Below are 57,671 nucleotides of genomic sequence, written 5' to 3'. Positions count from 1 at the left end.
CGGACGTGTACCAGTACTGGGTCTGGCCAGTCAGCACATTGAAGTCCACCCAACTCTTGGGGAACGAGCCCCAGCCTTCTTTTTCTTTGTTTTGGTCGGGCTGTCCACTGTCTACACCCTCGTAGTCAGGGGTGACGGTGAAGCCATTTTCATCAAGTTCAACCGTGTTGTTCTTGAAGTCGGCGATGGTGCCTTCAACGGGCTTGAGCTTCTCCCACTTGGAAAGGTCGGCCATGTCGGCTCCGTAGCCGGAGAAGGTGCCGGTGAGCTTGCCCTTGCCGTTCTTCACTTCAAGCTTTGGGTTGCTCACCGACCAGTAGGTGTACCCGGAGTAGTACACCACGGTGAACGACCCTTCCCACTGGATGTTTCCAGTGTTAGTTGCGGTGTCTACTTCTCCCGTGCCACCGGAAAACTGGACGTAGTTTCCAGAGCTCACACCCGCGGTATTGACTCGTTTGCTGTCTGGGGTCTGGCATTTGTTGTCCCACGTGATCGGCTGCGTGCCGCCATCAGCGGTGGGGCGCAGAATCTTGACGTTGCCATCCTGGGCTTTGAACAGTCCGCGCCTTTCGGCGTCATTCGGCCACAGCGAGGATCCACCGTTGTCAGCCGCTACACCTGCGGAAAGGAAGTTGCATGAACCGGGTAGATAGGCTCCTGCTCCGGACTCTGCATTGATTCCCCACGTGAGCCCGGCGTCTGCGACTTTTAATTTCGACGAATCAGCTTCGGAAGTCCCAGACTCGCTGTTCGGTGATGCCAAGGCTGCTGTACCTATGAGTAGTCCTGTAGCGAACACCAGGATCAAGAATATTGTTCCAGCTGCCACCCATGTGACTATTAATCGCTTCATCGTGTTTCCTCCTGTGACTCTGCCCTACCGTCAACGATGCGCTCCATAACAAGTGTTGGAGCGTTTCCACTGTCTGCGTCGGCTGTTGCACCCTGGGAATGCATGTGCTTCCCTCTTGCTACTGGCTGCCGTGGCTGATCGCCGGAGGAGCTTTCTTTGTCTTCGATAAGTTCAAAGAATCGCATGGGTCCTCTTGATGTCTGATTTTGTGTGCTCGGTTGCTGTGTGTACGAGTATTGTTTGCTGATTACCGGGTGACGCATTCCGGAATCATGCATGTCAGCTCGTGCAATCTTGGTATCAACAGTTCTCTCGTATTTGCGCGTGCGAGCTTCTTGTTTCTCACGGAACTTCTGCAGTTTGCGTTCGCGCTTGTGCTCTGCCGCAATAGCGCGCTTAGCCCTGCGCGTGCGCACACGCTCCAGTGCTTCGGGGCTGACACCCAGAAGCAGCGATTTCACTGCCATGTAGGAACCGACTCCCACGGCCAGGGCAATCGCACAGATGGCGAGAACCACTCCGATCATCAGCAGAAACACCATGCGGTTGGCGTTCGTGTTGATCGCATCAACCTGATCGGGCTCCAGCAGGGGCCCTGAAGCCGGCTGCTGTCCACCCGCTGCTCCCGGTGCCGGTGTGGCGGTGGCGTCTGCGTTCTTCTGGTCTTTGTCGTCCTTCGAAGCATTGTCATTCGGTGCGGCTGCCTCACCGGTAGCACCGTTGTTTTGTGCCTGTTCGCCACCCGACTGACCAGCCGCTGCGGCAGCCGGGAACTCAATCGGCGTGAAGGTTTCGTTCTTGGCGTTCGACACACCGTGTGCGCCGATCGTGATGATGCCGCAGCGTTCACGCGTGCAATCAACATCAACCGGATTGCGGTCACGGTCATAGGACGTGAAGCGAGCTCCGGGAAGGATGATCTCGCCTGACCACGTGCCGTCGGCATTCAGCGTGCCGCCGTTGGCAGCGTGAGCTGTCGACGATCCTGGGAACGTGACGAACAGCTGATAGCCCACAGGATTCGATTCGTCGTCATAGGCGTAGCGCAGGTTCGTGCCCGTTTTGCCGCCCTTGCTTGGCTGCCACGTGCCTTCGGCAACACCGAACAGGACATAGATGCCGCCGAAGCCGTTCTGCACCGACTGGAAACCACTGCCGGAGAGTTTCAGGGTCGAGGTACCGTCAACAGAAGGCGTACCCGACACGGAAACCCGGGCGGCCGCCTGGGCGGGTTCGGGACTGACGGTGGCACTCGCGAAAGCGCCCATGCCACCTATGAGCGCAGCGGCAGCCGCGGCAGCCAACCGCCGCAGACCAAGCCGCTTCTTCCGGCTGCCCGGTGCGTGTCGAGGCTGATTCATGACATGTCCTTTCTGGAAGGGCGAACCGGCACCACCAGCGGTGAACCGGATACCGGGTCGGTAAAAACAGTGACGGGATGGCCGTAGGCTTCGCTGATCCGCTCGGCTGTCAGCACCTCTTCCGGTGTGCCGTCAGCAGCGATGCGGCCGTTGTTGAGCAGGGCAATGCGGTCTGCGTAGGCTCCGGCCAGATCAAGGCTGTGCAGAACCACAACAACAGCGGAGCCCGTGGCCGCGTATTCACGCGCAATCGTCAGCACGAGTTCCTGGTGGCGGATGTCCATGGCCGCTGTCGGTTCGTCCAACAGCAGAATCGGGGCTGCCTGTGCAAGGATGCGGCCCAAAGCAGCACGCGAACGCTCACCACCGGACAGCGAGGTGAAGGTGCGGGAAGCAAAGCGGCTCGTGTCCGTGCGCTTTAGCACTGCGGACACGATCCTGTCGTCATCGGCTGCCGCCTGCGTCCGCTGCCACGGGGCGCGGCCCATCTCAACGACCTCGAGCACTGTGAAGGGGAAAGACACATCGACCTGTTGCAGCAGAACAGCCCGGCGCATAGCCAGTTCGCGGGTGTTCCACGCATAGGACGGATGATCGTTGATGGTGACTGCCCCGGAAGCCTCCTCAACATCGCCGGTAATGACACCCAGAAGTGTGGATTTTCCGGCACCGTTGGGGCCGACAAGAGCCAGCACTTCGCCCGCCCGGACATCCAGGCTGGCCCCCTCGAGAACCTTACTTTCACCGTCATAGGACACCGTCACCTGGTCCACCGACAGAACGGTGCTTCCCGGTGTGGGGACTTCCGGCGGACGGCTTTCGCGGGCCTGGCGCAGCTTTTCGATCATGCCCAGCCTCCTGCCTCACGACGGCTGCGGCGCAGCAGGTAGAAGAAGTACGGACCACCGATGAGCGCAGTGAGCATGCCGATCGGGAGGTCGGCGAACTCAATGAGCGTGCGCGCAGCCAGGTCGGCAAAGGTCAGCAGCACCGCGCCGCCGAGCACCGATGCCGGCAGCAGCAGACGGTGGCCCGGCCCCAACAGCATGCGCATCAGGTGTGGAACCACCAAACCGACGAAGGCGATGATGCCGACAAACGCAACCGCAGCACTGACCAGCAGAGCCGACAGGACCATGGCGTACAGGCGCAGACGCTCAACATCGACACCCAGGTGGCGGGCCGCCTTCTCACCCAGAGACACCAGGTCCAGGCCCCGGGCGAGGAACATCGTGAGAACGATTCCCACGACCACCAGCGGAACGACAATCGCAACCTGTTCCCACCGGCTGCCGTTGAAGCTGCCCATCTGCCAGAACACGATCTGCTCACGTGCCTGCGTGGGGGCTTTGAACACGATGAACGAAATGAGCGCACCGGAAATCGCGTTGACCGCAACACCCGTGAGGATCAGGGTGACGACTTCCGTTCGGCCGTTCGACCGCGCCAAGACGTACACGACGATTGTTGTGACCAGACCGCACACAAACGCCAGGAGCGGAACCGTGAATCCGCCCAGGAAGCTCAGGCCGTGCAGAAACGCAAACGACGCACCGACGGCAGCACCGGAAGACACTCCGATTGTGCCCGGTTCAGCCAGCGGGTTGCCGAAGATGCCCTGCATAACAGCACCGGCAATGGCCAGGGCAGCACCCACAAAGACCGTCAGAACGATCCGCGGAAAGCGCACCTCCCACAGGGCCTCAGCACCGAATTCGTGTGAGGGACCGGGCAGCCAGGTGATGCCCACCGACTGCAGAACGGAACCCACAACTTCCTTCGGCGCAATGTAGAGCTGACCCAACATGGCCGAAAGCAGAGTTCCGCCAAGCAGCAGCACCGCCAAAGTGGTGAAGACCGTGGTCACCCGGGCAGCCGAAACCCTCCCGTAACTTTTCTCACTGTGCCTGCGCCCCGGAACCTGGGCGGCAGGTGCCGAAGAAGCAGAACGGGAGCGGCGCCTCGTGCGCTGTTCGTCCAAAGGCGAACCGGCAAAAGGTGCGGGCGGATCGAGATGCTCAGCAGATCTGGAATGAGTAGTGCTCAAGGGTCTTCTCCTTAGGCGTCCGCTTCAGCGGACTCTTCCTTTGGGACGTAGGCGTATTCGGGCACGTGGACCGCAGTGCCCAGGGCGGCGATGACTTCGGCGGTGCGGGGGCCGAAGCTCATGACTTCGTAGTCGCTCATGTCGACAATCCGACGGTGTTTGCCAGCGGGGGTCTGCGCAATGCCCGGCAGTTTGAGGGCTTCATCGATCCCGCCGACGCTCTCCAGGCCCTTCGTCATGACCAAAATGACGTTCGGGGCGGCTTTCACCAGGGCTTCCGCGTTGGTTGGGGACATGCCCGCAAAGCCGACTTCGGTCGCAACATCGCGGGCGCCAATGGCCTGAATGAGGGAATCTGCGCCGGAGCCTTTGCCGAACCAGTAGTAGATGTCGCCGCGCAGATACAGAAACACCGTGCGCGGACGGTCCGCCGGATTGTCAGGGGCTAGCGCCTGGACTCTCTTTTGGGTTTCGGCGATTTCCTCATCGACGCGCTTGGCCAGCTGTTCGCCCGCATCCTGCAGGCCCAGCGCCTTGGCAACCGCGACGATCTGCGGGCTGACGCCGTCCACGCCGTCCTCCGTCGCCGACGGAATGAACACCACGGGAATGCCGGCATTGCGCAGCTGCAGCTGGACGTCATAGGGGCCGATCGTCGAATCCGTCAGCACCACGGTGGGCGCCAGGTTGAGGATTGCCTCCACGTTGAGTTCGTGCCCGTTCTGGGTGACCAGCGGAAGTTCTTTCTGCCCCGGCATGAGCGAAGACATCTGCGTGGAGACATCACGACCGACCAGATTGCAGCCCAGCCCCAGGCCGACAACCGCGGCGGCCAAACCGCCGTTTTGGTTGAGCGCCAGAATTCTCGAGGTGTCACGCACCGTCTGTTCGGGGCCATCGTCCGAGGTGACAGTCACCGGGAGGGTCTGCTGCTGATCTGCGAAATCTGCAATCGGCCGGATCTCGGACGCCTGGGTATAGGCGGTGGTCGGGCCGTGGATTTCGCTGACCGGTAGCTTCTTTGAGCTGGGAACATCCGGGATGTCCGGAAGTTGCGCCGCAGGGGTTGCCGGTGGGGGAACACACTCGTGGGAGTGAGCAGCATTGAGCGTGCCTATGTTGTGGAAACCGTTGTTCCACAGGAAAAGCCCAACCGCGAGCACGGTTGCTGTCACTGCCACACGGCGTTTGGTCCGGCGAGGCACACGCCACCTCGTGTGGTTGTTTCTGGCTTTAACGTCGGGCTTCGTCTCCCGGCGTTGAGCTCGAGATGTGATTCTCATTGCATCCTTTTCCGTGCCAGTGCGTTGGACGCTTTAAGCGAACTATCACTGATCTGTGAATTGACTAACAGGTTATGTTTAGCTAATGATAGCCTTACCTAAGTTAATTAGGTCAAGTAACTATGTCGTAAAAGATTGCGAGCTGTATAGCGCCGCATCACGTTCACAAGGAGAACCATGAAGTCATCATCAAGCGCGCCTTCGCGCTTTAGCTGGCGCGCCGGCGTGGCCGGAAGCGTGGCATTCGCGTTGGGAGGAGCCGGTCTGCTGTCCGCCCACCCCGCGCAGGCAGCAGAAGTTAATGTTTCTGACGCTGTCTTTAGCTGGGGTATCAACGCCGAATCCGGTGCGGGTGCTTATTACCCCGGCTCATGCAACTTCCTGTCCGCCGGCGTGGCCGGCGATGCGGGGAAGGCTGACGTGTGGTCAAAGGAAGATGCGGAAGCTAAGAAGCTGTTCAGCCCGGAAGAAGGCAACGTCAAGATCCTGCGCCCCACCGCTGATGGCGGCACGCAGCCGATCACGTGGGACAACAAGTGCCAAACGCCTGAGGGCGAACGCGTCAACACGTATAACGGCGAGACGGCTAAGCGGTCGGGCAACTTCGTTGAGATCTCCGGTGGCAAGGGCACTATCGACCCTGAAACGAAGTCCGGCACCATCGAGTGGGAAGGTTCGTTCACCGTCGTGTACTATTCCGGGTTCACCTACTGGTCGGTCAGTAACCCGAAGCTCGAGGTGAAGAACGGCAAGGGCAAGATCACCGGAACCTTCTCTGGCTACGGGACCGACATGGCGGACATGACCAAGTGGGAGAAGCTCAAGCCCGTTGAAGGCACCATTGCCGACTTCGGAAACAACAAGGTTGAGCTCGATGAAAACGGCTTCACCGTCACCCCTGACTACGAAGGTGTTGACAGCGGACAGCCTGACCAGAATAAAGAAAAAGATGGCTGGGGTTCATTCCCCAAGAGCTGGGTGGACTACAACGTACAGACCGGCCAGGCCCAGTACTGGTACTCCTCCGGCGGAGCTGCGGACCCACGCAAGAAACCCACTGCACTCACCGTAAAGTACAAGGCCGAAGAGTCTGAACCGCAGGTCGATGAGGAGACGATTAAGAACACGACTAAGAGCACGCACTCTGTTTCTAACGAGGGCCTGGCGGTCAATGTGACCGGCAAAGGCTACAGCGTGCTGCCCAAGGCCAGCACCGGCAAGGACGCCAACGGTGTCTACGTCGCAGTTGTCGACCGCAAGGTCAAGAACAGCGAAATTGAACTGTCACGTCCGTCCGCTAAGGCAGCTTCTGCAGCAGAAAAGTCGTCCAAGGAACCTGTCGCCGTTGAGTACATCCCCGGCAGCGCCATCAAGGACGGCAAGCTCAACGCTAAGGTGACCGCAGGAGCAGACAAGCTGAACAAGGACACCGACTACGACACCGTCGTGTGGGTTGCTCACGGCAACCCGAACGACGAAACGGTTCTCCACCGGTCCAACATCAACCTCACCGACGAACAGAAGAACACGCTGTTCCCAGCCGAAGATCCCAAGGAACAGGAAACGCAGGATCCGAAGGATCCGGAAACACAGGACCCACAGGAACCGACGGACCCCGACCCCAAGGAACCTGAGGCCAACGAGCCTGGCACCCCGGACGACGGAGATAACGAGCCAACGGACCCCAAGGAACCTGAGGCCAACGAGCCTGGCACCCCGGACGACGAAGATAACGAGCCAACGGACCCCAAGGAACCTGAGGCCAACGAGCCTGGCACCCCGGACGACGAAGATAACGAGCCAACGGACCCCAAGGAACCTGAAGCTAACGAGCCTGGCACCCCGGACGACGAAGATAACGAGCCAACGGACCCCAAGGAACCTGAGGCCAACAAGCCTGGCACCAATGACCCCGAGGTGAGGGAACCCGAAGCTAACGAACCGGAAGTTCAGGACCCAGAAGGTGCTCCTGAAAAAGGCGAAAACGACAAGGGCAAACCGGACGTTCAGGACCCAGAAGACCAGAAGCCCGGCGCAAAAGCTCCTGGAGCAGACAAGCCCGGCGCCGCGGAAACTTCAGGTTCTCACGAGAGCAACGCTAAGCCGAGCCCTACCGCTTCTAACTCACTGCCACGTACTGGTGGCACTAATCTGGCGGTAGGAATAGCAGGAATCACATTGCTTGCTGTTGGTGCTGTCGCCATGACTATTTCCAGGCGTCGACCCTAAGTGGAAAGCTGACGATACTGGCGTGACTCTTCCCGGCCGGTCGGGCTTTAGCCCGGCCGGCCTTCCGCTTTTCATAAACAACGTGCGTTGCGGAATACTCTCATCACTCCAAGCAGAAATACCGGACTCAATTCCATGTGATACAACTCACTTTAAGATAACGTGAGTAAACGCTGAGTAAGCATTGTAAGAATTTAAGAGCGTCACGTTCTCAACGTTGCCAGCGTGACGTTTACGTTCCCGAGTTTTGGAGTTCACATGTCAGTTCTCACGCGGTCCGGTATTACCGCGCCCACAACCTATAACCGCTGGCTTATCCCGCCAGCAGCACTCGCCATCCACTTGTGCATCGGTCAGGTGTACGCGTTCTCCGTGTTCAAAATGCCACTCGTTGAGCACTTCAACACGGGTGAAGTGGCGGTTGGGTGGATCTTCTCCGTGGCAATCGCCATGCTCGGTATCTCATCGGCAATCGGTGGCACCTGGGTAGAGAAAGTGGGACCTCGCCTTTCCATACTGGTCTCGGGCGCCTTCTGGGTCATCGGATTCCTTGTTGCATCCGTCGGAATCACCACGGGTCAACTGTGGCTTGTGTACTTTGGTTACGGCTTTCTGGGCGGTATTGGCCTAGGAATCGGGTATATCGCTCCCGTTTCCACACTGATCAAGTGGTTCCCGGACCGTCCCGGCCTGGCAACCGGACTAGCCATCATGGGCTTCGGTGGTGGCGCACTCATCGCTTCACCCATGTCTAACCAGCTCATGGTCGCATTTGGTGGGGGAGACGCGACTGAAAACTTGGTAGACGGTGTGTTCCCGACCTTCCTCGTTCTCGCAGTCGTGTACGCCGTTGTGATTGCACTGGGCGCGTATGTGGTTCGTGTTCCACACCCCGACTGGAAACCACAGGGATGGGACCCAGCGTCCGTCAAATCGAAATCGATGCAGACCACACGGCACGTCAGCGCACGCACAGCCATCACGACCCCTCAGTTCTGGCTGTTGTGGATCGTGCTCTTCACTAACGTGACCGCAGGTATCGGAATCCTGGAAAGCGCTTCACCAATGATCCAGGACTACTTCTCGCAGATCACGCCGGCTTCTGCAGCCGGGTACGTGGGGTTGCTGTCCTTGGCTAACATGGGTGGCCGATTCCTATGGTCATCGGTATCCGACATCACCGGACGCAAATTTATCTATATTGTCTACTTGGGAGTGGGCGTTGGCCTCTACCTCTTGGTCGCGCTCATTGGTCACGGTTCCCTGATTCTGTTCATCTTGGCAACACTCGTGATCCTGTCCTTCTACGGAGGAGGATTCGCGACAATGCCCGCCTACCTCAAAGACATCTTTGGCACCATGCAGGTCGGTGCGATCCACGGCCGTCTACTCACCGCGTGGTCAGCCGCAGGAGTCGCCGGACCACTCATTGTGAACACGGTGCTGGAATCCCGTCGTAGCACGGGCGCTGAAGGCCCGGCTCTTTACCAGTTGAGCCTGCTCATCATGGTGGGAGTTTTGGTCGTCGGATTCATCGCGAACGCGCTCATGCGTCCCGTTGCCGAGAAGCACTACGCCAGCGACGAAGAGGTTGAGCGTCAGAATGCAAGTCACAACCTGAAGAGAGGTAAAGACGGCGGTATTGCTGTCAACGCTGGAAACGCGCTACACACTGTAGCGGCGTGGGTCCTCACGGCGATCGTCACCGTGGGGCTCGGTTACGGTCTGGTCCAGATCGTGCTGAAGTCACTCAAGCTGTTTATCTGACCCACGCACAAGCACAGCGACACAGATACGGCGGTGCAACTCCTAATCGACGAGGAGTTGCACCGCCTTTTCGAAGTCCTCATCGCTGGAGGCACCCGCCGTACCGTACAGTTCGCGGTTTTGCTCAATCGCAACGAAACCCACCACAAACGAAACCAGACGTTCAAGGACAGCTGGGTACACCTCGGGAAAGGTGGCGCGCACCGCGCCCTGAAGAACCTGAGGCGTGACTTCCTCACCTTTGAGCGCGAACGCCAGCAAGAAAATCTCAGCGCCATCCCGGTACGACGCAAGCACCCGTCGCAAATGAACAGCCACCTGAGCGAACGTGTGCGGGGGAGCACCACACGCCTCATCCACCTGCTGTGACATCCTACGTGCAACCAGAATAAAAACCTCCTGCTTATTGGCCACGTGCCAATACAGGGCAGACGGTTGCACATCGAGTTCGCGAGCTAGACGACGCATTGACAAGTCGCCCAGCCCGAACTCGGACGCGATCTTCAACGCCGCGTCAGTAATGATGTCGGTGCTCAGAGCCATATCACTAGCCTACGTTTGGGTTGCCTTCCCTTCCTGGTAGAAAAGGCATGAATGTTCAAGAATATCCACATGGAAACACTACTTCGCCGATACATGAGGGTCGTCCTCACGTGCATCATCGCTTTGCTGTATGGTGTTTTGGCTCTGTCAGGCCAAAAACCTCTGGGCATCTGGAGTGGCGGACTGTACGTAGCGTTTTTTATCGTAGTGACCCTCGTGGGAATGATCCGCGATATGGTCCGCGGAAACTGGGGTCTAGACATTCTTGCCGTTGTCGCAATGGTGTCCACTCTGGCTGTTGGCGAAGTACTCGCATCGATCATCGTTGTTCTCATGCTTTCTGGGGGAGAAGCTCTTGAGGACTACGCTCAACACCGGGCCGCACGCGACCTTGAAAACCTCCTCAAGCACTCACCGGCCATCGCGCACGTGCTGAAAGATGGTTCACCGCAGGACATCGACGTAGAAGACGTCGAGCCCGGTGACCGGTTGCTCATCAAACCCAACGAGATCGTTCCCGTGGACTCGACTCTCATCAGCGACGAAGCCAGCTTCGACGAATCCTCACTGACGGGTGAAAGCCTGCCCGTGACCAAGAGTACAGGCGACGAGATCCTTTCCGGCGTGGTCAACGGCACCACTGCCGTGACCGTTACGGCAAACAAGCGCGCTCACGAATCACAGTTCCAACAGATCGTCGCGCTTATGAGTGAAGCGGAAGAAAACCGAGCACCCATTGTGCGTCTCGCAGACAGGTACGCAATCCCTTTCACCGTGCTGTCCCTTGTCATCGGTGGGGTTGCGTGGTTCGTGAGTGGCTCAGCTACCCGCTTTGCCGAAGTGATGGTGCTCGCCACTCCATGTCCACTGCTCATCGCGGCCCCGGTTGCGTTTATTGGTGGTCAAGCCCAAGCGTCACGCAACGGCGTGATCGTGAAATCAGGTGCGGTACTCGAACAGCTTTCGCGCATCCAGTCAGCCCTTTTCGACAAGACGGGCACGCTCACCCGCGGAACCCCGGAAGTCACCCGCATTGTCCCGGCACACGGCTGGGGCGAAGACGAACTCTTACGGCTCACCGCCTCGGCGGAACAGTACTCAACCCACGCGCTGGCACGTGGCATTATCCAAGCCGCGCAGGACCGTTCCTTGCACCTCAGCGACACGGACACCGCTGATGAAGTCGCTACCAACGGAGTGTGGGCCGTCATCGACGGGCACGATCTGCGGGTGGGCAAGCGAAGCTTCATTGAAGAGTCGGTGGGTGACATCGATATGCCTGCGCTGGAGCCTGGTGAAGGGGCTGCCTTCGTCGCCATCGACGGCGCCTACGCGGGGGCCGTCATGTTGGCAGACCAGATCCGCCCGGAGACACCTCGGGTCATTTCATGGTTGCGCGACAACGGCGTCAAGCGCATCTCCATACTCACCGGCGACAACTCCCACACTACACAGCACATCGCGGACTTGGCCGGAATTGACGACGTGCAGGCGGACCTCCTGCCACCGGACAAGGTTCGGCTCGCGGCGGAAACGACCCCGGGCCCCGTTCTCATGGTGGGTGACGGCATCAATGACGCTCCCGTTTTGGCACGCGCTGACGTGGGCCTGGCTATTGGTGCGAAGAGTGCCACAGCCGCGTCCGAGGCGGCAGACGGTGTGATTCTGCGCAATAGTTTGCGTTCTGTTCCGGAAGTTGTGGCTATCTCCAGGCACACGGTGTCTGTTGCCCTGACCGCTATTTGGTTGGGCATCATCCTCAGCGTGGGACTGATGCTGGTGGCCGCGACGGGTGCGATACCCGCAGTGTTCGGAGCCCTCACGCAAGAAGTGGTCGACCTGGTGGCGATCCTGTACGCGCTCCTGGCACTGCGAAGTCCACGAACGCTAAAGAAGTTGCGTGAAGAGGAGCACACTCATCGCTGATTAGGCCAAACGATACGTCAGCGTTAAGATGGATGGGCAGTTTTGCACCGGGATATGGCGCAGTTTGGTAGCGCGCCTCGTTCGGGACGAGGAGGTCGCAGGTTCAAATCCTGTTATCCCGACCATTGTGTTAAGAGCACTCTGTAAAGTCGTTAACTGTGCAGTCAAAAATCAGCGGAACCGTCACTCATCTGTGGGTGGGCAAAGCCCAATGGCAGAACTATGGTGGGAGAGACATCTTCACGGGTGCGCACAAGAACCTTGTCGGGGCTATCTCCGTCGACGTGAACGGCGCGTGTGGTGACGAACAAGGCAACCTTAAGGTACACGGTGGCCCAGAAAAGGCACTCTTGCTCTACACGCGAGACGACTACGAGCAGTGGATTCGCGACGGGTATGAGTTCGCGCCGGGTAACTTCTTCGAAAACCTCACCATCGACGGGCTGAGTACCAGCGACATTCACCTAGCTGACACGCTGCGTATTGGTGAGGTCACAGTGCAGGTTTCCCAGATCCGCAGGCCGTGCACCACGCTCGCACATCGGTGGAACATGAAAGACCTTCCCCATCTAGTGCAGAGCACGGGGCGCAGTGGATTCTATGTGCGAGTTCTTCAACCCGGCACTATACGAACCAATGACACGGTGACGTTGGTTCAACGAGAGCCGGGAAGCGTCGACTTGCCTGAAGTCAACCGTGTCATGAATATTGACCGCACGGACGCTCGGGGAATCCGCGCGCTCATCGACGCCCCCGGCATGCCACCGCGGTGGGTATCGCAACTGCAACGCCGCCTCTCTGGCTACGTCGCCGACGACACCGACCGCTTAGGCGAATCTTAGGCGAACAGGGTGCGCAACCCCTATGATTCGCGCAGTTTGCGCTTGAGGATCTTACCCGCGGAGTTCTTGGGCAACGCGTCTACAAAGTGAACAGCCTTAGGTGCCTTGAACGCGGCCAGGCGTTCTTTCACGTGCTCGATCACTGTTGTCTCGTCAAGTTCTTTGCCTTCTTTGACAACAACGTAAGCCGTGATCGCTTCGATCCACTTCTCGTCCGGCTGGCCAACTACAGCGACCTCTTCAACGGCGTCGAGTTCGAAGATGCTGTCTTCAACCTGACGACCTGCGACCAGAACACCACCGGTATTGATGACGTCCTTCACTCGGTCAACGACCTTGATGTATCCCTGCTCGTCAGCTACCGCGAGGTCGCCGGAGTGGAACCAACCACCGGCAAACGCTTCTTCCGTGGCTTCTGGCTTGTTCCAGTACCCCAGGCACAGCTGAGGCGAGCGGTACAGGATTTCACCCTGCTCACCCGGTGCTACGTCGTTACCTTCGGGGTCAGCCAAACGGGTTTCCACAAACGGAACGGGGCGGCCGGCGAAGTCGGGGCGCTCGTCGTGTTCTTCCGGGCGCAACACGATCGCCAACGGTCCAAGTTCGGACTGTCCCATGCAGTTGTAGAACCCCAGGTTGGGCAGCGTTTCGCGTAGCTGCTTCAAGATTGGGCCGGGCATGATTGACGCACCGTACATGGCGCGCTTCAAGCTCGACAGGTCTCGGGTCTGCAGGTCGGGGTGGTGCGCGATAGCGACCCACACCGTAGGTGCTGCGAAGAACGAGGTGATCTTTTCACGCTCAATGATCTCCAAGAGCTGACCTGTCACCGGTGCAGGCACGATGATGTTGAACGACCCCTTCATCAACGATGGGATCAGCAGAACGTGCATCTGCGCGGAGTGGTACAGCGGAAGCGCGTGTATCCAGCGGTCGGACTCTTCTTGGTCCAGGGTGAGCAATGCTGACTGGTATTCGGTCAGCAGGGCGCGGTGCGTCATGATCGCACCCTTAGGCAGGGACGTGGTTCCCGAGGTGTAAAGCAGCTGGGCAACGTCCGTGTCGACAACGTCGAACTCACCGGGCTCCGATGGCTCCACATCGGTTTGCTGCGCAACTTCTACGAGTTCGGCGAAAGGAACAACTTCGACGTTGTCAGCTTTCGCCGACTGCACGTGGCGGATGAACTCTTCGCCTACGTAAATGCGCTTGGCACCCGAGTTCTCCAACATGTATTCCAGCTCTTCACGAGTGAGTTGATAGTTGATAGGCACGTGGATGAGACCTGCGCGAGTACACGCCAAGAACAGGATCGCAAACAGGTCGCTGTTCTTATCGAAAGCAGCTACCCGGTCACCCTTTTCAAGACCTTGGCTAACAAGGTGACGAGCAACAGACGTCACCGCCGATTCGAGCTCTGCGTACGTCCACGTACGGTCGTCGAAAACGATCGCGGTTTTGTCTGGAACCCGTGTAGCTGAGCGGCGGATAACGTCGGAGATCGTATTGCGATTAACAGATGTGATTGAAGTCATAAAAGGAATCCAACCATCTCGCGCCAGCGAATCATAAAAGATGACAAATATTTCAAAACTTGAGACGTGCCACGGGCGCATTCACACCTTCGAGACCACGCGACATATGAAAGAGTAGAGATATGACACACGCGACACTTAGCGACATCATCGCGCACATCGAAACCTTGTGGCCCACCGAGTACGCCGAACCATGGGACACCAACGGCCTGGCCACGGGCGACATGGGCAATCGCGTGTCAACAATCCTCATGGCGCTGGACCCCATGGACGCGGTGATCGACGAAGCAGTTGCTCTCAACGCCGACCTACTCTTCACCCACCACCCGCTTCTTCTCCGTGGCATCACCAGCGTCGCGTCTCACACACTGAAAGGCGGAGCGCTCACCCGCCTGATTTCGCATGGCATTGCCCAGTACAACGCACACACCAACGCAGACTCCGCACTCGGTGGCGTATCCGACGTCCTTGCAGACATGCTAGAGCTGACAGACCGCCAGCCAATCACCTCGCGCCCCAACCACCCAGACGGCGTTGGACTGGGGCGCGTTGGAAACCTTCCGCAACCCCGCACCGTCGCAGAACTTGCCCACACCCTGGCCCGCACAACGCCAGCAACCCAAACCGGAATCCGGGTAGCCGGCGTTCCCAACGCAACCGTGACGCGCGTGGCTGTCCTTGCCGGTTCCGGTGACTCACTCTTCGACGAAGTCCGGGCACACGGTGCCGAGGTGTATGTCACCTCGGACCTTCGCCATCACTCGGCCACCGAGGCACGCGACACGGCGCACCGAGGCAACAACACGCCTCACCTCATCGACGTTGCCCACTGGGCGGCCGAGTCCCCGTGGATGAGTATCGCCGCCACACAGCTGGGGGAGAGGCTCAAAAAAGACGGGTTCGATGTTGATATTCACGTTTCCACCGCCCGCACCGACCCGTGGGACCTACGCATTCCGGCCCATGACGAAGCCCAAGGAGAGGACCGCCATGGAACTCACAGCTGAACAGCACACTGCGACTCTTGAGTGGATTCGAGTCTCGGCCCAGTTGCGGAAGAACCGCGCAGACGCTCAGCAAAAGACGCTGAAAGAAGAGCTCACGGCACTTGTCGCCCAGCACAAAGAGCAGGCGGGAAAGATCGCTAAACTGACTGCTCACCGCGACGCCATACAGAAACAAGTCCGCGCGTTGAACGCACAGAGTACCGATCTGGAAGCGGAGATCCGTGAGCGCGAAGACCGCATGAACGACGGCACAGGGCTCACGTCAAGCGACCTGGTTTCTATCGGAAAAGAAGTTGACGGGCTCAAGGCCAATCTGCAGCGCACGGAAGACGAGCACCTCGCAGCTATGCAAGAAGAAGAGCGCGCAACTTCCGCGATCGATACCGCTACTCAAGAAGGCCACGCAATCGCTGCGCGGGGTAAAGAGCTCCAAGAAAAACGCACCAACACAGCCGCCAAACTGGACGCAGAGGCCAAAGAACTGTCGTCCCAGCTTGCCGGCCTGGCGTCTAACATGGGGGACTTTGGTGCGCAGGTGACACAACGCGCCCAGGACGGACCCGGTGCCACCACGTTACGTTCCGGAGCTTGCGGTGGTTGTGGGGCCGCCTTGAGCGGAACGGCCCTGGACTCGCTCTCAAACTCGGGCCCCTACGGCGTATCCGAATGCGAAGAGTGCGACAGTTACGTGGTCAAGGAAGGCTGAAGCCTCACACTACAATCGTGATCTGTGGGTGCTCAAACTCCACGGTAAACGCTTCCTGCAGCGCGCTGACCACGTCTTTTGGAGTCGTCGGCATGTCACCGTCGCGGTTCAGCAGGTGTCGCGCCACCAAGCCGCGCGTATGTTTTGCATTGTGTGAAACCGTTTTGCGCACCCCGTCGGTCTCAGTGACCACCTGCACGGGAAGCGTGTTGGTACCCGGCCACGCGCGCCGGTACGCACCCGAACGGCAGTCGACAACGACCTCGGCGACCCATGCGTCATCCAAGACCGGCGACAGCCGCTTCTTCCACCACGTAGACAACTTAGGGGTCATGGAATAGCGATACGCAGGAATGTGGTCACGCGCGTTTACCACGCCGAACAAGGCGCTACTGATAAACACCGCGTCCAACCGGTCCTCATGCGTGACCGTGGCCGCGTCCAAAGCGGTGAAGAGGACTCCCGTATATGTGTTGATGGCAGGCCCGGCCGAGGTGGTAAAAAGTTCCGTATTGCGTGCGACTTCCGGTGCTAACCGTTGGCTCACACCCAACTCTTCCCAGCCACGTTCGCGCGACGAGATCTCCATGAGTGTGTCACACATGTGTGCGCGATCCTGGGTCAGCTCTGGAAAACACAGTTGGTCGAGAGACAGGGGGTCACCGTGGTCGTGGGGCGTCTTGGACTCGGACGGAGGCAACAGAATAATCACACGTCGATCCTAAGGTACAATGTTCCGCTGGACAGGTCGCGGGACGACTACGTGAAAACGAGGAACGTCCGGGCTCCACAGAGCACGGTGGTGGGTAACGCCCACCCGGGGTAACTCGCGGGAAAGTGCCACAGAAAACAGACCGCCACGCACGTGGTAAGGGTGAAAAGGTGGTGTAAGAGACCACCAGTGTTCCAGGTGACTGGAGCAGCTTGGTAAACCCCACCGGGAGCAAGATCAGACAGACAGCTCAGGTTGCTCGCTTAGCTGTCGGGTGGATCGCTTGAGCGGCGTGGCAACGCGTCGCCTAGATAGATTGTCGTCGCGTGGACGCGGGTAACCGCCCCACGTACAAAACCCGGCGTATACGCGGCCTGTCCCTTTAAAAGCGTTTGAGGTTAGGCGTGCTCGTGTGCATACATCGCAGCACCTACGATGCCGGCGTCGTTATGAAGCTGAGCCGTGACAACGGGGACCGGCGAGTCGATGAGGTGGAGCCACGAGGCGTGTTGCGATGAAATCCATCCGCCCACAATGATGAGCTCCGGATTCGTCAACAGAACGATCTGATCGACGTACTTTTGAAGCCGCTGTGCCCACTCTTCGTATGAGAGACCTTCGCGATCCTTTGTGGACACAGACGCGTATCGTTCGGCATTTTTACCGTCGACGGTAATGTGTCCGAACTCCGTGTACGGGTACAACTGACCCTTTGTGAACAGGGCCGATCCGATCCCGGTGCCCAACGTGAGCATGAGGACCGACTTGTCGTGCGCTTGAGTTCCCGCACCAAAACGGATTTCGGCGAGCCCGGCAGCGTCGGCGTCATTGAGGAACACGCACTCCGCACCGGTGACGGACGAGAATACGCTTGTCACGTTCTCACCCACCCACGACTGGTCCAGATTTCCTAAGAACGTGACCTTGCCTCTGCGGATCGAACCGGGAAAGGCGAGTCCGATAGGTAGCGAACGGATGCCGTGCGGGATGGTGTGTCGTGAGCGTTCTTCCAGCTGGTCTAACGCGTGGCCCACGGCCTGCGCGACGTGTGTCGCCGTTGATGGTTCAGGTGTGGGAATCCGCAGTTGCTCTTCCATGAGCTGACCTGTTGCGGAGTCGACGCACCCAACTTTAATTCCCGTTCCGCCAATATCAATTCCCACGGCCCACTGCTCTGACACGGCTACTCCTGAGTGTTAGTCCTGGTCGGGCAGGGTAAGGATCTCTGACCCGGTCTCAGTCACTACCAAAGTGTGTTCGAACTGGGCAGAACGCTTGCGGTCGGCTGTCACGATGGTCCACCCGTCGTCCCACGCCTGGTGCTTTTCCGTACCGAGGTTGAGCATGGGTTCTATCGTGAAGATCATTCCCGGCTCCATGACTTCGTTATGCGCAGGTGCCGCGTCGTAGTGGGGGACGATGAGTCCGGTGTGAAAGTCGCGTCCGACTCCGTGTCCCGTGAAGTCGCGCACCACGCCGTAGCCGAAGCGGTTGGCGTACTTTTCGATGACTCTACCGATCACGTTGATTTCGCGCCCCGGTTTAACGGCTTTGATGCCACGCATGGTTGCTTCGTACGTGCGCTCCACCAACAGTTTCGACTCTTCGTCTACGTCACCGACCAGGAACGTGTAGTTGGTGTCCCCGTGCATGTCACCAATGAACGCGGTGATGTCCAGGTTGATGATGTCGCCATCTTTAAGCACCGTGGAATCTGGAATTCCGTGACAGATCACTTCGTTGACCGAGGTGCAGATGGACTTGGGGAAACCTCGGTACCCCAGGCAGGAAGGGTATGCCTTGTGGTCAAGGAGGTATTCGTGTGCGATCTTGTCGATCTGGTCCGTTGTATTTCCTGGCACGCACGCTTTGCCAGCTTCGACGATGGCGTTGGCAGCGATGCGTCCAGCAATCCGCACACGCTCGATTTCTTCTTCCGAGTACATGTTCCCGCCCAAACCTTCAGTGGGTTCACGCTTGCCCACATACTCAGGGCGTGGAATTGAAGACGGGACAGGGAGCTGAGGGGACACAGTGCCTTTTGTGAGGTTACCAATCGAAGTCATGATGTCTCCATGATAGTCATAGGGGCCCAGCTTATGGCTGGACCCCTATGAACTCAACGCCTTCAGCGCGGGTGAAAGTTATTGACTGTTCTTATTTCAGAACGTCGTCGACCGGCGTGAACTCCATGTCAAACGCTTCTGCGACTGCTTCGTTCGTGACGTTGCCTGCATCGGTGTTGAGACCCTTTGCCAGTGCCGGGTCCTTGCGCATGGCGTCCTTCCAGCCCATTGACGCGATCTTGGTTGCGTACTGCAACGTGGCATTGGTCAGAGCGCGTGTGGATGTCGCGGCGACAGCACCCGGCATGTTCGCCACGCAGTAGTAAATCGAGTCGTGAACTCGGTACGTTGGGTCGTCGTGGGTGGTTGGACGGGAGTTTTCGAAGCATCCGCCCTGGTCGATTGCGATATCAACCAGAACCGATCCCTTGCGCATGTTCTTCACCATGTCGTCTGTGACCAACTTAGGCGCACGCTTACCAGGGATCAGAACAGAACCGATTACCAGGTCGGAAGTCGACAGAGCCCTTTCGATCTCATAAGCGTTCGACACGGTAGTCTGCATGAGCGAACCGAAGGTCTCGTCAATCTGACGCAGACGCGCAATGTTGATGTCGATGATTTCCACGTGAGCACCCATGCCTGCCGCAATTCGGGCAGCATTCGTGCCTGCGACACCAGCACCAATTACGGTGACGTGGGCGCGTTCAACGCCCGGGGTACCTGAAAGAAGAACTCCGCGACCGCCTCGGGGTGAAAGAAGCTCAGCGGCACCTACCTGCGGGGCAAGGCGCCCAGCGATTTCCGACATGGGCGCGAGGAGTGGTAGCCCACGGTTTTCCAGCTGAACCGTTTCATAAGCGATAGCAGTGGTGCCAGATTCCAGAAGAGACTTGGTGAGTGCCTCATCTGCTGCCAAGTGTAGGTAGGTGAACAGAGTCAGGTCTTCGCGTAGGAATCCGTACTCAGACGCGATAGGCTCCTTGACCTTGAGCACCATTTCGCCGGCTTCCCAGGTTTCTTTAGCCGTGTCGGCGATCTGGGCACCAGCTTCGACGAACTGCTCATCGGTAATAGCTGAACCAACACCCGCGCCCTTCTGCACGGTTACCGTGTGACCAGCACGTACAAGCTCAGTGACACCAGCAGGCGTGACCGCAACGCGATTTTCGTTGTTCTTGACTTCGGTGGGGACTGAGATACGCATCCGTTCTCCTTTGTTCGTGACGCAAGTGTTTGTGGCCGTTACGCAAACAGTTTGAACAATACTCACTCATGCACGGTTATCCAAAATGCGGACTACACGTTGTTGAACAGCTTCTTTTATGCGAGGTACGCGATACGCTGAACATACAAACTACCGAGCGTAAGGGAGTTCTCATGGCAGACACCGGCGACGAAAAGTACTTCTTCAATCTGGAGACCGGCCAGGTAGAAAAAGGCAAGGTCAGCGCATGGGATAAGCGCATGGGGCCATACGACACCCAGGAAGAAGCTCAACACGCACTGGAAACTGCGCAAGAGCGCACTCGCGAATGGGACAACGACGATCAAGAGTGGGAGAACAATTCATGACCGACCACCGTCGCTATGTACTCCAGACCATCGAGGACAAAGACGTCCGGTTTATCCGTTTGTGGTTTAGCGATGTTCTGGGACGGCTGAAGTCGGTAGCGATCGTTCCGGCGGAACTTGAAAGCGCATTCGACGAAGGAATCGGTTTTGACGGGTCATCCGTCGAAGGGTTTTCCCGGGTGTATGAATCCGACATGGTCCTTAAACCGGACCCATCCACGTTCGAGCTCCTTCCGTGGCGTGGCGAAACCGATTCGACCGGTCGGATTTTCTGCGACATCAACACGCCCGAAGGTGTTCCTGCGTCTGCGGATTCACGGCAAGTGCTCAAGCGCACCATGGAGAAGGCTGCCCAGATGGGCTTTACCTTTTACGTCCACCCGGAAATCGAGTTCTACTTATTTAAGTCCGGCGAGCTCAATGGACAGCCACCAGTTCCCGTTGACACGGCCGGATACTTTGACCACGTCAATGGCGGGACAGCCAACGACTTCCGTCGCTCAGCGGTTCAGATGCTCGAAGAAATGGGCATCTCCGTTGAGTTTTCGCACCACGAAGGCGGGCCGGGACAAAACGAGATTGACCTGCGATACGCCGACGGCCTCACCATGGCCGATCACGTGCAGACGTTTAAAACCGTCATCAAAGAGGTCGCGATCGAACGTGGCGTGTACGCATCGTTTATGCCTAAGCCACTTTCGGATGAACCTGGCAACGGTATGCATACCCACATGTCGCTTTTCGAAGGTGACGACAATGCGTTCTATGAACCAGGGGCACGTTATCAACTGTCCAAGATTGGTCGTCAGTTCGTAGCCGGAATCCTCAAGCACGCTCCAGAATTCTGTGCCGTGACCAACCAGTACGTAAACTCGTACAAGCGTTTGTGGAGTGGGCACGAAGCTCCCAGCTTTATCTGCTGGGGCCACCGCAACCGTTCGGCGCTTGTGCGCGTTCCTCAGTACAAATCGGGCAAGTCGTCTTCAGCGCGTGTCGAGTACCGGGGTATGGATTCGTCTGCCAACCCGTACCTGGCTTACTCCGTTCTGTTGGCTGCCGGTCTCAAGGGGATCGAAGAAGAGTATGTGCTCCCGGTCGAGGCAGAGGACGACGTGTGGCAGCTGTCCAACAACGAACGGCGCGCTTTTGGGATTGAACCGCTCCCGTCGAGTTTGTCCCATGCGGTCCACAACATGGAACAAAGCGAGCTCGTCGCCGAAACCCTGGGCGAGGAAGTGTTCGACTTCTTCTTGAAGAACAAGCGCGAAGAGTGGTCCTCGTACCGTGCGCAAGTCACACAGTTTGAGCTGGCTCGCCACTTCAATTCGTTGTAATGCGCAAAAAAGACCCCGCCCGGCAACGGAGCCAAGCCCTTGAACGCACCAAGCGCTTCCTGGGTCAGTTCGATGACATGCTGGGTACGCAGCTCTCGTCTGACCCGGAAGGTGCGCTCGTCAATGCGGCTGACCGTGACCTGGCTGCGTTGGGACTTGTGCGAATCGCAGAGGCGTGCCAGGAAAACGACATTGACCTGCACCAACTTCTCGACGAGTCTCCGGTCCTGCTCAACCGGCTGATTATTGTTTCGGGTGGCTCTGAAGCCACGGTCGACCACCTGGTTCGTTGGCCACAAGTGATCCGAAACTTGGCGCTCGAACCGGACTTCATTGGCTCACAGGCGTCATCGCCAGAAGAGTTAGAAGCAGCGTTCACGCAGGCCATTGCCCACGACGACACCGTGTTGACGGGGGAGCGGGGCATTACCGCGCTCCGTCGCACGTACCGTGATTTAGTGACCCGCCTGGTGGTGCAGGATTTGGAGCATCCCCGCCCAGAAGAGATCGTGGAAGACGTCACCCGGATTCTTGCTGATTTGGCAGCCGCGGTCTTTCAGGCCGCGTATAGGATCGCCGAGGTCGAACACGGTGACGGCTTACGTGCCCGGATCGCTGTTGTTGCGATGGGTAAGTGTGGGGCGCGGGAACTGAATTATGTCAGCGATGTCGACGTCATTTTCGCGTATGCGCCAAGGGAAGGCGAAGAACTGGATGACGAGGTCCGGTCCCAAGCGACGCAACTGGCGACTCGTGTCACTGAGCTCATTTCCGGTGGCGCACATGAACCGGCTTTGTGGGAGATCGATACGGCATTGCGCCCAGAAGGAAAGTCCGGGGCGTTGGTTCGCACGATCGACGAGTTCGTGAAGTATTACTCGAAGGTCGCGCACAACTGGGAGTTTCAGGCCCTATTGAAGGCGCGCCCGATTGCTGGGTGCCCAGAACTGTGCGAGCAGTTCGAAGACGAAGTCTCGCCGTTTGTGTGGACGGCCGGTGCTCGTTCCGGGTTCATTTCTGAAGTGCGCTCAATGAGACGTCGCGTGGTATCGCTTATCCCTAAGAACGAAGTGGATCGCCACATCAAGCTGGGCCCCGGTGGCCTGCGCGATGTCGAGTTCACCGTGCAGCTTCTGCAACTCGTCCACGGACCCCACGACGAAGATCTCCGCGTCCGCTCAACCGGTGGCGCGCTCCGAATCTTGAGTTCACACAACTATCTGGCCTCCCGCGAGGCTCGCACACTTGCCGTGGCCTACAGGTTCATGCGCGTTGTGGAGCACCGTTTGCAGATTCCCCGCATGGCGCGTGAAGCGGTACTCCCGGAACGCACCAGCAAGCTCCGGGCTCTGGCTCGCAGCGTGTACCCAGTGGAACAGCGCAACGTCGACCGCCTGCAGAAAGAACTGACGGGCCACATGCGCTCTGTCCGCGCGCTCCACAAACAGATCTTTTACCGCCCTATCCTCGATGCGGCAACAGGCAGTGCGCACATGTCAACGGTGAGTGAATCCGCGGCACGCGACCGGTTGATCGCGTTTGGCTACCAGGACCCCGCGGCTGCTATGCGTCACATTCGCGCAATGTCTACCGGCCTGAACCGGGTGGCCTATGTGCAACGCCAGGTGTTGCCGGCGCTGCTTGACTGGTTTTCCCGAGGTGTCGACCCCGATGCGGGTTTGGTTGCCTTTCGTCGGTTGTCGGAAGGCCTGTCGCACACCACGTGGTACTTGGCCATGTTGCGCGATTCGGGTGTGGCCGTCAAAAACATGGCCCGTGTACTGTCGCTGTCCCGCTTTGCTTCCGACCTCCTGATCTCCCACCCGCAGTCCGTACAGTGGCTGGGAAGCAACGAACGGTTGAACCCGACTGAGCCGGAAGCGTTAGCAACCCGCATGCGTGAACGTGGTCGCCGGCGGGACGATGGTGTGGCTGCAATTCGCAAGGTTTACGGCGAAGAAGTCTTGCGGACGGCTCTGGCAGACACATTAGGCATCTATGACATGAACGCGGTTCAAACTGCTTTGACAAATGCCATGGACATCACCATTCACCAGGCGCTTTCGCATGTGCGCATACGTCTTGACGCAATGTCCGGTATTGATGATTATCAGTTCTGCATTGTTGCGATGGGACGTTTGGGCGGAGCTGAAATCGGTTACTTCTCCGACGCCGACGTCATGTTTGTCTACGAACCCGGAGAGACTCTCACACCGGCTCAGCGGGAAGCCCTCCCGGCGCACGTGAAACAGGTTGCGCTCACACTCACATCCGAACTCGAAGCGACGTCCGCGGAACCCATCGTCGACATCGACGCTGACCTACGACCCGAAGGTAAATCGGGCCCGTTGGTACGTACGCTCGAGTCATACGCTGCCTACTACTCCACATGGTCGGAACCGTGGGAAGCTCAAGCGCTTCTCCGTGCCCGCCCCGTTGCCGGCGACGACGAGCTGGCCACGGCATTCACTGACCTCATCGACCCACTCCGGTACCCTCAAGAGGTACCTGAGTCGTCCCTCATGCAGATGCGGAGGTTGAAGGCACGCATGGAAAGTGAACGACTTCCCCGAGGTGGCGACAAGAAACGCCATCTCAAGCTGGGTACCGGTGGGCTCAGCGACGTTGAATGGACAGTGCAAATGCTGCAACTTCAGCATGCACACACTTACCCGGAACTCCGTACAACGTCCACGCTTGACGCACTCCACGCGGCTACAAACAAGAAGCTCATCGACGAAGTTTCCGCCCACAAACTCGAAGAAGCGTGGACAATCGCCTCACGTGTTCGCAGCGCCGCAGTTTTGTATAAAGGCCGAGGCTCAGACGCACTGCCCACGGACGAAACCGAGCTGGAAGCACTTGCGCTTCTTCTTGGATACGAACCCGGCGGTGGTTACCAGCTGGTCGACGACTATTTGGGCACCACCCGCCGGGCCCGCAAAGTCATGGAACACGTATTTTTCGGATTCGAACCAGAAGAAATTTAGCCATCACCAAACTCGAGCCCCAAGAGTGCGTTCTCAACGACCTCGGTCAGGGCAGGGTGGATCCACATTTGCCCACGCGCCATTTGATCAGCGGGAATGTCGAATGCCATCGCTTGTACGAAAAGCTGAACGAGCGACGCTGCCTGCGCCCCAACCACGTGCGCGCCCAGAATCCTCTTGGTTGTGCGGTGAGCCAGTACTTTCGCAAAGCCCGGCTCGTTTAGCGCCCACCCAAAGGCGACACCGCCGTACTCGCATGTGCTCGACACAAAATCGACGCCCTCTGCGCGCAACTGTTCCTCCGTCGCACCCACGGAACCGATTTGCGGGTGACTAAACACGGCCGCTGGAATCACGCTGTGGTCGGTGCTCGCCGGCGTGGTTTCCAGGCCCAGGTCCACCAGAATGTTCTGCTGCACGGTGCGCGCTTCAGCGTTGGCCACGTGCTTGAGCATGTGCTCAGAGCATACGTCGCCCAGCGCCCACACGCCGTCGAGTGGCTTTCCGTTCGACAAGACGCGCTGGTGTTCGTCAACAACCAATCTGTCACCGTCTGTTTGGGCCCCCAAGGCGCCCACGTTGAGCGCGTAGGTGGATCGCGTGCGTCCCACGGCTACCAGCATGAGTTGGGATTCCACCGCCGAGGTGTCAGCATCCTGTGCGCGGCCCGTCTCCTTGAGCGTTAGTGAGACTCCATCAGCTACATCAACGGATTGGACCTCAACGCCAAAACGGACGTTGACGTTCTCAGAGAAGCTGCGTGTGAAAGCATCGGACACATCGCGGTCATGATTGCCCAGCAACCGGTTTCCGCGGGCCAGAACGGTGACATCGACACCCAGTGACGCGAAGATGTGGGCAAACTCCACCGCAATGAAACCTGAGCCCACGATCACCAGCGAGCGTGGCAGTTCAGGCATCCGCATGATCGTATTGGAGGTTTTCACGGGATAGTCCTGAGTGTCCACGCGGTCCCAGTCCAGCCCGGAAGCGTTCAGCGGAGTGGGGGAGGACCCAGTAGCAATGACGACGCGATCAAAGGTGAGCGTGTCACCAGAAGCCGTCTGCGCGGAATTGCGACCGGTGAAGTGGACGTGTTCAGGGAACACAGTGACGTTGTCGAGCCGGTTGGTTCGATAGTCGCGACCGTCCTCTTCAATCGCGTCGATGCGGTCGAAGATCCGGTGAGACAGCCCGCTCCAATCAGCCCCGTTGAAACTCGTCTCCAGATTCAGGTGCGACGAATCCGCTGAACTGTGCGCGACCTCGGCCGGATACACCAGCATTTTGGTGGGGATACACCCCACATTTAGGCACGTCCCGCCAAACAACCACTTTTCAGCGATCGCGACTTTCAGGTGGCTGAACCGGTCGTCAACGATCGAGTTTCCAGAGCCAGTTCCAATGACAAGAAGATCAAAATGTGCCATAGAAAAAGCATATACACCGGCCAACATTGACCGGTGTATATGCTCAGAGACGCTGTGTTCCTACAGTGAGTAGTACAGTTCGAACTCCGTTGGCGTTGGGCGCAGACGCATCACGTCGATTTCGTGAGTGCGCTTGTAGTTGATCCACGTGTCAATGAGGTCTTCAGTGAACACGTCTCCCTGTGTAAGGAAGTCGCGGTCGTTGTCGAGTTCGTCGAGCGCTTCTTCCAGCGAAGCGGGCACGTGCTTGATGTCCTGCAGTTCCTCTGGTGGGAGCTCGTACAGGTCCTTGTCGACTGGCTCCGGTGGCTCAATGCGGTTGCGGATTCCATCCAAACCAGCCATGAGCTGAGCGGAGAACGCCAGGTATGGGTTCGATGAAGGGTCCGGCGCACGGAACTCCAAGCGCTTGGCCTTAGGGGAGTCGCCGGTGACAGGAATACGGATTGCTGCCGAACGGTTGCGTGCCGAGTAGACCAAGTTAATCGGTGCTTCGTAACCGGGTACCAGACGACGGTAGGAGTTGATGGTGGGGTTGGTGAACGCCAGGACAGCGCCTGCGTGTTCAATGAGGCCACCGATGTACCAGCGGGCCAGGTCGGACAGGCCAGCGTATCCGTTTTCGTCGTAGAACAGAGGCTTGCCGTCTTTCCACAGTGACTGGTGGCAGTGCATGCCCGAACCACTGTCGTTCATCAGCGGGCGTGGCATAAACGTGACGGTCTTGCCCCACTGCTCAGCTACTGAGCGAACAATGTACTTGAAGTCGAGAAGCTGGTCGCCGGCCTTTTGCAGAGTGGCGAACTTGTAGTTGATTTCCTGTTGCCCAGCGGTTCCGCATTCGTGGTGCGCGCGTTCCATCTCAAACCCGATCGATTCGAGAGTGAGAGACATTTCATCGCGAATGTCGGCGTCCTTGTCCTGCGGGCCACTTGCGTAGTAACCACCGTTCATGGGGGACTTGTAACCCAGGTTGCCACCGAGTTCTTCACGCCCGGTGTTCCACGCAGCTTCTTCCGAGTCGATTGAGTAGAAGCTGTGGCCCGGCGTCACTGAGTAGCGAATCTCGTCGAACATATAGAACTCGGCTTCTGCACCAAAGTACACAGTGTCGGCGATTCCAGTGGACTTCAAGTAGGCTTCGGCTTTCGCAGCTACCTGACGCGAGTCACGCGAGTAAGGCTCATCGGTAAAGGGATCCACAATCGAGTGGTTAACAACGAGTGTTTTTGCATCTCGGAAGGGGTCGATGTACGCCGAACTGACGTCGGCGAGCAGTTTCATGTCTGATTCGTTAATCGTTTGGAACCCGCGAACTGACGATCCGTCAAAGAGCAGACCGCCTTGAATTTCATCCTCCCCGTATGCGCTAGCGGGAAGATTGAAATGTTGCACAACGCCTGGCAGGTCACAGAACCTGACGTCCACGAACTTCACGTCGTGGTCTGCGAGATAGGCAACTAGTTCACTTGGTGTCGAGAACACATTCACTCCTAATTTGGTTTATCACCAGTACCTTGAGTTTAACGGCCAACCATGAAGGAACCATGTCCGGATTGTTTCCTGCGTGTTTCGACACGGCCGAGGTGGTGAGGGCTTATGTGGTGCCAGGTACACTGGGCGGGTGAATCGAAGAGCAGCATCGCAGTCGACAAGCGACTACCCAGGTAAGAAATATGGATTTCCCCAGTCGGGGAGAGGTTCTGTTGCACCCGTTATTCGTCGGTTAGTTGCACTCTTCATCGACTGGGGAGTTGCGTTTGGTCTGTCAGTCCTGTTTTTCAACAACAACGAGTGGGTCACGTTGGGACTGTACACACTTCAGGTCCTGGTGATGTTGCCCCTGTTCGGATACACCCTGGGTTATCTGATCTGCGGAATTCTGCTTATGTCGACCAGCGGTAAAAAGGTCAACGTGGTACGGGTTCTTGTGCGCCACGTTCTGTTTTGTCTGATTATCCCGCCACTCATCTACGACCCCGACCGCCGAGGACTTCATGACCTCGCGGCTGGTGCGGTCGTGGTGCGTAGATAAATTGGTTAAGCACAAAAGGGACTAGCGTCCACGCATTGCGCGACGGTCGGGGCGCGCACGGTTCGGGTCGATTCCCTTTGGAATAGGTGGGCGACTGGTCATCGACCCTAGCGACGCCAGACGTTTACGCACTGCCAAAACTTCGTCCTTGTGCAGTTTGCGAGGTAGCTTGTGAACGGTAGATACCAGGTTGTCCATAGGCACCTGATCCTTCCCGTCGCCGGCCTGAATGATGTGGACGGGCACGTTCGGAAGCACGCGTTCGTGACGCTTACGTTCCTTCTCTAACATCTTGTACGTACGGTTAGCCGGGCCTTCACTGACAAGCACAACACCACCTCGGCCGGTGGAGCGGAACACCATGTCCTTGGTGCGAGGGTCAACCGCAATGGGCTGTTCATCCATGAGCCAGCTCCTGCGAGCCGAGTTCAGGACAGCACCAATCGCGCCTGGCTTTCCGCGCATTTCTGCAAACGCCGCTTTTTCTGCGTAACGTCCCAGAATCCACAAGGCGAAAACGACACCGCCCATGAAACCGAGGATTCCCCACAGCCACACGGGTGGCAACAGGAGCCCAACAAGCACACCCACCAGGGTGATGCCCACGATTGCTGCGAGCATGATCCATGGGAGGGCCGGGTAGTGTTTGCGCGCAAGCTTAAACACTTCACGCATCTGCTCAATGCGTCCAGGTTTTGCGGGGTCCTTTGGTTTACGTTTGAACAAGCCTCGCGATTGGTTTTCTTTTTCAGCCATAGTCTCTCGTTAGTGTTCGTATACCTCGACCTAGAATTTTACCTCGTCGCCGGCACCAAACGTATCAACCACTGACTGAGCCTCCTGTTTTGCGGGAAACTCCTTGTCCAAATGGCTCAAGTGAGCGGGGATCTCCTGGCCGCGCTTGCGCATTGCACCTGCCCACAGACGCCCTGCACGGTATGACGAACGGACCAGCGGACCCGACATGACTCCCAGGAAACCGATCTCCAGGGCAGCGTCCCGCAGTTCAACAAAGTCTTGTGGCTTAACCCACCGGTCAATCGGGTGGTGCAGAGAGCTGGGGCGCAAGTACTGCGTAATGGTGACCAGATCGGTTCCCGCTTCATGCAGATCACGCAGAGCTTCAACGGCTTCTTCATTCGTCTCACCCATACCCAGGATCAGGTTCGACTTCGTGATAAGTCCAGCCTTACGGGCTTTTGTAATCACTTCGAGTGAGCGTTCGTAGCGGAACGCGGGGCGGATACGTCGGAAGATTCGGGGAACAGTTTCGAGGTTGTGGCCCAACACTTCTGGACGTGAAGAAAAGACTTCGTCGAGGTCGTCGTCACGGTTCTGGAAGTCGGGAATGAGGAGTTCAACTCCGGTTCCTTGACCGTCCGCGTGTTCGAGGGCGTGGATCCGGCGCACGGTTTCAGCGTAGAGCCACGCGCCACCGTCAGGCAGGTCGTCACGCGCAACCCCTGTGACAGTTGAGTAGCGAAGACCCATCTTGGCAACCGACTCTGCCACACGACGTGGTTCGTCCCGGTCGAGCTCTTGTGGCTTTCCAGTGTCGATCTGGCAGAAGTCGCAACGACGCGTACACTGTTCGCCACCGATGAGGAACGTGGCCTCACGGTCTTCCCAGCACTCGAAAATGTTAGGGCAACCCGCTTCTTCACACACCGTGTTGAGCTTGGAGTTACGAACCAAGGACTTCAGCTCGGTGAACTCCGGCCCAATGTTCGCTTTCGCTTTGATCCATTTGGGCTTGTCCTCGATAGGCGTCTGCTGATTGCGCGCTTCAACGCGAAGTAGCTTGCGACCTTCTGGAGCAACTGTCACTGTATCGATCCTTCTTATGCGGTGATGTGGGTGTTCAAAAGTTCAATGAGGCGATCGGCAACGTCACTGGGGTTGACGGTTTTGCCGATTTCGTCGGAGATTGAGGTGACGCCCGCGTCGGCGATGCCACACGGGACGATCATGTCGAACCCGTCAGTCGAGTTCGAACAGTTGAGCGCAAGTCCGTGCATGGCCACGCCCTGGTGGATGCGGATCCCGATGGCCAGGATCTTGCGTTCCGGCTTAGTGTCGGTTGCAGGTAGCCACACTCCCGAGCGACCGTCGACCTGCCCGGCTTGAATGCCATACTCGGCCAACAACTCGATCCCGGCCTTCTCGATTTGGTCCACATACAAGCGAACCTGGTGCGCTTCACGCAACCGGTAGATGGGGTAGATGACCAACTGGCCCGGGCCATGCCACGTGATTTTCCCACCTCGGTCAATGTCGATGACCGGTGTTCCATCCCGAGGTCGTTCATGGGGTTCCGTGCGTTTCCCAGCCGTGTATGTGGCATTGTGTTCCAACACGAGGAGGGTTGATTCGCGGGTTCCGTTCACCACGTCGCTGTGGTACTGATTCTGCACGCGCAGTGCATTTGTGTAGTCAACAAGGTCGGGAGCAAAGCCCAACTTTTCGACAGTGAAAGCCATAACGACAACCCTAGACCCCTTAGCGACCACACCCAAATAGAGAAAACTAAATGCTCAACCCTAGTTTTTCTACGTTAAACAAAGTATTCTAAACACCATCAAACGACATCAAACAATGCTGTTGGGTCGTCGAGAACGTGAACGGATTTACTTTCATGGAACCCATCGAAGAGTACTTGCGGAACCTCCACAAGAAGAACAGTCCACACAGTCAGTCCCGTGAGCACACGGAGCAAGAAGCTCAGGACGTGCGAGAGGACGCCGCCAGTGCGCCCACAACTGAGCTACCCACAGTTGTCGCTGCACTCCGCAACAACGAAGCCCAGAACACCCGACAAAAATCCGGCCGCACGCAATCGTCTCCCACGCGCGCCAGCCGCAAAAGCAAGCGCACCCGTAAACGACCTCGGCGGTACGACCTCATGATTATTGCCGCTGGTGTAGCTGTCGTGGCGGTCATTGTGGGGATTGCGTTCATTCCGCGGGGGAGTGAGCGAACCGTCGCGCACAACGCGCCGGCCAGCAAAGCCAGTTCCACAGAAGGGAGCAAGGCCACACATACACCAACCAGCAAGCCGGACCGTCCACCGTCTCAGGACGAGTCGGCCCACGACGCCGTCATCCGGTTGTGCAATGAACGCGCACTAGCTTTTAGCACCACAGACGAAGATCTCTTGCGCTCTCTCACGGTGGACGGATCGCCGGCACGCAAGGCCGAGAAGTTCGCCGATATCCACAAGTACGGGGGAGCGGACATCGCCATTGACGCAACGGACATCGACGTGGTGAAAGAAACCACAGATTCGGCCGTGGTCACCGCAACCGTCACCGCACACCCGGAAACCGGCGTGCGCCTCACACTCACACTTAAGAAGGTGGACAAGAGGTGGCGCGTCTGGGAGGTCACAGAGTAAGTACGAATAAACAAAGCGGGAGGTGTCTACACACCTCCCGCTTTGTTCTTAGCGCGATTTACAGGTCAAGGTCGGCTTCGAAGTTTCCTTCTTCCAGGCGAGCCTTGATGGTCTGCAGGAAGCGTCCTGCGTCAGCACCGTCAACCAGTTCGTGGTTGTAGGTCAGTGGCAAGTAGACCATGTCGCGGATCGCGATCGATTCCTCACCGTCTTCGGTCTTGACCACGACTGGGCGCTTGGTGATAACACCGGTGCCCAGAATTCCCATCTGAGGGGAATTGATGATTGGCGTGTCGAACAGTGCGCCCACCGAACCGATGTTGGTGATCGTGAAGGTTCCACCGGACAGTTCGTCGGGACCGATTTTGCCGGAACGCGTGCGCTCAGCAATGTCGTCGATCGACTTCGACAGTTCAGCCAGCGACATTTCGCCTGCGTCCTTGACAACAGGAACCAGCAGACCACGTTCGGTGTCTACCGCGATTGCCAGGTTCTCGTGGTCGAAGTAGGTGATTTCCTTCGCGTCCACGTCGTACTGTGCGTTGACCTTAGGGTGAACCTGCAGGGCTTCGACAACAGCCTTGGCGAAGAACGGCAGGAAGGTGAGCTTCACGCCGTGAGCGCTCTGGAACGCGTCCTTGTGCTGCTTGCGCAGACGGGCGACGCGAGTCATGTCCACTTCGATCACCTGAGTGAGCTGAGCGGAGTTCTGGAGAGATTCGCGCATGCGTGTCGCAATGGTCTGGCGAATACGGGAAGCCTTCTGCGTGGTGCCACGCAGCTTCTGCACGTCTTCTGGGATCTCTACCTTGTGAGGCCCCTTAGCAGCAGGCGCCGAGGTGGCTGCAGCTGACGAGGTAGAAGTAGCGTTGAGGACGTCTTCCTTACGGATACGTCCACCCACTCCCGTTCCTTCAACAGTGTCAAGGTCAACGCCCTTTTCGCGTGCCAGCTTACGCACCAGTGGGGTCACGTATGCGCCAGCGTTAGGACGTGAAATGCCCTTGACGGACTGCGTCTTGGTTTCTGCAGGCTTGTCGGCTTCCTTCTTAGGCTCTTCCTTGGGTTCTTCCTTAGGAGCCTCTTCAGCCTTAGGTTCTTCTGCCTTGGGAGCTCCTTCCTGAGCCTTTTCTTCCTTGGGCTCGTCGTCCTGTGGAGCGGCTTCTTCATCGGCAGAGTCGTCTGCGGAAGCGTCGCCGGAGCCGATGCGTGCCAGTGGGGCACCGACCTCGACCTCGTCGTCTTCAGCAGCGAGCTGTTCAAGAAGAACACCGGCTACAGGTGAAGGAATTTCGGTGTCGACCTTGTCGGTCGAAACCTCGACAAGTGGTTCGTCGACCTCGACCTCTTCGCCAACTTCCTTGAGCCAGCGAGTGATGGTTCCTTCAGTCACCGACTCGCCCAGAGCAGGCATAGGAACCTCGCTGGACTCACCCGATGACGCTGGTGCGGACTTCTCCGACTTGTCTTCTGAAGCGTCGTCAGCCGAGTCGTCCTCAGCGTTGTCATCCGAGGCGTCTTCAGCAGGTGCTTCTTCAGCTGGCTCCTCAGCCTCTTCCTGAGCCTCTTCTTCAGCTGGCTCCTCAGACGAGTCGCCACCACCGGAGCCATCGCCAATGATTGCGAGATCTCCGCCGACTTCTACGACGTCGTCCTCGTCAGCAAGAATCTTCTCGAGGACACCTGCGTATGGGCTGGGGATTTCGGTGTCGACCTTGTCGGTCGAAACCTCAAGTAACGGTTCGTCGACTTCAACTTCTTCGCCGACTTCTTTGAGCCAGCGCGTGACGGTACCTTCGGTGACGGATTCACCGAGGGCTGGCATCTGTACGGAGTTAGACATGTGTATTCCCCTGAATCAGTTGTGGAAGTGGAGTGGCTTACCGGCAAGGGCGAGCATTGCTTCGCCGATTGCTTCGTTCTGAGTTGGGTGCCCGTGGATGAGGTGTGCGACCTCTTCTGGGAATGCTTCCCAGTTGATGATGAGCTGCGCTTCACCAACCTGTTCAGAGAAACGAGCTCCGATACCGCACAGACCCACAACTGGGCCTTCCTTGACACGGACGGCTTTGACGAAACCGTTGGTCTTGAGGATTGCAGACTTAGCGTTACCGCCCAATGGGAACTTCACGCTGGCGATCTTGTCTTCACCGTACTTTTCCTTGGCCTGGTCCTCGGTGAGTCCCACGGAGAAGATTTCAGGTTCTGAGTAGGTGGCACGTGGCACACCGTTTTCATCAACTGGAGTTGGCTCAAGTCCCGCAATTTCTTCTGCCACGAAGATTCCGTGTCCAAACGAACGGTGAGCCAGCTGCAGACCAGGAACGATGTCACCGACTGCCCAAATGTTGCCAACGCCGGTGTGCAGGCGTTCGTTGGTGACAACGAATCCACGGTCGAGCTTCACGCCTGCTTCTTCGTAGCCGAAGCCAGCTGTGACCGGTCCACGACCAACGGCGACCAAGAGAACGTCAGCTTCGAGCTCTGAACCGTCTTCGAGCTGAACCTTTACACCGTTGTCGTCCTGTTCGACGCTCTTGAACTTCACGCCCAGTTTGGACTTGATCTTGCGACGACGGAATGCCTTTTCCAGTTCCTTCGAAATGTCGGCATCTTCGTTAGCGACGAGGCGGGGGAGTCCTTCAACAATCGTGACTTCCGAACCAAGCGAGGACCAGATGCTTGCGAACTCACAACCGATCACACCGCCACCCAGAACGATCGCGCTGCCTGGCACCTCGGTGTGGCTCAGCGCTTCAGTGCTGGTAAGAACGCGACCACCAATTTCGATTCCGATCGTCTTCGGTTCGGAGCCGGTAGCCAGAATGATGTTCTTGGCGTCCAGTTCAAGTTCACCTTCATCAGTGGACACGGTCACCGTGGACTGGTCCTTCAGCTTGGCTTCACCGCTGATGAGGTCAACGCCGTCAGCCTTGATCATGCCGGACAGGCCCTTGTGGTTGCGGTCAACAATTCCATCTTTGAACTTGATGGCCGCTTCCATGTCGACGCCCTGGAACTCGGAAAGGATACCGAAGCTCTTGGAGTCACGGACGCTGTGAGCGACTTCCGCTACGTGCAACAGCGCCTTGGTGGGAATACACCCGCGGTGGAGGCATGTTCCACCTACTTTGTCGCGTTCGATGAGTGCGACCTTCATGTCAAGCTGTGACGCACGGATTGCAGCCGCGTAACCAGCTGTTCCGCCTCCCAGAATGACCAAGTCGTACGAGTTCTTAGATTCAACCACGATGAGCTCCTCATACTCGTGAAAACAAATTGCCGTATCAGCGGTTATTCTTATCTTTCCACGAACTGGGAAAGATTTGGCAACACGTTGCGGGAAGAAAGCCGAATGTGGTGCGAACAACAGTAGAGTTCACACCACATTCCATGCTTGACATCCGCACAATCGTGCGCGAGACCAGGATTATTTGCTCATTGAGCGGGCAAACTCAACAAGCGTCCGCACTGGAACACCGGTCCCGCCTTCGGGCGTGTAACCCCAAGGGCTGGTCGTGAACGATGGCCCAGCAATGTCGATGTGTGCCCATTCGGTACCTTCTTCAATGAATTCCTTCAAGAAGATACCGGCTGCCAACATTCCACCTTCGCGTGTACCAGAGTTCTTCAGGTCGGCAGTCGCAGAGCGGAACTGTTCGCGGATCTCCTCAGGGAACGGCATTGGCCACACCTGCTCTCCGGACTCGTCAGCCGCCACACAGACGTTAGCGCGGGCAACCTCGGTCCCCATGACACCCGTCGTGCGCTTACCGAGTGCCACAATCTGAGCGCCGGTGAGCGTTGCAATGTCGATAACGACGTCCGGGTTGTCCTTCTGCGCGGCAACCAGACCGTCTGCCAATACCAGGCGACCTTCAGCATCGGTGTTGGTGATCTCAACAGTCTTGCCACCAAGAATTGTGACAACGTCGGACGGGCGCTGCGCGTTGCCGTCAGGCATGTTTTCAGCCAGGCACAGCCATGCGGTGACCTTGACAGTCAGACCGAGGTCGGCGACGGCGAACAGCGTGTGTGCGGCTGCCGCTGCACCACCCATGTCCGACTTCATTTCCTCCATCGACTGAGCAGGCTTGAGAGACAGACCACCGGAGTCGAAAGTGATTCCCTTACCCACAAGCGCCAAGTGCTTTTCAGCCTTCTTAGGCGAGTACTCGAGCTTGACCAAGCGAGGACCACGCGCAGAACCACGGCCTACACCGTGCAGACCGCCGTAACCATTTTCTTCCAGATACTTAGCGTCATACACCGTCGCCTTAACCTTGCGGCCCTTGGACAGTTCGCTCACGCGGTTAGCAAAGGTCTCTGGGTACAGGTCCAGCGGAGGCTGGTTCACCAGGTCGCGAGCACCAATCACACCGGAAGCGATAACGCGGGCTTCCTCGACAGCGTCCTTGAACTTCTTAGCCGTGATAACGGTGATCTCGGACGCGGTCCTCTTCTTTTCGCTCACATAGTCGTTGTAGCGGTACGCGCCCAACATGGCGCCCAACGTGATCGCAGCTGCGACCTCGGCGGTGGGGGTGGGGATCGCAAAGGCGACCGACACCTCGGCGTCCAACCCGCGAGTAAATGACCCCACGTGCTGGCGGAGCTTTTCAAGGTCATCTTCCAACTTCTCAACTTCACCAACGCCAATGACCGCGACGCTCTTAGCACTCACACCTTTGGGTGCGGCGACACGCACTGACGAACCAGCTTTACCGGCGAAGTCGATCGCATCAAGCGCACCCGTGAGCTCTTTGACGACCGATTTGTCCAACTCAGCGAGAACAGCGCCGTTGTGCGCCTTCGCAACCACCAAAATGTCAGCCTTCACCTTCGAAGCAGACGCATTCGAAGCCGACACTGAAAGCGGGACTGTTGGCATAAGTAACATTCCTTCCGTTTATTGGGTTCTTTTCGATACTAGTCGAATCAGCCCGATACGATGAGGGTGTGTATGACTTCTTGTTTCGCAACGTCCTGACTCACGTCGACCCAGAGCGCGCACACCACATGAGCATGTCAACGCTCAAGGCGCTGGACACGGCAGGACTTGGTTCCTATTTAGCCGAAATGTACGGGACTGCTCCCGATCCGGTGAACGTGCTTGGCCTCCAGTTCCCCAACCGTGTGGGTCTGGCGGCAGGATTCGACAAGAACGGAAGCGCGATCCGTGCGTTGTCCCGATTGGGATTTGGCCACATCGAAGTAGGCACCATCACCGCACACTCGCAGCCGGGCAACCCCAAACCACGCCTGTTTAGGCTCACGGATCACCACGCGATCCTCAATCGCATGGGCTTTAACAACGACGGGGCACGGCAAGCAGTCTTCAACATCAAATCCGAACTCAAGAAGTTGCGGGTTCTGCCTGAGTCACGCCGGCCCATCGTTGGGATCAACATTGGAAAGACCAAAGTAGTTCCTGCAGATGACGCGGTGAGTGATTATGCGACATCGGCGCGGCTGTTGAGCCCGCTTGCGGACTACCTTGTTATTAATGTCAGTTCGCCCAACACCCCGGGATTGCGGGATCTACAAGCAATCGACACGTTACGTCCAATTGTTGACGCTGTGCGCGATGAAGCAGATTCGGCTGTGCCCAACCCCCGCTCAACCCTGGGCCACGTACCGCTGCTAGTGAAAATCGCACCTGATCTGAACGACCAGGACATCTTGGAAGTCGCAGACATGTGTATTGACGCTGGGGTAGACGGACTCATCTGCACAAACACCACCATTAACCGTGACGTCCTTTCCGGACAAGACAAGGAACTTGCTCAATCAGAAGCCGGTGGCATCTCCGGTCGCCCCGTTGCTGACCGGTCCGTGGAAGTCCTTCGGCTCATCCGCGCGCACACGGATGCGCTCACGCTGGTATCCGTAGGCGGAATAGAAACTGCGGCCCACGCTCACGAGCGTCTGGCCGCAGGTGCGTCGCTGGTGCAGGGCTACACGGGCATGATTTACCGCGGCCCTGGCTGGGCGTCACAAATCACGAAGGGTATTCGCCACGCTTAACCTTGGCGCGCGGAGTGCGCAGAACACGTAGCTGGATCGCGCGCATCGTCGCGTAGAAGCCCAGCCCGCGTTCCAGGTTCTCCTTGCCACCGAACTTCTGGGCCATGCGCCCACGGAGCTGATAGCTAAGGAAGATCGAGTCCAGGATGATCAGAGCAAACAGCCCGTATACCACAATGGTCGCGTACAACTGAATCTGCCTGTTGCTGAAAATACCGATAAGCAACACCAGCACCGCCACTGGAATGAGCAACTCACCAATCGAGAACCGGGCATCCACAAAGTCACGAACGTAGCGTCGCTGCGGCCCTTTGTCACGGGCAGTCAGGTAACGCTCGTCACCCTCGAGGACACCTCGGCGGGCTTCGTCACGCTGTTTAGCCATTTCCGCACGGTACTTGCGCTTCGCCTCTTTCCGGTCATCGGGCACCAAGGAGCGTTTCCGCTTCGCTTCCTGCTCTTTGCGGGTGGGCGTGGGCTTGTTCTTTTTAGCTTCGGCATCGCGAACGGTCGGCTCCTGGGGAGCCGTGTTCTGCTCAACTTCTTGAGCGTCCGTCGCTTTGTCTTTTTTCCGTCCAAACACGCCCAACATAGTATCGGAAGTATGACTAACAACTCTCACCCCGCCCAGGCGGGTCCTTCAGATTCCAATGTTTCAGACACCTTGACCCCAGAGAACTTGCGCACGGCTCTCGATGCTGAGTTTGACCGCGTGCTTTCTCAGCTCTCCGAGCTCGTGGCTATCGAATCCGTCGCATGGCCGGCCTATGACCGTCGCAATGTGGAAAAGAGCGCCGAGGTCGTTGCCCAGATGGCGCGCGAACTTACGTTCGACTCGGTTGAGATTCTGACGGCACAAACACCCGACGGTGATGACGGCTACCCAGCTGTTGTTGCGCGGAAAGAAGCGCCAGAAGGTCGCCCCACTGTCGTTTTGTACGCGCACCACGACGTTCAACCAACCGGCGACGTTGCCCTGTGGGACACCGAACCTTTTGTTGCAACCGTCAAGGGCGACCGTATGTATGGGCGTGGCGCAGCCGATGACAAAGCCGGTGCCATGGTCCACTTGACCGCGCTCAAGCTGTTGGGTGATGAGCTCAATGTGGGAGTCGTCCTTTTCATCGAGGGAGAAGAGGAGGCCGGCTCTCCAAGTTTCAACAACTTCCTGCACACGTACCGCGACAAGCTCGAAGGCGATGTCATCGTCGTTGCCGACTCGGGTAACTGGGCGGAACGCGTTCCTGCGCTGACCGTGAGCCTGCGTGGAATGGTGGCGCTCGAGTTCTCACTCAGCACCCTCAAGCACTCGGTCCACTCCGGTATGTACGGAGGCGTTGTTCCTGACGCAGGTATGGCCATGATCCGTCTGTTGGGAACGCTCCACAACGCAGACGGCTCTGTTGCGGTTGAGGGACTCGTTCAGAACGAAGACGTCGCAAGCGACTATGACGAAGCGACCATTCGTAGGGACTCCGGTGTTCTCGACAGCACAGAACTCATTGGTTCCGGGCCGTTCTCAAGCCGCGTGTGGTCCAAGCCTGCGCTCACTGTGATCGGCATCGACATTCCTGATGTAGACCACTCGTCGAACACTTTGCAGTCATCGGTGCGCGCCAAGGTTTCCATGCGGTTAGCTCCGGGCCAGGACCCACAGGACGCTTTGTCGAAGCTTAAGCAGCACCTGAAGGAAAACGTTCCATTTGGTGCCACGCTTGAGTTCGGTCCAGAGGAGTCGGGCGCACCGTGGCAGGCAAACTTGGACGACCCTCGCGTCGCCGTTGCAAAACAGGCGATCACCGACGGTTTTGGTGCAGACGTCGTCGAAATGGGACTCGGAGGGTCGATTCCGTTCATTGCCGACCTCCTGGAGGTTTTCCCTCAAGCTTCGATTTTGGTCACCGGCATCGAGGACCCAGACACGCGTGCTCACAGCGCCAACGAGTCATTGTTCTTGCCGGACTTTAAATCGGCTATCGTGTCTGAAGCTCTATTCCTGCACCGTTTGGGAAAATCCGAGTAAGACAAGCGGAATAGAATACGCGTACAGTACGTTAGGCATAAACAGACGACGTGTCATTGACGAGTTGACCAGTTATTAAGGAGTACACATGACCGCACCTGCAACCCACGGTGTTGAACTTTCGACGGTTGCCGCCGACAAAGTCCGTAGCCTCCTTGAACAGGAAGGTCGCGACGACCTCCGTCTGCGCATTGCGGTACAGCCCGGTGGATGCTCTGGTCTCATTTACCAGCTCTACTTCGATGAACGCATGCTCGACGGTGACGCGGTCCGTGACTTCGACGGCGTTGAAGTCATTGTGGACCGCATGAGCGTTCCATACCTCGACGGCTCCACCATCGACTTCTCCGACACCATCGAAAAGCAAGGGTTCACCATCGACAACCCGAACGCGCAGGGATCCTGCGCGTGCGGTGACTCCTTCAGTTAAAACTCGCCGCTCAACGAAAACTTCAACGACCTCGGCGATGGACCCCAGGGACCTGTGTTGCGTCAGCAACGAAATCACGGTGCCTGGGGTTCTTTCTGCTTACCGCAGCGGTCTGTTTCCCATGGGGGTAGGCGAGCAGGGGAGTGGACCGATTGGGTGGTGGTCGCCCGTGTGGCGCGGTGTTTTGTTTCCGGGGGACTTGCGTGTGAGTAAGAGTCTGCGGAAGTCGGTGCGCAAGTTTGAGTTTTCTTTTGACGCCGCCTTTCCCGAGGTCGTTGACGCGTGTGCTGATCCAAAGCGGCCAGGCGCGTGGATTACACCACAGATACGGGACCTTTACTGCGAACTTCACGACCGAGGTGTTGCGCATTCGGTGGAAGTTTGGAAAGACGGCGAGCTTGCAGGTGGCCTCTACGGCGTGTGGTTGGGGAAATTGTTCGCCGGCGAGTCGATGTTTCACCGGGTGACCGATGCGTCGAAGACGGCTTTGGTCGAGCTAGTTCGAGTCCTTTCTGACGCGTGTGGGCACGAATGGATCATCGATACACAGTGGCAAACACCGCATCTCAAGAGCTTGGGCGTGTCGGAAATTGTTGCTGGGAAGTACCGCCAACAACTCGCGTTAGCGCTACAGGATGTAGATTTTTCAGGAATTTCCCATAAATCGGGCAGTTAGCGTGAATTTCTACCGCATGTAGCGGTAAGGTGTATTCGTCAACGTTTGTGTTCGGACCATTTAGGCTGGCTTTTTGTCACACAAGATGGTCCGACTAGGTTTCGAAAGGCTGCACGTGGATTCTCCGAATCAGCCAGTACGCAAGTCTGGCGCACGCTGGGCTAAGCGAGTTGGTGTTTTAGGCGGACTAGCCAGCACGGTGCTTCTCGCAGGTTGCACAAAAGAACAGTGGGAGGTTGGTTTCCTCCCACCAGAGTCGAAGGGTGCAACGAGCCACACCGACCACTACATCTCACTGTGGAACGGTAGCTGGATCGCATTGCTCGCCGTAGGTGCTATCACCTGGGGACTCATGCTGTTCTGCATCATCGCCTTCCGCCGTCGCAAGAAAGACCGCGGACTGCCTGTGCAGGTGCAATACAACATGCCGGTGGAAATCTTGTACACAGTGCTTCCCATTATTTTGGTTGTGGGCTTCTTCTTCGCAACCGTCAACACCCTCGACAAGACCGTGTACGACGACACGCCTGGCGAGGTGAAAGTCGAGGTTGTCGGTAAGCAGTGGGCGTGGGACTTCAACTATCTCACCGAGAACGCATACTACGGCGGTAAGCAGGTCAACCTCGACGGTACCGAGCAGCCCGGAATCGACGCTCCAACACTGTACCTTCCGGCAAACACTGACGTTGAGATCGAGCTTCGCTCACGTGACGTCATCCACTCGTTCTGGATTCCTGCGTTCCTTGAGAAGCGCGACATGGTTCCAGGGCGTGTTGAAACGCTTCACCTTCGTATGGACAAAGAAGGGGAGTACGTCGGTAAGTGCGCTGAGCTCTGTGGTGAGTTCCACGCAGAAATGATTTTCAACGTCAAGGTTGTTTCCCTTGACGAATACAAGGCGTACACCGAAAAACTAAAGGCTGAAGGAAATGAGGGTCGCCTCGGACCTGAGCTGGACCGTACCGAATGGTACAAGAACCCTTACACCAAGGAAGGGGATAAGTAATGACTGCCGTGGCGAATGAAACGCAGTCGGTCGTCGACGAACCTAAGGTGCCCAAGAGCTTGGGCAAGATCATCGTCAACTGGATAACCTCGACTGACCACAAGACCATCGGGTACATGTACCTGATTGTGTCGTTCGTGTTCTTCTGCATCGGTGGTGTGATGGCGCTATTGCTTCGCGCAGAGCTTTTCGCACCGGGCATGCAGTTCATTGAGACAAAGGAACAGTACAACCAGCTGTTCACAATGCACGGAACGATTATGTTGCTCATGTTCGCAACGCCTCTCTTCGCAGGATTTGCGAACGTGATCATGCCTTTGCAGATCGGTGCTCCCGACGTTGCGTTCCCTCGACTGAACGCATTTGCTTTCTGGCTGTTCCTGTTTGGTTCACTGATCGCTTGCTCAGGGTTTTTGACCCCTCAGGGTGCGGCGTCGTTCGGGTGGACGGCGTATGCCCCGTTGAGTAACACCACATACACACCGGGTATTGGTGGACACTTGTGGGTCTTGGGACTTGGTTTCCAAGGATTCGGTACCATCCTCGGTGGTGTGAACTTTATTACCACCATCATTACGATGCGTGCGCCTGGTATGACGATGTTCCGTATGTCTGTGTTTACGTGGAACACCCTGATCACCGGTATCCTCATCCTGATGGCATTCCCACCTCTTGCAGCTTCGCTGTTCGCTTTGGGTGCAGACCGCATCTTTGGCGCACACATCTTCAGCCCCGAGAACGGTGGGCCAATCCTTTGGCAACACCTCTTCTGGTTCTTCGGTCACCCAGAGGTATACGTGATTGCGCTTCCGTTCTTCGGTATTGTTTCTGAAATTTTCCCAGTCTTTAGCCGTAAGCCGATTTTCGGTTACAAGATGCTGGTGTATGCAACGGTCACCATTGCGGCACTCTCAGTATCGGTATGGGCTCACCACATGTACGTGACTGGCGCGGTTCTGTTGCCGTTCTTCGCGTTCATGACCATGCTCATCGCTGTTCCAACAGGTGTGAAGATTTTTAACTGGATCTTCACCATGTTCAAGGGATCCCTCACTTTTGAAACGCCGATGCTCTGGTCGCTTGGGTTCCTTGTCAGCTTCGTGTTCGGTGGACTTACCGGTGTTATCTTGGCGAGCCCTGCACTCGACCAGCAGTTGGCTGACTCGTACTTCGTTGTTGCTCACTTCCACTACGTGATCTTCGGAACCGTGGTATTCGCAATGTTCGCAGGCTTCTACTTCTGGTGGCCAAAGTGGACCGGAAAGATGCTCAACGAGACCCTGGGTAAGATCCACTTCTGGCTGTTGTTCTTCGGCTTCCACGGCACCTTCCTGGTGCAGCACTGGTTGGGCGCGGAAGGTATGCCACGTCGTTACGCAGACTACCTCCCACAGGACGGATGGACGTTCCTCAACGAGGTGTCCACATGGGGTGCATTGCTTCTGGCTCTCTCCATGATTCCGTGGTTCTGGAACGTGTGGATCACCGCACGTAACGCACCTAAGGTAACTGTCGACGACCCATGGGGTTACGGCGGATCACTCGAATGGGCGACTTCGTGTCCACCTCCACGCCACAACTTCACGTCACTGCCACGTATCCGTTCGGAACGTCCAGCATTTGACGCGAACCACCCCGAACTATTGGAACTCGCGGGACACCCACGCGACTCCTACTCACTGCCAGCTAAGAACGAAGGAGCTTCCAAGTGAAATCAGCCGGATGGATCATGCTGACCACTGCGTTCTTCTTCATTCCAGTGGGTATTGTGTACGGGTTCCTCACCAACTTCGAAGAGATGGTTGGGTTCCCAGCGCTCGTCGTGACCGGCCTCATGTCGATCATGGTTGGTGGCTACATCCTCTTGCACCACAAGAGCATTGGAGCCCAGCCGCAGGACAATGAGGCTGGCGAGATCTCGGATGAAGCCTACGAGTACGGCTTCTACAGCCCGTGGTCGTGGTGGCCACTTGTACTTGCAACCGGTGCGGCGATTATGTTCGTCGGAGTAGCGGTTGGATTCTGGATCATGCCATTCGGAGCAGTGATCTCTCTTGTTGGTCTGATTGGCCTTGTCTACGAGTACGATCGTGGTGATCACGCCCACTAAGCGTTAAGTAGCGCAAAGGGGGCCACAGCGTTTTTACGCTGTGGCCCCTTTGCGTATCTGGGTGTACTCGGTACTGCGCAAAGAGTCCACGCCCACACCCGTGCCCGTTACCTTGTGAGCGCCCACGATGGCCCGGGGGTCTGGTCGCTCGGCCGGGTATAACTTTGTTGCCCTGCCATCAATGATGCTCCAGGGAAGGACAGCATCGTGAACACACGCTTTGCGGTCGTGATCGGCTTGGACGTCGCGAAGAGCAGCCATCACGCCTGCGCCCTCTACCTCGACGGGGAGAAGCTGTTCGACAAGCCTCTCCCGCAGGACGAGGCCACATTGCGCGACCTCTTCACGGAGCTTCAGGACCGTGGCTCGGGAGGTCGAGGGCATGTTGGAGGATTCCCTCTCGCCTCGGTCTTGATGAGCATGCCGGGATCGCACCGGTCACACGAAGATCCGGCACCTACTACCAGCCCCCGATCACCGAACCAACCGCTCCCGCGGCCAGACTCGAAACATAGGGACACCCCCCAGGATGAGTAACCCGTCGAGTAATGGGTACAAGCGAAAGTGTTCCGATTGATAAGAGTGTCTAGCCAACTGCGTGTATAACCGATAACGCTGTCTTGCGTATCCGTGTCTGGGCGTAAGGCACAACTGCGCAAAGTGAGCATAACTACGCAATATAATGCGCCGTCACGCTCACTTTGCGCCATTAGACACAAAAGGAGCGGGTGGGAATACTCCCACCCGCTCCTTTAACTAGGTATTAGCCGATCGACTCACTTCTCAATCTGGTCGTGGTCGCTCTTACCTTCAACAGCGTGGTCATGGTGTGCTGCGTCAAGTTCAGCCTTAGTGACCGGTGCGACGCGGTCTTCGAAGAAGAACTTCGAGAGCTTCGCACGGTTACGCTCGGCCTTGGTGATGACGCCCTTTTCATTCGGCTGGGCCGGAATGTACTTAGGCGATTCGAAGGAAGTCAAGACCCACAGCTTTTCAGGCGACAGTGGTTCGTGACGTTCCTGGTACTCACCATGTGGCAGACGGATAATCTGACCCGTTTCCCGGCCGTGTAGCGCAATCTCGCGGTCCTTACGCTGCAGTCCAAGGCACACACGTTTGGTGATGATGTAACCGATCACTGGTCCAGCGAAGAACAGGACACGGAAGATGTAAATCATGTCGTTCAGCGACATGTGGAACATCACTGCGATAAGGTCACCAGACGCAGCAGCCCACATGTTGAGGTACCAAATCGATACTGCAACACCCAGAGCGGTACGGGTAGGCGTGTTACGTGGACGATCCAGTATGTGGTGCTCACGGTAGTCCTTGGTCACCCACTGCTCAATGAATGGCCATGCAATCATTCCACCGAACAGCACACCCGCAGCCAAGAGGGCCGAGAAGATGTTGAAGCTGATGGGGAATCCAGCAATGTAGAACTCGAACCAGCCCGGAATAATACGCAGGTAACCGTCCATCCATCCGATGTACCAGTCAGGCTGCGTACCAGCCGAAACAGGGGAGGGGTCATATGGACCGTAGTTCCACACTGCGTTAATCGTGAACAGACCCGAGATCAGTGTCAGAAGCGCTGTGATGAGGAAGAAGAATCCTCCACCCTTCGCAGCGAACGTTGGCAGAACTGGTTCACCAACAACATTCTTGTTGGTGTGTCCAGCGCCAGGCCACTGCGTGTGCTTGTGGATCACAACGAACATCAGGTGGACACCGATCAGCGCAATAAGAATGGCCGGAACCAGCATGATGTGGAACATGTACAGACGGGACACAATGTCGACACCTGGGAACTCTCCACCAAACAGGAAGAACGAGATGTACGTACCTACCAGCGGAATACTCTTGAGCAGACCGTCGATGATTCGGAGACCGTTACCCGAAAGCAGGTCGTCAGGGAGCGAGTAACCGGTGAACCCGGCTGCCATGCCCATTGCGATCAGGGCGACACCGATCATCCAGTTGATCTCACGAGGCTTGCGGTATGCACCGGTGAAGTAGATACGCAGTGCGTGCAAGCTCAGCGCCGCCATGAACAGCAGTGCTGCCCAGTGGTGGATCTGGCGGATGAAGAGTCCACCGCGAATCTCAAATGAGATTGCGAGCGTCGAAGCATATGCTTCTGACATCTCGACACCCTTGAGTGGCACGAATGGGCCGTTGTAAATGGTTTCGCCCATTGCTGGCTTGAACCAAAGAGTCAGGAACGTACCCGAGATCAGCAGGATGACGAAGCTGTAAAGAGCAACCTCACCCAACATGAAAGACCAGTGGCTTGGGAAGATCTTACGACCAAACTCGCGCACTGCAACCGAAGCGCCCGTACGCGCTTCGATCCATTTTGCTGAATCCTGAAGTGCTTTCGACTCAGTCACTTGAACGTTACTCATTCAGTCTCAGTCTCCCTCGTGTGGATCTCCCAGAAGGTCGGTCCGACTGGTTCAGGGAAGTCGCGCTGTGCAACGAGGTACCCTTCGCTGTCGACCGTAATCGGGAGCTGTGGAAGTGGGCGCTTTGCAGGGCCGAAGATCACCTTGCAGTGGTTTGTCACGTCGAAGGTCGACTGGTGGCATGGGCACAGCAGGTGGTGTGTCTGGTGCTCGTACAGAGCAACTGGGCAACCCACGTGAGTACAAATCTTGGAGTATGCGACTACTCCGTCAATGCCCCAGTCTTCCTTAGCTGGGTCCGTCTTGAGTTCGCGTGGGTCAACGCGCATCAGGAGAACCGCTGCTTTAGCCTTCTCGTTCAGCGGGTGACCGGACTTTGCGATACCTTCTGGCAGAACGTGGAAAGCCGAACCGATGGTGACGTCAGCAAGCTTGATCGGACGCTCGGCACCTTCGTGAGGAATACCGCCCGGGTCCTGGATCAGACGAACGCCTGGTCCCCACAGCGTTTCAAACAGTTTGTTTCCTGGAAGTGGACCGAGGTCGCGCAAAACAAGCACAGCAGGCAGGGGAGCGATCGCTACCGCAGTGATGAGCATGTTGCGCAGAAGTGGGCGACGCGCGATGCCCGATTCTTCCTTGGCCTGGTTGAGAATCTCCAGTGCGATCGCCTGGTCTTCTTCGGACCCAGCGATGCGGTGGCGGTCTTCAACCACCTCAACGTCCGTGATCAGGTTCTTAGCCCAAAGAACAATTCCAATACCGATACCGGCAAGTGCGAGTGTCGCACCCAAGCCAAGCATGGTGTTCTGCAGTCGCAGTGCCTCCATGGTCCCGTCGAGCGGGAACAGGAAGTACGACACGATGAACCAGATGGTTCCAACCATGGAGGCCAGGAACCACATGGCAATCTGCCGTTCAGCTACTTTCGCAGCACCTGAGTCACTGTCTACAAGGCGCGGCTTGTGTTCAGGAAGTCCTGGGTTCACAAACCCATTCACCTGCTCCAGCTGGCCTGTTGTGCCAGTCAAATTCTTCGAGGTCATTCGCTTCCTCGTCTAGTTCTCAATACTGATTTCTTTGATCACTTAGCGCGGGCGGTCAGCCACACAGTGATCCCAACTACTGCTCCAAGGCCGAAGAACCAAATAAACAGACCTTCGGCGACTGGCCCAATCGAGCCCAACTTGAAACCACCTGGTGACGGCGGTTCAGACACGGTACGTACGTAGGCGATAACGTCGCGCTTCTGCTCAGGTGTGAGGTTCGCATCGTTGAAGATAGGCATGTTCTGAGGCCCTGTCTGCATTGCCTGGTAGAGGTGCTTCTCGGACACTTCAGACAGGTTTGGCGCGTACTTACCACGAGTCAGCGCACCACCGGCACCGACAACGTTGTGGCACATTGCGCAGTTTGTGCGGAAGAGTCCACCACCAGCAGCAGGGTCACCCTTGGAAGCGTCCAGGTACTCTTCGTCAGGAAGCGAAGGTCCAGGGCCCAGTGAAGCAACATACGCTGCCATCTGGTCGATTTCGTCCTGGCTGAACTGTGGCTTCTTCACCTGGCCCTGTGGCCCGTGCATCTGAAGCGGCATACGTCCGGTACCCACCTGGAAGTCAACAGCGGACGCACCTACACCAATGAGGCTTGGTCCGTTGGGGCTACCTTCTGCATTTGCGCCGTGGCAAGTTTTGCAGTTTGCAATGAAGAGCTTTTCACCAGCTTCGATGTCTTTGGCCGAAGCCTGCTGTGCCGTGGCGGTTGAGTTGTTAGTGAAGAGTGCGTAGGCACCTCCGGTCACCAACAGGCCCACGAGCAACAGGACGACCAGCGCCAGCGGGTGGCGACGGCGTTGCGCTAGAAGCTTCACGTTACGAGTCCTTTTCTGTCTGAGCTAGGCGATAAGTATTAGTGCAGGAGGTAAATCACTGCGAACAGGGCAACCCACACGACGTCCACGAAGTGCCAGTAGTACGACACGCAGACAGCAAAGGTTGCTTCACGGTGACCAAATTTCTTGGCACCGTACGCACGACCGACAACCATCAAGAAGGCGATAAGCCCACCGATCACGTGAAGACCGTGGAAACCGGTTGTCAGGTAGAACACCGACCCGTATGCGTTCGAGTTGAGGGCTACACCTTCACTGACGAGGGTCGCGTACTCAAAGACCTGTCCACCAATGAAGATTGCACCGAGAAAGAACGAGAGGAGGTACCACTCGATCATTCCCCACTTGCCAATCTCGAAGATGCCACCGGTACGTGCCGGCTTGAAGTGTTCGGCCTTGTGAACACCGAACTGACAGGTAATGGATGAGATCACCAGGACGGTTGTGTTAGCCAAGGCGAAGGGAACAGCCAGTTTTGGCGTTTCCTCCTGCCACATTTCAGGCGCGACAGACCGAATGGTGAAGTACATGGCGAAGAGCGCGGCAAAGAACATCAGCTCACTTCCAAGCCAAACAATGAACCCCACGGTTGAGGTGTTAGGCCGGTTGATCACTGGATGAACTGGCGCTGAATGAGATGCAGTTGCTGTTGACACAGGCCTATTATTACCCAGTTGGCAGGGTAATTTCATCTTTTACTCAGGAACGATGTGCGGTTTACTTCGCGTGCCACCAGGAAAGTCGCGTGGATAGTGGCAAAGAGGCACTTTTGAGAAAAACGGGTGGGCGTGTCGAAAAATGAACGAGGACTCACTAGCATTTAGTCGTTACTTCGCTTCACGGAAGTAAATCTCACACAGACAATGATCAGAGGAGAGCGTATGAGTACTGCACAACCGGCCACGATGTCTGATGTGCGCAACTGGCCGGACCTGCTTGTTGGTCTCATGCGCGGCGTTCACATGGATACTGACACCTCGGCGTGGGCGATGGACCAAATTATGTCCGGTGTTGTCCCAGACGTCACCATGGCATCGTTCTTGGTCGCGCACCATGCAAAGGGCGAAACGGTTAACGAGATCAACGGCCTTGTCCGCTCCATGTATGAACATGCTGTGCGAATCGACGGCCTCGAAGATTCGGTGGACATCGTTGGAACCGGGGGAGACCGTGCTAAGACGGTCAATATTTCCTCGACCGCCTCTTTCATCATCGCCGCATCTGGGCAACGGGTCCTCAAACACGGAAACCGGGCAACGTCCTCGGCGTCCGGGTCCGCTGACGTCCTCGAAACCCTTGGCCTTCAGCTTGAACTGGGCCCAGAAGCCGCCACGGAGCTCGCCAAGTGCGAGAACATGGCGTTCCTCTTCGCGAACGTCTATCACCCGTCGATGCGGTTCATTGCACCTGTGCGTAAGCAAATCGCTGTTCCGTCTGCTTTTAACATCCTGGGGCCACTTACTAACCCAGCGCGCACTAAGAAGGCGGCTATTGGGGTTGCTGACCCTGCCATGATCGACCTCGTTACTGGGGTTCTTAACAACCGTGGCGACCAGGCAGTCGTGTTTCGTTCCCGCGACGGGCTCGACGAGCTCAGCAACACCGATGTGAACGACGTGTGGGAAGTCCGCGACGGCAATATCACGCACTGGGAGTTCGACGCTGCAGCCTTGGGTTTGCCACGTGTAACAAAAGACGACCTCCGCGGCGGAGATCCAGCGTTCAACGCCTCGGTCATGCAGCGTACGCTCTCGGGTGAACATTCGCCGGTGCGTGACGTTGTGCTCCTCAACGCAGCGGCAGCGTTGGTTGCCGCTGACTGCGTCTCAGAGGGGTCGTTCACGGAACGGTTGGCAGCGAAGTTTGACACGGTCGCCGAGGTCGTTGACTCCGGGGCTGCGCGCGCCAAGTTAGATTCGGTGGTCCGTGCGTCGCAGGATCTTCGGAGCGCCCAAGGCTGACTCGTTGAGAGCTTGCTGATACCCGTTGATGGGCTGAGCAATTGGCTCTTCTAAGTCCAGAAGGACGGCACCGTCGTTCATGGCCCAGTGGTAGATCAGTGAGCGCTCTTCGGCGAGCCCACGGTGGCTTTCTGGAAACTGTGCCGCGGTGAGAGCCAAGCTGTGAGACACGCTACCCAGATCGGCTCCCCATGGGACGTGCTCTGAAGCCCCCAAGAGCCCGCGGTGGACAACCGCTACGTCAAACCCGTGATCGGTAGCTACTGCGACGGCGAGTCGCCCCGACTCTTCAACGCTGCTGTTTTGTTCTCCGCGTGCTCCCGCGCGTAAGACGCTGATGGCTACGTCTCGGGCTTGGGCCGCTTCTTCATAGCGTTCATGAATTGCCAACTGTTTCAAATGGTCCATCGTGTTGTCGACAAACGCCTGAGGTTGCCCCTCCAGGAGAGCGGTTACGGGGCTGATTCCGTTCAGGTACTCCTGGGGATTCGTGACACCGTTGCACGGACCACCGCATTTACCCATTTCTCCGGCTGGGCATGGTCGAAAATCGGCACGTTCTGGTTTTGCAGTACACCGCTTGAGCGGATACATGCGTTCCAGCAAATCTTTTGCGACACGTGCTGACGCGTTCTTCCGGAAGGGTCCCAACGCCAGCATGCCCGGTGCGGGTGGCGTCCGGGCTATCGAAAGACGAGGGAATCTATCGGTTGTTAGTTTGAGCCACGTCTCACGCGATGCACCTTTTGAACGCCGGTTATACGGAGGTTGAAGTTCGTCAATCAAGCGAACTTCACGCACCCGTGCTTCGAGCTCGGTGGGACATACGACTGTTCGAATGCTCTGCGCCGCTGTCACCATTTCGGCCATTCGTCCGCGTGACTCTGCAGCGTTGAAGTATGACGTGACGCGTGATCGCATGTCTCGGCTACTGCCCACGTAGAGAACACGGTCGGAACCGTCGACAAACATGTACACACCGGGTGCATGTGGCACATCTCTAGCTAGGTGTTTCTTTGACTGCCGGACTTTCCACCCTTGTGGTTTGAGGCTCTCAAGTTCTTCAAAAGTGGTCACGCCCAGCGCACCAAAGCGCTCGAACATGCACTGCAGAATATGGTGTGTCGCACGCGCGTCCTCAAGTGCCCGGTGTACCGGGGGAGTAGGCGCGTTAAAGAACGTGGCGAGCGTGCCAAGTTTATGATTACGTACTTCCTGCCTTGTGACGCACAGCCTAGCCAACTTCACAGTGTCCAACACGGAATACGATGGCCACGGATAATCAAGACGTGCACACGCTTCGCGAAGAAATCCAATGTCGAAGCCAGCGTTGTGCGCAACCAAGGTACTTCCGTGTGCAAACTCAAGAAACATTGGGATCACAGAAGATAATTCCGGCGCAGTTGCCACCATCGAGTTAGTAATGCCCGTCAGTCGCTCAACAAAAGGCGAAATCACGGAACGGGTGGGTTTCACAAGCGTCTGAAACTCACCAATTATCTCTCCACCACGACTTTTGACCGCGCCGATCTCCGTGATGTCACCGTTGGCCGCATTGGCGCCCGTGGTTTCAAGGTCGACGACAGTGAACGTCACATCGTGGAGTTCGGTGCCCAGATCGGCAAACGTCATGGGTCCGCGAGATGCGGAGCGGTCAAAACGATAGTTCATAACTCATATGGTTCTAGATGGCACTGACACGGTGCCACAGACTGTTCAGGACGCATGACGAAACTCGTCGCCTCGCACACCACTAAACTTGCGCGCCCCCGTCATCGTCGTGGCGCCTTTCCTTAGGCAAGGTGAAGATCGCCCCCACGCCACCTCCGGCGGCTGCCACAACGCACACGATGGACGCCCACATGGGCACGGGCCGCACAAACAGCACCAACACGATGATCGCAAGAATTCCACCGACCAAAGCGACAAGCGAAACGACTCGCGCCGGCTGAGCATCACTAAGATTCACCTTTTCGACGACCGGACCTTCCCAGTCTTCGCGTTGCTCAAGGTACTCGGTGACTTCTTCTGCCGAGACTTCCGAGTTGTACGCTGTCGAACGTCCAAAATCGGCAACAATCGCGTCCCAATCTTCGTCACGGACGCGTTCGTCTTCGCTCAGCCGTTCCCATTCAGGAACAGAGTCACCGTTGTCGCTATTTTTCATGCTTCGTCACGTGCCAGGGTACGTTCAATCTGCTGAATAATCATCGGTGCATCATAATCCAGAGTGGCCACGTGCAAACTTTCACGCATAATCACACGGTTCACGTTTTGTGCAGTACGGGCAATAAAATCACTCGACCGCGAAGCAACCACGTTATCGGTCGAAGACGACATCAGTGTCACCGGCGTTTGCAATGACCAGAGCCGAGCACGCACGCGCTCACATCCACGGTACAACTGGGCTACTCCACTCAACGGGGTGCGTGGATAGGCGTATTCATCCATGCCGGGCCGTGCAATATCGCCACCGATAGACTTCACATCTGTAATGAACGGCGAAAGCACACCCGCAAAACGCGCAAGAGGTGAATCAACGTACACAGCCGGGTTAACCAGCACGCCGGCGGCAACCTCGGGCCGAGAAACCAACGCCTCCAACGCCAGCGTGCCACCCATCGACAACCCAGTAACAACCACGCGGTCGTGTTCCGCAAGCGCCGAATCAACTCCGTCCAACGCACAGTCAACCCAGTCTTCCCACGTGCAGTCGAGCATATCTGTCCACACCGTGCCGTGCCCAGGCAGAAGAGGAACCGACACCGACGCACCCGTCGACGCATGCACGCGGTGCGCAATGTCGCGCCACACATACGGGGAGCCGGTGAAACCGTGCAGCATCACAACTGCGGCAGACGATTCGCCACGCAAGGAAATCGGGGACGACACAGAATCAGTTGTCGTTAACTCAGTCATGTTTCCAGCATGCCACAGTGCCATATAGTGAATGCGGAACCGTCGAAAGGTGAGCGAGTGTTTTATTGGGTCCTCAAACGGATCTTGGTTGGTCCGTTGCTTAAGATCCTCTTCCGCCCATGGGTCCGAGGGATTGAGAACATTCCAGAAGAAGGTGGCGCGATCATCGCGGGTAACCACCTGTCGTTTATGGACTCTATTTTCATTCCGCTCATCGCACCCCGCCCGGTCGTGTACTTGGCGAAGAAGGACTATTTCACCGGTCCTGGCATTAAGGGCCGGCTCGTGCGGTCGTTCTTCTTGGCAACGAACCAGTTGCCCATGGACCGAGGTGGTGGCTCCGCTTCCGAGGCATCGCTCAAGTCCGGTTTAAAGGTCCTCAACGACGGCAAGTTGCTCGGTATCTACCCAGAAGGGACGCGCTCCCCAGATGGTCGCCTCTACCGAGGTCGTACCGGCGTTGCGCGACTGGTGCTGGAGTCTGGTTGTCCAGTAGTCCCGGTGGCGCTTATCGGCACGGACAAGGTTCAGCCTCAGGGAAAAATGGTCCCAAAGTTGCGCCGAGTTGGAATTGTTTTTGGTAAGCCCATCGATTTTTCACGCTACGAGAACGTACCCGAGGACCGTTTTCTCCTGCGCTCGATTACCGACGAAATCATGTACGAGATTCTGAGGCTGTCGGGGCAGGAGTACGTCGACACGTATGCGTCCACAGTGAAGACACGTTTGCTGGCCGAAAAGAAGGACTCTGACCCTAGCTCGTAAGGGCCCTTTTGCCTTCTGCAAGCGGTGCGTGAGTGTTCGATAATTTCGATAACGGCGACACGCCAAATCGTTATCTGCGCGGTTGTTGAGTCAGGGTCGCCAAGCACATAGTTTCGTTTACGTAGATCATCCCGAAAGCCATGCGCATGTAGAATGGAGTAATTCCGCAAGCGCTTGAGCCCCACTTCCCCCTGGGGTGTAAGGAGTAATTGGTGTGAACCAGAGCCCAGAAGTAGCAGCGTCCCAATCGCGCGAGGCGCAAGGACTGCTATTTAACGACGACCTACCCGAACTTAACGAGGAAATTGGGTATCGCGGACCCGTCGTCGCCAACGTTATTGGTATTACGTACCGTCAGCTCGACTACTGGGCACGAACCAACCTGGTCCAGCCGACCATTCAGACGGCATCCGGCTCGGGTTCTACGCGTCTTTACTCGTTCCGCGACATTCTGGTGCTGAAGATCATCAAGCGTCTGCTGGACACCGGTGTTTCACTCAATCAGATCCGCGTCGCTGTGGGGTCACTGCGTGAACACGGTATCGATGACCTTTCAAACATCACGCTCATGAGCGACGGCTCTTCCGTGTTTGAATGCACTTCTCCCGACGAGGTCATTGACCTCCTTCAGGGAGGCCAGGGAGTCTTTGGAATTTCGGTTGGGCGTGTATGGCGCGACGTCGAAGGAACTTTGGCTGAACTGCCCAGCGAACGTCCTGAAGCTCCTGTCGCACCTGTTGACGAACTTGCGTTGCGTCGCGCTGCTAAGAAGAAGATCGGCTAGGTCGCGCTACTTAAAAGCTTTTATTTTGGGGGATTAACATTGAGCGGGGAACCGGTTGGTTCCCCGCTCATTTTGTGTGCTCTGTGTTTTACAGATTGATCGCACTAGTGCTTTGGTTTGCGTCCTTTGGTTTCCTTCATCGACTCAATCTTGCGCGAAAGCATGGCGTCGAATCCCGCTGCGTTCGCATTGTGATCGGATGCCTGAGTAGGTTCCTTAGACTTTTTCTTTGGTTTTTCAAGCTTTGCGTCGGTGTCTGGTTTTGAACCCTTGTCTGTTTTTACGTCCTTGCCCGTTTTGGTAGCTTTCTTTTCGGCTGACTTCTTTGGGGCGTCAGCAGGCTTTTGTGGGGCCCCAACGGGTTTCTTTGGAGCCTCGGCCTTCGGTTGTGGCGACGGCGTCTTCGGCGTTTCCTTAGGAGCTTCAGCGTTCGGCTCTTGAGGCTTCGTTCCAGACGAATCGCGTGTTCCACCTTTTCCGCGCACATTCATACTGCGCAATGCGCGGTCAAGAATGGAATCAAATGCAGACGCGAGTTCACCGGCTGGCTTACCCGGCCATTCGTGGATCGGGCGTGCCGATCCCTGCGCCTGCTGAAGTACGGTACGTTCCGATAGTGGCGGGTTGAGGACAAGCGGCCCAAACATATCTTTGAGCTCTTGAATCCGGAAACTCTGTTCGCGAGATGAGGGACGCACGCGGTTAACGACGATACCCAGAGGTTGAAGCTTAGCGGCACTCCTACGACGAAGTTCATCGGTGGCTCGCAAAGCGCGGTCGGCAGCGGCCACTGAGAACAGGCCGGGTTCCGTCACGATTAAGACTCGCTGGCTCGCTGTCCACGCAGCTCGAGTGAGCCCGTTGAGCGATGGAGGGCAGTCGATGAGTACCAGGCGGTACTTGGAGCCATTGCGCTTGATGGCTTCGCGTAGACGTTTAAGGTACCGGTCTGACAGCGAGGGCCGATCGAACTCCGCGGCCCGAGGCGAACCGGGAATCACGTCGAGTACGCCGTGTTTCCCTTCAACCCATCCAGAAGGGGTGATCGCCTGGTTGACGAGTTTGCTCTTGGGGGCAGAAAGAACATCCGCAATGTCAGCTGGGGTAGTGACCGGAACATCGAGCCCAGTTGAAGCATCTGCCTGAGGATCCATATCCACGACGAGCGTAGGAATGCCACGGCTCAACGCCGCTGAGGCGAGCCCCAGAGTTACGGAGGTCTTACCGACCCCACCTTTTAGACTAGAAACGCTAAGAACAAGCACACTCTAACGTTAGCGGATTCTGCCCGTTTGGTGTCTTAAGGTCGCTAATTGTGAACACACGACTGGCGTCAACGCGTGTTGCACACTACGAACTGCCGGTGACAATCGAGCTCGTTGAGCCGGTCGGTGACGGGGCCACCTGAAGTTTGCATGGGATTGACTGCTGCATTTCTTCGACGTGTGAAATGACGCCAACAGATCTACCGTGCGCACGCAACTCGTCGAGCACTGTCATGACTGCGTCCAGCGCTTGAGGGTCAAGACTGCCAAAACCTTCGTCAATAAACAGGGAGTCCAATTGAATACCACCTGCGTGTGCAGAAACAGTGTCGGCAAGGCCCAGTGCCAAGCTGAGCGAAGCCATAAAGGACTCGCCGCCTGACAGTGTTCGCGGGTCCCGCTCTTCCGATGTGAAGGTGTCGACAACTTTCAGGAGCAAACCACCTTTTGTTTGCCCAGTTTGGCGTTCATACGCGTGTTCGAGGCGATAGCGCTGGCGAGACATCACCTCGAGCCTGTCCGACGCCGCTTGCGTTACTTGAGCAAACATTTCACCCAGCACGAAAGACTTGAGTGTGATGCGGGGAGCGTTGGACGGGCTAGTCGCGTTGACGATCTGCGCCAGCTCTACGATGCGTTCGTTGTGCGCGAGTTCCGTTTCACAGGAACGTTCCTGTTCAAGGGCCGTGCTCCGCGCGTGGTGGGCAGCATCTCGCCTCTTCATGGCGTGAAACAGCCGTTTGCTGGCCACATCAAGGTCTGCTGTGTAGCTCTCTAGTACACGTTGTTGCGCCATGACACGCTCAGTCAGTTGATCGTATGTGAGAGGTTCGTCGATACCTCGCGCGTACCAATCAGATGCACGATTTTCCCGCAGAAGGGTCGCGTGTTGCTCCATCAAGTTGAGTCGGTGTGAAGCGTCCTCGAGATCCGCGCTTCGCAGTTCGTTGAATTCGTCATGTTCGGTAAAGACCGAGGTGTCAAACGCAGTCGCCCACTCACTTTCCCGCTCATGGAGGTCGGTGATCCGGGATTGCAGTTCTCGGGATAGCTCCAGGCTCTTCTCTACCCGTTGCACAAGCGACTCCACATATCGTTCGAGATCCTGCGCTTGAGTTGCACGCGTAGGGGCAGACCTATCGATAACGTTGAGCAACGATTCGGGTACCGAGGTTTCAGACTCAAGGTGCTCAATTTGGGTGTCCACGCGGATGCGTTCTTTTTCGCAGTCGGTCTGTTTGACACGCATTGCTTCCATGGCGTGTTCCGCTTGCTCAAGCTCTTTCTGAAGCTTCGCGTGTGTTTCCGTCAAGCGTTTATGCTCATCTTGAAGTCTTCTGTATTCGGCCTGTTTACGTACACACTGCTGTTCAATTTCCGACGTCTGTTCATATTCTTGCCGTTGCTTTGAAAGCTCTTCCCATGTGGCACGTTCTTTCACATACTCGCCGCTGAGCACAGAGTGCCGTTCATTCGCTTGTGACATCGCGTCGAACGCGTTGTCTTCGTCCGCTTGCCCCGGGGCCTGGGGCTGCTTGTGTGCGGGGGAGGGGTGATCGGTGGAACCACATACTGGGCACGACTTGTTCTTGTGTAGTTTGGCGGCAAGTTCCCCAGCAATACCAGCTAATTGTTGAGATCGAATGGAGTCATACGCCTTCCGCGCTTCCTGTGCGCGTACACGTGCTTCTTCGAGTTGGTCCTTCAGACGTTCACAATTCTGAGTGAGTTTCTGTAGCTTGGAATCGAGTGCGTACACACGGTCACG

At 57.2% G+C, this 57,671-nt stretch carries 50 protein-coding genes, 1 tRNA gene, 1 other RNA gene and 1 pseudogene (2 of these 53 running past the window's edge); 24 read left to right on the top strand and 29 right to left on the bottom strand.

The features are described 5' to 3' along the window. From MHX53_RS08620 to MHX53_RS08600, 5 genes are all read right to left on the bottom strand, one after another. Positions 1-856 carry the 5' portion of an HtaA domain-containing protein gene (locus MHX53_RS08620; RefSeq protein ID WP_239272241.1) on the bottom strand. The gene continues 1,331 nt to the left of window position 1, outside the view, so 856 of the gene's 2,187 nt are visible here — the first part of the coding sequence; the start codon lies at positions 854-856; its stop codon lies beyond the left edge, outside the window. Then, positions 853-2,217, bottom strand: a complete 1,365-nt coding sequence (locus tag MHX53_RS08615) for a hypothetical protein (RefSeq protein ID WP_239272239.1) — start codon at positions 2,215-2,217, stop codon at positions 853-855. Before MHX53_RS08615 ends, MHX53_RS08620 begins: the two co-directional genes overlap by 4 nt. Further along, on the bottom strand, positions 2,214-3,065 hold the full coding sequence (locus tag MHX53_RS08610; protein ID WP_239272237.1) for a heme ABC transporter ATP-binding protein: 852 nt from the start codon (positions 3,063-3,065) through the stop codon (positions 2,214-2,216). Before MHX53_RS08610 ends, MHX53_RS08615 begins: the two co-directional genes overlap by 4 nt. Continuing rightward, on the bottom strand, positions 3,062-4,084 hold the full coding sequence (locus MHX53_RS08605) for an iron ABC transporter permease (protein WP_102237973.1): 1,023 nt from the start codon (positions 4,082-4,084) through the stop codon (positions 3,062-3,064). Before MHX53_RS08605 ends, MHX53_RS08610 begins: the two co-directional genes overlap by 4 nt. Before the next feature lie 191 nt (positions 4,085-4,275). After that, positions 4,276-5,469 (bottom strand): ABC transporter substrate-binding protein, encoded by a 1,194-nt coding sequence (locus MHX53_RS08600; protein WP_239272235.1) that lies wholly within the window; start codon positions 5,467-5,469, stop codon positions 4,276-4,278. Positions 5,470-5,724: 255 nt separating this feature from the next. Between MHX53_RS08600 and MHX53_RS08595 the strand changes: the two genes are divergently transcribed. Together MHX53_RS08595 and MHX53_RS08590 are read left to right on the top strand one after the other, a co-directional pair. After that, entirely contained in the window at positions 5,725-7,776 is a 2,052-nt protein-coding gene (locus MHX53_RS08595) for an HtaA domain-containing protein (protein ID WP_239272233.1), read from the top strand. A gap of 258 nt (positions 7,777-8,034) precedes the next feature. Then, positions 8,035-9,543, top strand: coding sequence for an OFA family MFS transporter (locus MHX53_RS08590; RefSeq protein WP_239272231.1), 1,509 nt, complete (start codon positions 8,035-8,037; stop codon positions 9,541-9,543). Between the two features lie 42 nt (positions 9,544-9,585). Here the strand turns inward: MHX53_RS08590 and MHX53_RS08585 are convergent, their stop codons facing one another. Beyond that, on the bottom strand, positions 9,586-10,086 hold the full coding sequence (locus tag MHX53_RS08585) for a TetR family transcriptional regulator (RefSeq protein WP_239272229.1): 501 nt from the start codon (positions 10,084-10,086) through the stop codon (positions 9,586-9,588). Between the two features lie 69 nt (positions 10,087-10,155). On the opposite strand from MHX53_RS08585, the gene MHX53_RS08580 reads away from it, so the two are divergent. From MHX53_RS08580 to MHX53_RS08570, 3 genes are all read left to right on the top strand, one after another. Beyond that, positions 10,156-12,012 carry a heavy metal translocating P-type ATPase gene (locus MHX53_RS08580; protein ID WP_239272227.1) on the top strand — a complete coding sequence of 619 codons (1,857 nt, stop codon included), beginning with the start codon at positions 10,156-10,158 and terminating at the stop codon, positions 12,010-12,012. Between the two features lie 48 nt (positions 12,013-12,060). Next, positions 12,061-12,137: transfer RNA gene (locus MHX53_RS08575), tRNA-Pro, on the top strand. Between the two features lie 33 nt (positions 12,138-12,170). Further along, the gene (locus tag MHX53_RS08570; protein WP_239272225.1) at positions 12,171-12,854 is read left to right on the top strand and encodes an MOSC domain-containing protein; all 684 of its coding nucleotides are present in this window, start codon (positions 12,171-12,173) and stop codon (positions 12,852-12,854) included. 20 nt (positions 12,855-12,874) lie between these two features. Here MHX53_RS08570 and MHX53_RS08565 read toward each other — a convergent pair whose 3' ends face one another. After that, the gene (locus tag MHX53_RS08565; RefSeq protein WP_239272223.1) at positions 12,875-14,389 is read right to left on the bottom strand and encodes a fatty acyl-CoA synthetase; all 1,515 of its coding nucleotides are present in this window, start codon (positions 14,387-14,389) and stop codon (positions 12,875-12,877) included. Positions 14,390-14,511: 122 nt separating this feature from the next. Between MHX53_RS08565 and MHX53_RS08560 the strand changes: the two genes are divergently transcribed. Further along, positions 14,512-15,396: a Nif3-like dinuclear metal center hexameric protein gene (locus MHX53_RS08560; protein ID WP_239272221.1), complete on the top strand. Its 885-nt coding sequence runs from the start codon at positions 14,512-14,514 to the stop codon at positions 15,394-15,396. Further along, positions 15,380-16,102: a hypothetical protein gene (locus tag MHX53_RS08555; RefSeq protein WP_239272220.1), complete on the top strand. Its 723-nt coding sequence runs from the start codon at positions 15,380-15,382 to the stop codon at positions 16,100-16,102. The genes MHX53_RS08560 and MHX53_RS08555 overlap by 17 nt, the downstream gene beginning before the upstream one ends. A 4-nt stretch (positions 16,103-16,106) precedes the next feature. Here MHX53_RS08555 and yaaA read toward each other — a convergent pair whose 3' ends face one another. Then, complete coding sequence (yaaA, locus tag MHX53_RS08550) at positions 16,107-16,814, bottom strand: peroxide stress protein YaaA (protein ID WP_239272219.1); 708 nt, start codon at positions 16,812-16,814, stop codon at positions 16,107-16,109. A 31-nt stretch (positions 16,815-16,845) separates the two neighbouring features. Between yaaA and rnpB the strand changes: the two genes are divergently transcribed. After that, an RNA gene (rnpB, locus tag MHX53_RS08545) (RNase P RNA component class A) lies at positions 16,846-17,196 on the top strand. A gap of 16 nt (positions 17,197-17,212) precedes the next feature. Here the strand turns inward: rnpB and MHX53_RS08540 are convergent. The 3 genes from MHX53_RS08540 to ald form a co-directional block, all read right to left on the bottom strand. Beyond that, positions 17,213-17,995 carry an ROK family protein gene (locus MHX53_RS08540; RefSeq protein ID WP_239272217.1) on the bottom strand — a complete coding sequence of 261 codons (783 nt, stop codon included), beginning with the start codon at positions 17,993-17,995 and terminating at the stop codon, positions 17,213-17,215. Between the two features lie 15 nt (positions 17,996-18,010). Next, the gene (gene map / locus MHX53_RS08535; RefSeq protein WP_239272215.1) at positions 18,011-18,880 is read right to left on the bottom strand and encodes a type I methionyl aminopeptidase; all 870 of its coding nucleotides are present in this window, start codon (positions 18,878-18,880) and stop codon (positions 18,011-18,013) included. A 91-nt stretch (positions 18,881-18,971) separates the two neighbouring features. After that, positions 18,972-20,087, bottom strand: a complete 1,116-nt coding sequence (gene ald / locus MHX53_RS08530; protein ID WP_239272213.1) for an alanine dehydrogenase — start codon at positions 20,085-20,087, stop codon at positions 18,972-18,974. A 173-nt stretch (positions 20,088-20,260) separates the two neighbouring features. Here ald and MHX53_RS08525 point away from each other — a divergent pair, with 173 nt between their 5' ends. The 3 genes from MHX53_RS08525 to MHX53_RS08515 are packed head-to-tail and all read left to right on the top strand — an operon-like array spanning position 20,261 to position 24,779. Continuing rightward, positions 20,261-20,455: a hypothetical protein gene (locus tag MHX53_RS08525; RefSeq protein ID WP_239272211.1), complete on the top strand. Its 195-nt coding sequence runs from the start codon at positions 20,261-20,263 to the stop codon at positions 20,453-20,455. Beyond that, on the top strand, positions 20,452-21,789 hold the full coding sequence (gene glnA, locus MHX53_RS08520; protein WP_239272209.1) for a type I glutamate--ammonia ligase: 1,338 nt from the start codon (positions 20,452-20,454) through the stop codon (positions 21,787-21,789). Before MHX53_RS08525 ends, glnA (MHX53_RS08520) begins: the two co-directional genes overlap by 4 nt. After that, the gene (locus MHX53_RS08515; RefSeq protein ID WP_239272207.1) at positions 21,789-24,779 is read left to right on the top strand and encodes a bifunctional [glutamine synthetase] adenylyltransferase/[glutamine synthetase]-adenylyl-L-tyrosine phosphorylase; all 2,991 of its coding nucleotides are present in this window, start codon (positions 21,789-21,791) and stop codon (positions 24,777-24,779) included. The genes glnA (MHX53_RS08520) and MHX53_RS08515 overlap by 1 nt, the downstream gene beginning before the upstream one ends. Here the strand turns inward: MHX53_RS08515 and MHX53_RS08510 are convergent. Continuing rightward, positions 24,776-26,209, bottom strand: a complete 1,434-nt coding sequence (locus MHX53_RS08510) for a mycothione reductase (RefSeq protein ID WP_239272205.1) — start codon at positions 26,207-26,209, stop codon at positions 24,776-24,778. The genes MHX53_RS08515 and MHX53_RS08510 overlap by 4 nt on opposite strands. A gap of 60 nt (positions 26,210-26,269) precedes the next feature. Then, positions 26,270-27,694 (bottom strand): type I glutamate--ammonia ligase, encoded by a 1,425-nt coding sequence (gene glnA / locus MHX53_RS08505; protein ID WP_102237959.1) that lies wholly within the window; start codon positions 27,692-27,694, stop codon positions 26,270-26,272. A 139-nt stretch (positions 27,695-27,833) separates the two neighbouring features. Here glnA (MHX53_RS08505) and MHX53_RS11810 point away from each other — a divergent pair, with 139 nt between their 5' ends. Continuing rightward, entirely contained in the window at positions 27,834-28,244 is a 411-nt protein-coding gene (locus MHX53_RS11810; protein ID WP_146004613.1) for an RDD family protein, read from the top strand. A gap of 21 nt (positions 28,245-28,265) precedes the next feature. Here MHX53_RS11810 and MHX53_RS08495 read toward each other — a convergent pair whose 3' ends face one another. From MHX53_RS08495 to lipB, 3 genes are read right to left on the bottom strand one after another with little or no spacing between them, the layout of a single operon-like run. Further along, positions 28,266-29,000 carry a DUF4191 domain-containing protein gene (locus MHX53_RS08495; RefSeq protein ID WP_102237957.1) on the bottom strand — a complete coding sequence of 245 codons (735 nt, stop codon included), beginning with the start codon at positions 28,998-29,000 and terminating at the stop codon, positions 28,266-28,268. A gap of 30 nt (positions 29,001-29,030) precedes the next feature. Continuing rightward, positions 29,031-30,071, bottom strand: a complete 1,041-nt coding sequence (locus MHX53_RS08490; protein WP_239272204.1) for a lipoyl synthase — start codon at positions 30,069-30,071, stop codon at positions 29,031-29,033. 14 nt (positions 30,072-30,085) lie between these two features. Then, positions 30,086-30,754: a lipoyl(octanoyl) transferase LipB gene (lipB, locus tag MHX53_RS08485; RefSeq protein WP_343212363.1), complete on the bottom strand. Its 669-nt coding sequence runs from the start codon at positions 30,752-30,754 to the stop codon at positions 30,086-30,088. 107 nt (positions 30,755-30,861) lie between these two features. On the opposite strand from lipB, the gene MHX53_RS08480 reads away from it, so the two are divergent. After that, entirely contained in the window at positions 30,862-31,638 is a 777-nt protein-coding gene (locus MHX53_RS08480; RefSeq protein ID WP_239272200.1) for a hypothetical protein, read from the top strand. Positions 31,639-31,696: 58 nt separating this feature from the next. On the opposite strand, the gene sucB is transcribed toward MHX53_RS08480, so the two are convergent. From sucB to MHX53_RS08465, 3 genes are all read right to left on the bottom strand, one after another. Then, complete coding sequence (gene sucB / locus MHX53_RS08475; RefSeq protein WP_239272198.1) at positions 31,697-33,481, bottom strand: 2-oxoglutarate dehydrogenase, E2 component, dihydrolipoamide succinyltransferase; 1,785 nt, start codon at positions 33,479-33,481, stop codon at positions 31,697-31,699. A gap of 15 nt (positions 33,482-33,496) precedes the next feature. Continuing rightward, positions 33,497-34,888, bottom strand: coding sequence for a dihydrolipoyl dehydrogenase (gene lpdA, locus MHX53_RS08470; protein WP_102237952.1), 1,392 nt, complete (start codon positions 34,886-34,888; stop codon positions 33,497-33,499). Positions 34,889-35,068: 180 nt separating this feature from the next. Then, positions 35,069-36,529 (bottom strand): leucyl aminopeptidase, encoded by a 1,461-nt coding sequence (locus tag MHX53_RS08465; protein ID WP_239272196.1) that lies wholly within the window; start codon positions 36,527-36,529, stop codon positions 35,069-35,071. Between the two features lie 68 nt (positions 36,530-36,597). Between MHX53_RS08465 and MHX53_RS08460 the strand changes: the two genes are divergently transcribed. After that, entirely contained in the window at positions 36,598-37,665 is a 1,068-nt protein-coding gene (locus tag MHX53_RS08460; RefSeq protein ID WP_239272194.1) for a quinone-dependent dihydroorotate dehydrogenase, read from the top strand. Here MHX53_RS08460 and MHX53_RS08455 read toward each other — a convergent pair. Then, complete coding sequence (locus MHX53_RS08455) at positions 37,640-38,257, bottom strand: DUF3043 domain-containing protein (protein ID WP_239272192.1); 618 nt, start codon at positions 38,255-38,257, stop codon at positions 37,640-37,642. The genes MHX53_RS08460 and MHX53_RS08455 overlap by 26 nt on opposite strands. Positions 38,258-38,269: 12 nt before the next feature. Here MHX53_RS08455 and MHX53_RS08450 point away from each other — a divergent pair, with 12 nt between their 5' ends. The 7 genes and pseudogenes from MHX53_RS08450 to MHX53_RS11805 form a co-directional block, all read left to right on the top strand. Further along, on the top strand, positions 38,270-39,688 hold the full coding sequence (locus tag MHX53_RS08450; RefSeq protein WP_239272190.1) for a dipeptidase: 1,419 nt from the start codon (positions 38,270-38,272) through the stop codon (positions 39,686-39,688). 88 nt (positions 39,689-39,776) lie between these two features. Next, positions 39,777-40,118, top strand: a complete 342-nt coding sequence (locus MHX53_RS08445) for an iron-sulfur cluster assembly accessory protein (protein ID WP_102237947.1) — start codon at positions 39,777-39,779, stop codon at positions 40,116-40,118. A gap of 37 nt (positions 40,119-40,155) precedes the next feature. After that, positions 40,156-40,794, top strand: coding sequence for a leucyl/phenylalanyl-tRNA--protein transferase (aat, locus tag MHX53_RS08440; RefSeq protein ID WP_239272265.1), 639 nt, complete (start codon positions 40,156-40,158; stop codon positions 40,792-40,794). Between the two features lie 115 nt (positions 40,795-40,909). Then, complete coding sequence (gene coxB / locus MHX53_RS08435) at positions 40,910-41,800, top strand: cytochrome c oxidase subunit II (RefSeq protein WP_239272188.1); 891 nt, start codon at positions 40,910-40,912, stop codon at positions 41,798-41,800. Next, positions 41,800-43,512, top strand: a complete 1,713-nt coding sequence (ctaD, locus tag MHX53_RS08430) for a cytochrome c oxidase subunit I (RefSeq protein ID WP_239272186.1) — start codon at positions 41,800-41,802, stop codon at positions 43,510-43,512. The genes coxB and ctaD overlap by 1 nt, the downstream gene beginning before the upstream one ends. Next, positions 43,509-43,910: a cytochrome c oxidase subunit 4 gene (locus MHX53_RS08425; RefSeq protein ID WP_239272184.1), complete on the top strand. Its 402-nt coding sequence runs from the start codon at positions 43,509-43,511 to the stop codon at positions 43,908-43,910. The genes ctaD and MHX53_RS08425 overlap by 4 nt, the downstream gene beginning before the upstream one ends. 177 nt (positions 43,911-44,087) lie before the next feature. Then, positions 44,088-44,252: pseudogene (locus MHX53_RS11805) on the top strand (transposase); the annotation flags it as partial. A gap of 434 nt (positions 44,253-44,686) precedes the next feature. Here MHX53_RS11805 and MHX53_RS08415 read toward each other — a convergent pair. The 4 genes from MHX53_RS08415 to MHX53_RS08400 are packed head-to-tail and all read right to left on the bottom strand — an operon-like array spanning position 44,687 to position 48,901. Next, on the bottom strand, positions 44,687-46,318 hold the full coding sequence (locus MHX53_RS08415; RefSeq protein WP_239272182.1) for a ubiquinol-cytochrome c reductase cytochrome b subunit: 1,632 nt from the start codon (positions 46,316-46,318) through the stop codon (positions 44,687-44,689). Then, on the bottom strand, positions 46,315-47,364 hold the full coding sequence (locus tag MHX53_RS08410) for a Rieske 2Fe-2S domain-containing protein (protein WP_239272180.1): 1,050 nt from the start codon (positions 47,362-47,364) through the stop codon (positions 46,315-46,317). Before MHX53_RS08410 ends, MHX53_RS08415 begins: the two co-directional genes overlap by 4 nt. 38 nt (positions 47,365-47,402) lie before the next feature. Next, positions 47,403-48,188: a cytochrome c gene (locus tag MHX53_RS08405; protein WP_204514339.1), complete on the bottom strand. Its 786-nt coding sequence runs from the start codon at positions 48,186-48,188 to the stop codon at positions 47,403-47,405. 38 nt (positions 48,189-48,226) lie between these two features. Next, complete coding sequence (locus MHX53_RS08400) at positions 48,227-48,901, bottom strand: heme-copper oxidase subunit III (protein WP_275433679.1); 675 nt, start codon at positions 48,899-48,901, stop codon at positions 48,227-48,229. A 189-nt stretch (positions 48,902-49,090) separates the two neighbouring features. Between MHX53_RS08400 and trpD the strand changes: the two genes are divergently transcribed. Beyond that, positions 49,091-50,170, top strand: a complete 1,080-nt coding sequence (gene trpD, locus MHX53_RS08395) for an anthranilate phosphoribosyltransferase (protein ID WP_239272178.1) — start codon at positions 49,091-49,093, stop codon at positions 50,168-50,170. Here the strand turns inward: trpD and MHX53_RS08390 are convergent. From MHX53_RS08390 to MHX53_RS08380, 3 genes are all read right to left on the bottom strand, one after another. After that, on the bottom strand, positions 50,120-51,841 hold the full coding sequence (locus MHX53_RS08390) for a DEDD exonuclease domain-containing protein (protein WP_239272176.1): 1,722 nt from the start codon (positions 51,839-51,841) through the stop codon (positions 50,120-50,122). The genes trpD and MHX53_RS08390 overlap by 51 nt on opposite strands. 82 nt (positions 51,842-51,923) lie before the next feature. Further along, entirely contained in the window at positions 51,924-52,337 is a 414-nt protein-coding gene (locus tag MHX53_RS08385) for a hypothetical protein (RefSeq protein ID WP_204514342.1), read from the bottom strand. Further along, a complete protein-coding gene (locus tag MHX53_RS08380) occupies positions 52,334-53,089 on the bottom strand; it encodes an alpha/beta fold hydrolase (protein ID WP_239272174.1) in 756 nt (251 codons plus the stop codon). Before MHX53_RS08380 ends, MHX53_RS08385 begins: the two co-directional genes overlap by 4 nt. A gap of 57 nt (positions 53,090-53,146) precedes the next feature. Here MHX53_RS08380 and MHX53_RS08375 point away from each other — a divergent pair, with 57 nt between their 5' ends. Continuing rightward, positions 53,147-53,854: a lysophospholipid acyltransferase family protein gene (locus tag MHX53_RS08375; RefSeq protein ID WP_239272172.1), complete on the top strand. Its 708-nt coding sequence runs from the start codon at positions 53,147-53,149 to the stop codon at positions 53,852-53,854. 214 nt (positions 53,855-54,068) lie between these two features. Beyond that, positions 54,069-54,638 (top strand): MerR family transcriptional regulator, encoded by a 570-nt coding sequence (locus tag MHX53_RS08370; protein WP_204514345.1) that lies wholly within the window; start codon positions 54,069-54,071, stop codon positions 54,636-54,638. 104 nt (positions 54,639-54,742) lie between these two features. Here the strand turns inward: MHX53_RS08370 and MHX53_RS08365 are convergent, their stop codons facing one another. Both MHX53_RS08365 and MHX53_RS08360 read right to left on the bottom strand, forming a co-directional pair. After that, positions 54,743-55,903, bottom strand: coding sequence for an AAA family ATPase (locus MHX53_RS08365; protein WP_343212362.1), 1,161 nt, complete (start codon positions 55,901-55,903; stop codon positions 54,743-54,745). Positions 55,904-55,988: 85 nt separating this feature from the next. After that, positions 55,989-57,671, bottom strand: partial view of an SMC family ATPase gene (locus MHX53_RS08360; RefSeq protein WP_239272170.1) — the 3' portion only. 1,293 nt of this gene lie beyond the right edge of the window; 1,683 of the gene's 2,976 nt are visible here — the last part of the coding sequence; its start codon lies beyond the right edge, outside the window; the stop codon is at positions 55,989-55,991.

This window comes from Brevibacterium sp. ACRRH (assembly GCF_022346365.1).
GTDB lineage: Bacteria > Actinomycetota > Actinomycetes > Actinomycetales > Brevibacteriaceae > Brevibacterium > Brevibacterium paucivorans.
Note: the sequence above shows the minus strand (reverse complement) of the source record. Positions and strands in the feature narration are given on the sequence as shown.

Excerpts from the sequence above, each read along its gene's own strand:
- sucB (WP_239272198.1), bottom strand. The coding sequence starts at position 33,481 with ATGTCTAACTCCGTACAGATGCCAGCCCTCGGTGAATCCGTCACCGAA.
- MHX53_RS08465 (WP_239272196.1), bottom strand. The coding sequence starts at position 36,529 with ATGCCAACAGTCCCGCTTTCAGTGTCGGCTTCGAATGCGTCTGCTTCG.
- MHX53_RS08525 (WP_239272211.1), top strand. The coding sequence starts at position 20,261 with ATGGCAGACACCGGCGACGAAAAGTACTTCTTCAATCTGGAGACCGGC.
- MHX53_RS08390 (WP_239272176.1), bottom strand. The coding sequence starts at position 51,841 with ATGAACTATCGTTTTGACCGCTCCGCATCTCGCGGACCCATGACGTTT.
- MHX53_RS08595 (WP_239272233.1), top strand. The coding sequence starts at position 5,725 with ATGAAGTCATCATCAAGCGCGCCTTCGCGCTTTAGCTGGCGCGCCGGC.
- MHX53_RS08560 (WP_239272221.1), top strand. The coding sequence starts at position 14,512 with ATGACACACGCGACACTTAGCGACATCATCGCGCACATCGAAACCTTG.
- MHX53_RS08410 (WP_239272180.1), bottom strand. The coding sequence starts at position 47,364 with ATGACCTCGAAGAATTTGACTGGCACAACAGGCCAGCTGGAGCAGGTG.
- MHX53_RS08615 (WP_239272239.1), bottom strand. The coding sequence starts at position 2,217 with ATGAATCAGCCTCGACACGCACCGGGCAGCCGGAAGAAGCGGCTTGGT.
- map (WP_239272215.1), bottom strand. The coding sequence starts at position 18,880 with ATGACTTCGATTGGTAACCTCACAAAAGGCACTGTGTCCCCTCAGCTC.
- MHX53_RS08415 (WP_239272182.1), bottom strand. The coding sequence starts at position 46,318 with ATGAGTAACGTTCAAGTGACTGAGTCGAAAGCACTTCAGGATTCAGCA.
- MHX53_RS08585 (WP_239272229.1), bottom strand. The coding sequence starts at position 10,086 with ATGGCTCTGAGCACCGACATCATTACTGACGCGGCGTTGAAGATCGCG.
- MHX53_RS08380 (WP_239272174.1), bottom strand. The coding sequence starts at position 53,089 with ATGACTGAGTTAACGACAACTGATTCTGTGTCGTCCCCGATTTCCTTG.
- MHX53_RS08590 (WP_239272231.1), top strand. The coding sequence starts at position 8,035 with ATGTCAGTTCTCACGCGGTCCGGTATTACCGCGCCCACAACCTATAAC.
- MHX53_RS08495 (WP_102237957.1), bottom strand. The coding sequence starts at position 29,000 with ATGGCTGAAAAAGAAAACCAATCGCGAGGCTTGTTCAAACGTAAACCA.
- MHX53_RS08450 (WP_239272190.1), top strand. The coding sequence starts at position 38,270 with ATGACTAACAACTCTCACCCCGCCCAGGCGGGTCCTTCAGATTCCAAT.
- glnA (WP_239272209.1), top strand. The coding sequence starts at position 20,452 with ATGACCGACCACCGTCGCTATGTACTCCAGACCATCGAGGACAAAGAC.
- ctaD (WP_239272186.1), top strand. The coding sequence starts at position 41,800 with ATGACTGCCGTGGCGAATGAAACGCAGTCGGTCGTCGACGAACCTAAG.
- MHX53_RS08610 (WP_239272237.1), bottom strand. The coding sequence starts at position 3,065 with ATGATCGAAAAGCTGCGCCAGGCCCGCGAAAGCCGTCCGCCGGAAGTC.
- MHX53_RS08580 (WP_239272227.1), top strand. The coding sequence starts at position 10,156 with ATGGAAACACTACTTCGCCGATACATGAGGGTCGTCCTCACGTGCATC.
- MHX53_RS08455 (WP_239272192.1), bottom strand. The coding sequence starts at position 38,257 with ATGTTGGGCGTGTTTGGACGGAAAAAAGACAAAGCGACGGACGCTCAA.
- MHX53_RS08515 (WP_239272207.1), top strand. The coding sequence starts at position 21,789 with ATGCGCAAAAAAGACCCCGCCCGGCAACGGAGCCAAGCCCTTGAACGC.
- trpD (WP_239272178.1), top strand. The coding sequence starts at position 49,091 with ATGAGTACTGCACAACCGGCCACGATGTCTGATGTGCGCAACTGGCCG.
- MHX53_RS08510 (WP_239272205.1), bottom strand. The coding sequence starts at position 26,209 with ATGGCACATTTTGATCTTCTTGTCATTGGAACTGGCTCTGGAAACTCG.
- aat (WP_239272265.1), top strand. The coding sequence starts at position 40,156 with ATGGACCCCAGGGACCTGTGTTGCGTCAGCAACGAAATCACGGTGCCT.
- MHX53_RS08555 (WP_239272220.1), top strand. The coding sequence starts at position 15,380 with ATGGAACTCACAGCTGAACAGCACACTGCGACTCTTGAGTGGATTCGA.
- ald (WP_239272213.1), bottom strand. The coding sequence starts at position 20,087 with ATGCGTATCTCAGTCCCCACCGAAGTCAAGAACAACGAAAATCGCGTT.
- MHX53_RS08385 (WP_204514342.1), bottom strand. The coding sequence starts at position 52,337 with ATGAAAAATAGCGACAACGGTGACTCTGTTCCTGAATGGGAACGGCTG.
- MHX53_RS08445 (WP_102237947.1), top strand. The coding sequence starts at position 39,777 with ATGACCGCACCTGCAACCCACGGTGTTGAACTTTCGACGGTTGCCGCC.
- MHX53_RS08400 (WP_275433679.1), bottom strand. The coding sequence starts at position 48,901 with ATGAAATTACCCTGCCAACTGGGTAATAATAGGCCTGTGTCAACAGCA.
- MHX53_RS08565 (WP_239272223.1), bottom strand. The coding sequence starts at position 14,389 with ATGACTTCAATCACATCTGTTAATCGCAATACGATCTCCGACGTTATC.